This window comes from Mesorhizobium sp. M0478 (assembly GCF_040321305.1).
In the GTDB taxonomy this organism is placed as follows: Bacteria; Pseudomonadota; Alphaproteobacteria; order Rhizobiales; family Rhizobiaceae; genus Mesorhizobium.
The window spans coordinates 57,672-99,505 of the sequence record NZ_JAMYRH010000018.1 but is presented as its reverse complement, the minus strand read 5'-3'; the positions used below and the strand labels follow the sequence as shown (position 1 = coordinate 99,505).

At 59.8% G+C, this 41,834-nt stretch carries 30 protein-coding genes and 9 pseudogenes (1 of these 39 only partly in view); 20 read left to right on the top strand and 19 right to left on the bottom strand.

Features of this window, described 5'->3' with window-relative positions:
- Positions 1-157 precede the first annotated feature (157 nt).
- The 3 genes and pseudogenes from gabT (NKI64_RS29370) to NKI64_RS29360 all read left to right on the top strand — a co-directional run bounded on the left by gabT (NKI64_RS29370) (position 158) and on the right by NKI64_RS29360 (position 3,743).
- The gene (gene gabT, locus NKI64_RS29370) at positions 158-1,462 is read left to right on the top strand and encodes a 4-aminobutyrate--2-oxoglutarate transaminase (RefSeq protein ID WP_352671668.1); all 1,305 of its coding nucleotides are present in this window, start codon (positions 158-160) and stop codon (positions 1,460-1,462) included.
- A gap of 468 nt (positions 1,463-1,930) precedes the next feature.
- Positions 1,931-2,302: pseudogene (locus NKI64_RS29365) on the top strand (transposase); the annotation flags it as partial.
- Between the two features lie 790 nt (positions 2,303-3,092).
- Positions 3,093-3,743, top strand: a complete 651-nt coding sequence (locus NKI64_RS29360; RefSeq protein WP_352671665.1) for a reverse transcriptase domain-containing protein — start codon at positions 3,093-3,095, stop codon at positions 3,741-3,743.
- 476 nt (positions 3,744-4,219) lie between these two features.
- On the opposite strand, the gene NKI64_RS29355 is transcribed toward NKI64_RS29360, so the two are convergent.
- The 3 genes from NKI64_RS29355 to NKI64_RS29345 form a co-directional block, all read right to left on the bottom strand.
- Positions 4,220-4,696, bottom strand: a complete 477-nt coding sequence (locus tag NKI64_RS29355) for a recombinase zinc beta ribbon domain-containing protein (RefSeq protein WP_352671662.1) — start codon at positions 4,694-4,696, stop codon at positions 4,220-4,222.
- Positions 4,587-5,348 carry a recombinase family protein gene (locus tag NKI64_RS29350; protein WP_352671659.1) on the bottom strand — a complete coding sequence of 254 codons (762 nt, stop codon included), beginning with the start codon at positions 5,346-5,348 and terminating at the stop codon, positions 4,587-4,589. The genes NKI64_RS29355 and NKI64_RS29350 overlap by 110 nt, the downstream gene beginning before the upstream one ends.
- A 173-nt stretch (positions 5,349-5,521) precedes the next feature.
- Positions 5,522-5,848: a hypothetical protein gene (locus NKI64_RS29345; RefSeq protein ID WP_352671656.1), complete on the bottom strand. Its 327-nt coding sequence runs from the start codon at positions 5,846-5,848 to the stop codon at positions 5,522-5,524.
- A 97-nt stretch (positions 5,849-5,945) separates the two neighbouring features.
- Between NKI64_RS29345 and NKI64_RS29340 the strand changes: the two are divergent.
- From NKI64_RS29340 to NKI64_RS29320, 5 genes and pseudogenes are all read left to right on the top strand, one after another.
- Positions 5,946-6,302, top strand: a pseudogene (locus NKI64_RS29340) (reverse transcriptase domain-containing protein); the annotation flags it as partial.
- 138 nt (positions 6,303-6,440) lie between these two features.
- Positions 6,441-7,214 carry a recombinase family protein gene (locus NKI64_RS29335; RefSeq protein ID WP_352671680.1) on the top strand — a complete coding sequence of 258 codons (774 nt, stop codon included), beginning with the start codon at positions 6,441-6,443 and terminating at the stop codon, positions 7,212-7,214.
- 926 nt (positions 7,215-8,140) lie between these two features.
- Positions 8,141-8,296: pseudogene (locus NKI64_RS29330) on the top strand (ATP-binding protein); the annotation flags it as partial.
- 140 nt (positions 8,297-8,436) lie between these two features.
- Positions 8,437-8,859: an IS630 transposase-related protein gene (locus NKI64_RS29325; RefSeq protein WP_023690367.1), complete on the top strand. Its 423-nt coding sequence runs from the start codon at positions 8,437-8,439 to the stop codon at positions 8,857-8,859.
- Positions 8,780-9,229 (top strand): annotated as a pseudogene (locus NKI64_RS29320) (IS630 family transposase); the annotation flags it as partial. The gene NKI64_RS29325 and the pseudogene NKI64_RS29320, both read left to right, overlap by 80 nt.
- 246 nt (positions 9,230-9,475) lie before the next feature.
- On the opposite strand, the gene NKI64_RS29315 reads toward NKI64_RS29320, so the two are convergent.
- The 3 genes and pseudogenes from NKI64_RS29315 to NKI64_RS32250 all read right to left on the bottom strand — a co-directional run.
- The gene (locus NKI64_RS29315) at positions 9,476-10,486 is read right to left on the bottom strand and encodes an IS110 family RNA-guided transposase (protein WP_023832783.1); all 1,011 of its coding nucleotides are present in this window, start codon (positions 10,484-10,486) and stop codon (positions 9,476-9,478) included.
- A gap of 307 nt (positions 10,487-10,793) precedes the next feature.
- Positions 10,794-12,773, bottom strand: coding sequence for a CocE/NonD family hydrolase (locus NKI64_RS29305; RefSeq protein ID WP_352671651.1), 1,980 nt, complete (start codon positions 12,771-12,773; stop codon positions 10,794-10,796).
- Positions 12,774-13,918: 1,145 nt separating this feature from the next.
- Positions 13,919-14,013: pseudogene (locus tag NKI64_RS32250) on the bottom strand (prephenate/arogenate dehydrogenase family protein); the annotation flags it as partial.
- A 4-nt stretch (positions 14,014-14,017) separates the two neighbouring features.
- Here NKI64_RS32250 and NKI64_RS29295 point away from each other — a divergent pair.
- Positions 14,018-14,305: pseudogene (locus tag NKI64_RS29295) on the top strand (prephenate dehydrogenase/arogenate dehydrogenase family protein); the annotation flags it as partial.
- A gap of 19 nt (positions 14,306-14,324) precedes the next feature.
- On the opposite strand, the pseudogene NKI64_RS29290 reads toward NKI64_RS29295, so the two are convergent.
- The 3 genes and pseudogenes from NKI64_RS29290 to NKI64_RS29280 all read right to left on the bottom strand — a co-directional run.
- Positions 14,325-14,498 (bottom strand): annotated as a pseudogene (locus NKI64_RS29290) (prephenate/arogenate dehydrogenase family protein); the annotation flags it as partial.
- 2 nt (positions 14,499-14,500) lie between these two features.
- Positions 14,501-14,641, bottom strand: a pseudogene (locus NKI64_RS29285) (histidinol-phosphate transaminase); the annotation flags it as partial.
- 147 nt (positions 14,642-14,788) lie between these two features.
- Positions 14,789-16,006, bottom strand: coding sequence for an ATP-grasp domain-containing protein (locus NKI64_RS29280; protein WP_352671647.1), 1,218 nt, complete (start codon positions 16,004-16,006; stop codon positions 14,789-14,791).
- A 693-nt stretch (positions 16,007-16,699) separates the two neighbouring features.
- Between NKI64_RS29280 and NKI64_RS32245 the strand changes: the two genes are divergently transcribed.
- Entirely contained in the window at positions 16,700-17,200 is a 501-nt protein-coding gene (locus NKI64_RS32245) for a N,N-dimethylformamidase alpha subunit family protein (RefSeq protein ID WP_502901410.1), read from the top strand.
- A 523-nt stretch (positions 17,201-17,723) separates the two neighbouring features.
- Positions 17,724-19,154, top strand: a complete 1,431-nt coding sequence (locus NKI64_RS29275) for a N,N-dimethylformamidase beta subunit family domain-containing protein (protein WP_352671645.1) — start codon at positions 17,724-17,726, stop codon at positions 19,152-19,154.
- A gap of 609 nt (positions 19,155-19,763) precedes the next feature.
- Here NKI64_RS29275 and NKI64_RS29270 read toward each other — a convergent pair.
- From NKI64_RS29270 to gabT (NKI64_RS29250), 5 genes are all read right to left on the bottom strand, one after another.
- Positions 19,764-20,294 (bottom strand): Mov34/MPN/PAD-1 family protein, encoded by a 531-nt coding sequence (locus NKI64_RS29270; RefSeq protein WP_352671643.1) that lies wholly within the window; start codon positions 20,292-20,294, stop codon positions 19,764-19,766.
- Positions 20,291-22,072, bottom strand: a complete 1,782-nt coding sequence (locus NKI64_RS29265; protein ID WP_352671640.1) for a ThiF family adenylyltransferase — start codon at positions 22,070-22,072, stop codon at positions 20,291-20,293. The genes NKI64_RS29270 and NKI64_RS29265 overlap by 4 nt, the downstream gene beginning before the upstream one ends.
- Positions 22,065-23,282 carry a nucleotidyltransferase domain-containing protein gene (locus NKI64_RS29260; RefSeq protein ID WP_352671637.1) on the bottom strand — a complete coding sequence of 406 codons (1,218 nt, stop codon included), beginning with the start codon at positions 23,280-23,282 and terminating at the stop codon, positions 22,065-22,067. Before NKI64_RS29260 ends, NKI64_RS29265 begins: the two co-directional genes overlap by 8 nt.
- Before the next feature lie 13 nt (positions 23,283-23,295).
- The gene (locus NKI64_RS29255; protein WP_352671634.1) at positions 23,296-24,483 is read right to left on the bottom strand and encodes an SAVED domain-containing protein; all 1,188 of its coding nucleotides are present in this window, start codon (positions 24,481-24,483) and stop codon (positions 23,296-23,298) included.
- A 378-nt stretch (positions 24,484-24,861) separates the two neighbouring features.
- Positions 24,862-26,157: a 4-aminobutyrate--2-oxoglutarate transaminase gene (gabT, locus tag NKI64_RS29250; RefSeq protein ID WP_031206306.1), complete on the bottom strand. Its 1,296-nt coding sequence runs from the start codon at positions 26,155-26,157 to the stop codon at positions 24,862-24,864.
- Positions 26,158-26,531: 374 nt separating this feature from the next.
- Between gabT (NKI64_RS29250) and NKI64_RS29245 the strand changes: the two genes are divergently transcribed.
- From NKI64_RS29245 to NKI64_RS29230, 4 genes are all read left to right on the top strand, one after another.
- Positions 26,532-28,187, top strand: a complete 1,656-nt coding sequence (locus NKI64_RS29245; protein ID WP_352671630.1) for an MFS transporter — start codon at positions 26,532-26,534, stop codon at positions 28,185-28,187.
- A gap of 539 nt (positions 28,188-28,726) precedes the next feature.
- Entirely contained in the window at positions 28,727-29,671 is a 945-nt protein-coding gene (locus tag NKI64_RS29240) for a dihydrodipicolinate synthase family protein (protein ID WP_352671627.1), read from the top strand.
- On the top strand, positions 29,649-31,175 hold the full coding sequence (locus NKI64_RS29235; RefSeq protein WP_352671624.1) for an aldehyde dehydrogenase: 1,527 nt from the start codon (positions 29,649-29,651) through the stop codon (positions 31,173-31,175). Before NKI64_RS29240 ends, NKI64_RS29235 begins: the two co-directional genes overlap by 23 nt.
- Positions 31,176-31,188: 13 nt before the next feature.
- A complete protein-coding gene (locus NKI64_RS29230; RefSeq protein WP_352671621.1) occupies positions 31,189-32,511 on the top strand; it encodes an NAD(P)/FAD-dependent oxidoreductase in 1,323 nt (440 codons plus the stop codon).
- Here NKI64_RS29230 and NKI64_RS29225 read toward each other — a convergent pair.
- Positions 32,508-33,419 (bottom strand): LysR substrate-binding domain-containing protein, encoded by a 912-nt coding sequence (locus tag NKI64_RS29225; RefSeq protein ID WP_023816952.1) that lies wholly within the window; start codon positions 33,417-33,419, stop codon positions 32,508-32,510. The two genes, NKI64_RS29230 and NKI64_RS29225, sit on opposite strands and share 4 nt — an antisense overlap.
- A 330-nt stretch (positions 33,420-33,749) precedes the next feature.
- Here NKI64_RS29225 and NKI64_RS29220 point away from each other — a divergent pair, with 330 nt between their 5' ends.
- Both NKI64_RS29220 and NKI64_RS29215 read left to right on the top strand, forming a co-directional pair.
- Positions 33,750-34,517, top strand: a complete 768-nt coding sequence (locus NKI64_RS29220; protein ID WP_023816951.1) for an SDR family NAD(P)-dependent oxidoreductase — start codon at positions 33,750-33,752, stop codon at positions 34,515-34,517.
- Between the two features lie 9 nt (positions 34,518-34,526).
- The gene (locus NKI64_RS29215) at positions 34,527-35,291 is read left to right on the top strand and encodes an SDR family NAD(P)-dependent oxidoreductase (protein WP_023816950.1); all 765 of its coding nucleotides are present in this window, start codon (positions 34,527-34,529) and stop codon (positions 35,289-35,291) included.
- 37 nt (positions 35,292-35,328) lie between these two features.
- Here NKI64_RS29215 and NKI64_RS29210 read toward each other — a convergent pair whose 3' ends face one another.
- The 4 genes and pseudogenes from NKI64_RS29210 to NKI64_RS29195 form a co-directional block, all read right to left on the bottom strand.
- Positions 35,329-36,174 carry an ABC transporter permease gene (locus NKI64_RS29210; protein WP_023690615.1) on the bottom strand — a complete coding sequence of 282 codons (846 nt, stop codon included), beginning with the start codon at positions 36,172-36,174 and terminating at the stop codon, positions 35,329-35,331.
- Between the two features lie 33 nt (positions 36,175-36,207).
- Positions 36,208-37,180: pseudogene (locus NKI64_RS29205) on the bottom strand (ATP-binding cassette domain-containing protein).
- A gap of 258 nt (positions 37,181-37,438) precedes the next feature.
- Complete coding sequence (locus NKI64_RS29200) at positions 37,439-37,996, bottom strand: glycine betaine ABC transporter substrate-binding protein (RefSeq protein WP_352671677.1); 558 nt, start codon at positions 37,994-37,996, stop codon at positions 37,439-37,441.
- A 17-nt stretch (positions 37,997-38,013) separates the two neighbouring features.
- Entirely contained in the window at positions 38,014-38,238 is a 225-nt protein-coding gene (locus tag NKI64_RS29195) for a glycine betaine ABC transporter substrate-binding protein (RefSeq protein WP_352671674.1), read from the bottom strand.
- A 603-nt stretch (positions 38,239-38,841) separates the two neighbouring features.
- Here NKI64_RS29195 and NKI64_RS29190 point away from each other — a divergent pair.
- The 3 genes in view from NKI64_RS29190 to NKI64_RS29180 are tightly spaced (at most 35 nt apart) and all read left to right on the top strand, a layout consistent with a single transcriptional unit that may run on beyond the window.
- On the top strand, positions 38,842-40,395 hold the full coding sequence (locus tag NKI64_RS29190; protein WP_352671616.1) for a trimethylamine methyltransferase family protein: 1,554 nt from the start codon (positions 38,842-38,844) through the stop codon (positions 40,393-40,395).
- A gap of 8 nt (positions 40,396-40,403) precedes the next feature.
- Positions 40,404-41,513 (top strand): mandelate racemase/muconate lactonizing enzyme family protein, encoded by a 1,110-nt coding sequence (locus NKI64_RS29185; RefSeq protein ID WP_023816945.1) that lies wholly within the window; start codon positions 40,404-40,406, stop codon positions 41,511-41,513.
- A 35-nt stretch (positions 41,514-41,548) separates the two neighbouring features.
- Positions 41,549-41,834, top strand: the beginning of a protein-coding gene (locus NKI64_RS29180) for a GlxA family transcriptional regulator (protein ID WP_023690620.1). It continues 734 nt past the right edge of the window; the window shows 286 of its 1,020 coding nt (coding positions 1-286); it begins with the start codon at positions 41,549-41,551; its stop codon lies off the right edge, out of view.

Below are 41,834 nucleotides of genomic sequence, written 5' to 3'. Positions count from 1 at the left end.
TACGTCGCCGAGGAGGATGCGCATTACTGGGTTTTCCAGGTGCCCGAGAAGGCCAACGCACCAAGGGAGGAGCGGCCATGACCACGATACCGCAAATCTCGCTGGCGAAGCTGGCAGCCGATGCAACGCATGTTTGTACAGGGGAGTGTATTGCAGCATGATGGCACGATCGAGCGCAGAACTCCAGGCGAGACGTGAGCGCGCGCTGCCGCGCGGCGTTGCATGTGCGTTTCCGGTATGCGCGGAACGCGCCCGAGGCGCGGAGATTTGGGACACGGAGGGCCGCCGATATATCGATTTCATCGGGGGCATGGGCGCGCTTGCGGTCGGACATTCGCATCCGCAGGTGGTTGATGCGGTCAGAACGCAACTGGAGCGCTTCATCCATACCTTCTTCGGCAGCATTCCTTATGACGGCTACGTGCGGCTCGCGGAACGCCTCAACGCGATAGCTCCGTTCCCCACGCCGGCGAAAACCCTGCTTGTCACTACTGGCGCAGAAGCGGTGGAGAACGCGGTGAAGATCGCTCGTTTCCACTCGGGTCGAAGGGGTGTCGTCGTCTTCAGCGGCGGTTTTCACGGACGCACGTTACTGACCCTTGCGATGACCTCACAGCTCGATCCATATAAACGCGGTTTCGGCCCGTTCCCCACCGATATTTACCACGCGCCCTTTCCTTCGGCCTACCGAGGCCCCACTGCAGACGAGGCCCTTCAAGCACTTCGAGACCTGTTCGAGACGCAGATCGAACCCGACCAAGTTGCAGCCATGGTGATCGAGCCGGTCCAGGGTGAAGCTGGTTTCCTGCCGGCGCCGCCCGAGTTCATGCGCGGTCTGCGCGCTTTGTGCGACGCCCAGGGCATCGTCCTGATCGCGGATGAAGTCCAGTCTGGCTTCGCTCGCACCGGCCGGGTTTTCGCCATCGAGCATTCAGGAGTGGAGCCGGATCTTGTAGCGCTGGGAAAGAGTTTCGGTGGCGGGCTCCCAATCGCAGCTGTCATCGGCAAGGCCGTGATCATGGACGCGGTGCCGCCGGGCGGACTCGGAGGCACCTACGCGGGAAATCCCCTTGCATGCGCAGCGGCACTTGCCGCCCTGAACGTGCTTGAGGAGGCAAACCTGACTGCCCGTAGCATGGAAATCGGCGAGCGCCTCACCACCGGCTTCCGCTCCCTCAACCTGGGGACCAATTGCCCAATTATTGGCGAGGTGCGTGGTTTGGGCGCGATGATCGGCATTGAACTCGTCGACGATGCGATGTCCCAGCGCCCGGCGACAGCGCTGACGGCGAGGCTCGTGGAAGACGCCGCGATGCACGGTCTTCTGCTCGCCTCGGCCGGACGCGCGCATAACGTCATCCGCGTCCTTGCGCCGCTTACAGCATCGAACGAGATCATCGACGAAGCCTTGGCGATTTTCGACGAGTCGTTTGCGCGGGTGGCCTCCCTTGCGCACGCTTGATCCATGTGATCCCGACGAGGTGGCGATGCCTTGCTCGGAAACGGCAAATCTGAGTGGCGAGCCTTACCCGCTCCGCACCCAGCCGACCCGACCACTTGTCGGCACACATTTGGTCGCAGATCATGGACGATGCCGCGACTGATGTGCCCGCCTGGGTGACCTTCCCGAAGAAGCATCGCGCCAAGCTCCACTCGACGGATGAGATCGACAAGCGCTGTGCTCCGCATTGGTATTCTTCTAGCGCGCGTGCGACCACGTGGCGAAGCGCGGTGCATCGGCTGCAAGCGCCGCCGGGCGGCCTATTCTCCCTTTCCGGGATTGGTGCGCTGCGCGCCCTTGCTTTGGCGCCAGGACACCACAACGCACTCGTAACTCTCCTCGGCCATTCGGGCGATGTTCATCCTGATGCCGCAGATCCCGACGTTGGTAGTCATAGGTCGAGCCGCGCGAGTTACCCTTCGCCTGTGGACCTTGCGCACCATCGCCGCCGACCCCAAGCACCTGGGGGCCGAGATCGGCTTCTTCGCCGTACTGCACACCTGGCCAGAACCTGCTCCATCATCCGCACCTGCATTGCGTCGTCGCCGGTGGCGGCCTTTCTGCCGACGGCAATCGATGGATCGCCTACAAGCCCGGTTCTTCCTGCCGGTCCGGTGCGCTCACCCCTGTTCCGACCATTGTTTCTAGAGCATCTGGAGAAAGCCTTCGCGGCCGGCCAGCTGAAGTTCTTCTCCGGCTTGCAGGACCTGAGCGAGCGCGACGTCTTCCGGCCCTATCTGGCCCCCTCGAAACGCCGAGTGGGTCGTCTATGGGGCGCACACTTTCGCGGGACCGGCTCAGTTTGGCTTCCGAGCGGGCCGGCGCGATGCTGATGTTAAGGAAGGCGGGGTCCCTGCTTCATGACGTATCTTGGTATGGCGGGCGTGCAGTGACGGTCGTCACCGGCAACCACTCCCAGGCAGGGCGCGGCGCCGATCCTCACATGCCGGAACCGATATCCGTGCTGCTTTCGGCGCGCGCACGCTTCAGTCGCCGCGTCCGCGACCGCATCCGCACCGCCACGCGATGCCTATCCATGGGTGCGGTCTCAAATTGAACGGCCTATAGCGCGACGATCAGGATGAGGTGCGCCAGGCCAAGCTAGCGAGTTCCAGCCGGTGCGAGTCCGGCCCGGGTAAGGAGTAGCGCCCGCACGGTAGTGAGTGTTGCGGCGTGGGAGGTGACGACCACGGCGAAGCGTACACAGCAATTATGCGGGGTGTGGGAGTGAGCCACGATAGTGATAAGATTGCAGGGGCCGAGACGTTCTCGTCCGTCGAAGGCAATATGTGCGGAGCCGATAAGCGAGGCACCGCGGCCCTGCCGGGGTCTAGGGCCACATCACGTATGAAAGGAACGCGTCGGAACCTGGGAGATCTCCTGCCCGGCCGGGCGGCGTCAAGCCGCACCGGTCCGCATCGGGAAGGCGAGGAGCCGTAGCCGATATCCAGAGAAGTCAGACTCCGGTGTAGTAGCTGTGAAGCCGACGAACAAAGCCGAGCAATCGGCGGCGGAGCCGGTGGAGCCAAGGCCGGGGACCAAGGGGAACGCGGAACAGCAACACATGCACCGGACACAGAGCTGGGCCCGCATGTCCCAGTCGCTGGACCGCGTACGGAAAGCCGCAAGGCTGAGGAAGAAGGATCGGTTCACCGCGCTCTTCCACCATATCAATGTCGACACGCTTCGGACGGCGTTCTACGCGCTCAGGCGCAAGGCCGCTCCCGGGGTAGATGGCATGACGTGGCAGGACTACGAGGCAGACCTCGAGCTTCGGCTCAAGGATCTGCATGGACGGGTTCATCGGGGAGCGTACCGACCGCAACCAGCTCGCCGGACGTTTATACCGAAGGCGGATGGAAAGCAGCGGCCGGTGGCGATTGCAGCTCTGGAAGACAAGATCGTCCAGGGCGCAACCGTCATGGTGCTCAACGCTATCTATGAAGGCGACTTCTGCGGTTTCTCATACGGGTTCCGACCCAGACGAGGATCGCATGATGCATTGGATGCACTGTGCGTAGCGATCAGAACGCGGAAGGTGAACTGGATTTTAGACGCCGACATCCAGAACCTCTTTGGGGCGGTCAGCCAAGAATGGCTGGTTCGTTTCGTAGAACACAGGATCGGCGACAAGCGCATCATCCGCCTGATCCGCAAATGGCTCAAGGCGGGCATTCTCGAAGAGGGGATCGTGACTGTAGATGACAGGGGAACCGGCCAAGGGTCGGTGATCACTCCCTGAACGCATAAGGTAACTTTTGTCGGCCGATGGCGATTTCCCGTTTGAAGGCGATGACGCGTTGCCCGACGGCGGTGTCGTCGTGTGCATCGGGAGCGAGTGGCGGATGATGACAGTATCGTCGTCGACCAAGACCTCCTTGACCAGCAAGCGGACAATCCTCTGTCGGTCGCTGACGTCCAGCGATTGCGCCGATGCCCGTAATTTCTGGAGGAAGCGGTCAGCGTCTCGGCCAGACGCAGGAATGTCATGCGATCGGCGGCCTGATCGCGGATCGCCTGCAATTCGGTGCGCACGATCTGCTCGCGGGCACGCAACTCCGGCATGCGACGGCGCAGTTCCTCCAGCGACAGGAGATCCTCCTGGTAGGCGGTCACCAGCCGTTCCATGCTCTTGCTTGCGCACGCAGTCCCGTTCACCGCCGTTTCGTCGGCTCGCCGCACGGGCCGCGTCAAGACGCCGGTCGAGCCCGGCGCGGATCAGCGTGGGTCCTCGATCAAGCGCATCACCTCCCGCCACACCACTTCATCGAGCAGGTCCTGACGGATCGGCCGGCTGTCGCATACGGATCCGCCAAGATGGCGCCAGCTATCCGCCCCGAGGCAGCGGTAGTAGTGGATTTTGCGCGCCGACGTACGGGTCGATGTGCGTGATAGCGCGTAGCCGCATTTGCGGCACGACACCAGCCCCTGCACGATGCTCGGTTCGATGGTCCGGCGCGGGGCGAAGCGCTTGTTGTCGGTCAGGCGTTCGGCCGCCAACGCGAAGGTTTCTTCCGTCACGATGGCGGGAACGGGCACTTCGATCCATTCCTCGCGCGGCCGCTCGTGCTGGCTGGTATTCTCGCTAAAGCTCGCCCGGCCCGACAGGCGGAACGGCTTCGTCACCTTCTGCCGCGGTGCGACCTGTGTCTTGCCGAAGCAGGCCGTTCCCTTGTAGGCGGGATTGCGCAGCATCCCCACACCACCGACCGTTCCCAGCGGGTGACGCGCCGGCGCGTCGCCAGCCCCTCTCGTTGAGAAGGCGGGCAAGGGCGCCAATGCTCAGGCCGTCGACCGTATAGTTCTCGAACACCAGCCGCACCACTTCCGCCTCGGCTGCATCGACTTCATAGCGCGCCGACGCGTCATTCGTCTTACGAATATACCGATAGCCGTAGGGCGCCCCACACAGCACGGAGACTTCGCCGGCCTTGGCCCGGTGGCGCTTGCCGCGCCGCGAGCGTTCGAGAATTTGGCCCCGTTCGTACTCAGCGATCATGCCCTGGAACTGCAGCATCAGCTGGTCTTCCGGGCTGTCGGCGTGCGGCGCTTTGATGAAGACGGTCTCGACACCGCGGCGGGCGAACTCCTCCATCAAGAGAACCTGATAAGCATATTTTCTGCTCAACCGATCCGGGGAATGGATCAAGACAGCCTGGATGTGTCCCTCGGCCGCCAAGTCGCGCAATCTCTCCAGCCCCGGCCGCGCCAGGCTGGCACCGCCGAACCCCGCGTCTTCGATGATCCAGTCATCGGGCACGCCGAATCCTTGCTCGCGGGCGAACGCGACCAGCGCCGACGTCTGGCTGGCAATCGTGTTGTCCTCCTTCTGCTGGTCGGAGGACACCCGGGCTTAGATCGCTGCGCACGTCATCGCTTCCCTCCCTTAGCCGCGCACCCGCGCCGACGATGCGAAACCGCTCCGCAACCAGGATGCCGTACACCTGTGCCAATTTGGCCGGCAGCAGGCGGTCAAAGATAGGCTCGAGAAGGACGCTGCGAACATCGCTCTCCCGCCGCTCAGCCATGGCCGTCGGCTTCGAGAAAGGCCTGAAGCGCCCGACCCACCGTGGCGCTGATCGTCGTTCCTTCCGCCGCCGCCCGCGCGCGAATCGCGTCGACCAAACTGGGCGCCAGCTTGAACGTCACCGCCACGGTCGGCTCGGTCACTGGCACCGGCCGGCCGATCGCCTGCGCCTCCTCGATATACCGATAGGCCTGACGCCGGGACATGGTGAATTGGCGCGACAACGCCATGGCTGCCTCCGCCACGCTCAGCCCACGCGCAAGCAACCCATGGGCCGCATTGATCCGTTCGGTCTTCTGCAAATCCGTCGAGCGCGGCATATGACATATACATATTACCTTTTAAGAAAAGCACAGAACGAGAACGATCGAGCGAAATCGACCGGTCAAACATAAAATTATCTTTTGCGTTCAGGGAGTGATTTCGCCGCTTCTGGCCAATATTTACCTTCACTATGTCCTCGATCTGTGGGCCCAGCGCTGGCGACAGCGCGAGGCTACCGGCGACATGATCATCGTGCGCTATGCCGATGATGTGGTCGTTCGCTTCGAGCACGAGGGCGACGCTCGTCGTTTCCTCGATGCGATGCGCGCGAGGCTTGACGAGTTTGCGCAGTCGCTCCATCCGGACAAGACCCGCCTGATTGAGTTCGGCCGCTTTGCGGCGGTCGACCGTAACAAGCGTGGGCTCAGCAAGCCGGAGACCTTTGCCTTTCTGGGGTTCACGTTCATCTGCGGAAAATCGCGTCGAGGGCGCTTCCAGCTTCAAAGGAGATACGCCCAGCCTTTCCGAGCAGTTCTGACGAGCGGCTCACGGCCGTCCGGCGTTCAAAGTTCGCTACGTGTATGTGCGCCAATCCTCGATAAACCAGGTGCGCCACCATCAGGAAGCACCGAACTTCAGTACAGCTTGGTGGACCGCGCCGTCAGATTGGGCTGGCCGCCGGATCGTGTCGTCGTCATCGATGAGGATCTTGGAAAATCGGGAAACGGCCAAGTCGAGCGTGGCGGCTTCCAACGGCTCATCGCCGAGATCGGGTTCGGCAACGCGGGTCTGGTGGTCAGCCTCGATGCATCTCGATTGGCGCGCAACAACCGGGATTGGCATCAACTCCTCGAGTTGTGTTCATTGTTCGGCGTTATCATCGCCGATGGCGAGCGCCTCTACGATCCCTGCGCCTATCACGACCGGCTACTGTTAGGGCTCTCGGGGATCATGAGTGAAGCGGAGTTGCACCAGATCCGCATCCGCCTGCATCAAGGGGAGCGCCAGAAGGCTGCGCGGGGCGAGCTTCGCATACCGCTGCCAGGTGGCTTGACCTACAACCGCTCCGGCCAGATCGTGTTCAACCCTGATGAAGAGGTTCAGGCTCGGCTGCGTCTGATCTTCGACAAATTTAGAGAGCTTCAGACCGCGCGACGCGTTATGCGTTACCTGCGCACGCATGACCTACGCGTACCGGTGCGGCCGCTTCGCGGGCCGGCGCCCCATGAGTTAGTGTGGCGAGACGCCACCATCGCCCATGTCCATCATATTTTGCACAACCCGGCCTATGCCGGCGCATATGTCTACGGCCGGCGCCGAATAAATGCGATCCGCCAAGGTCCAGGTTCGCACCGCGCAACCTCGAAGGTGGCCATTGACGACTGGGAGGTTTGCATCAAAGACGCACACCCTGGTTATTAACTGGGAGGAGTTCATGGCCAATCAGAGACGCCTCGCCGACAACACCAATCGATACGAGGCCGGCCACCGCGGCGCGCCACGCAAGGGCATTGCTTTGCTGCAGGGCTTAGCGGTCTGCGGCCAGTGCGGACGGCGGACGTCATACCGCGCACGTTCCCGCCGTAGCGCCCATTGTTTCTCGAGGCTCCGCGTTTCCTCCGCAATCTCGTCGAGCGCAGCGATGGCGATGGCGATTTGGTCAGGTTCCAACGCCTTCAGGAGGATCCGGGCGACTTGTTCATCTACTGCGGGCGCCCGAACCTCCTGACAGAGAGAGCTGCCGGTCTGGTTGGGTCCGCCAGGAAGCAGTAGACGGCGCCGAGCGGGCTTGACGACAATACGACACCGTGGAACCGGAAAATCGTCTCGTCGCCAGAACCCTGGAAAAGGCTTGGGAAGACAAGCTGCGCTTGGTCGATGAGATCGAGCAGGAATATCGTCAGTGGAGAGACCGAGAGCCCTTGGTGTTACAGGCACAGGATCACGCCGCGCTTCAGGAACTCGCCGAGAATTTGCCGGCTATCTGGCACTCAGAAACCACCCAGCCAGAAGACCGCAAACGTATCTTGCGCTTCATCGTGCAGGAGGTCGTTCTCGATCAGAAGAAGATACGCGGCCAGGTCGCCATCAGAATTCTTTGGCAGACCGGCGCAACCAGCGAACATCAAATCCAACGCCGACTTCAATCTTACAATCGAGACTATGGCGAACTCGAGCTTGTGCGTGAGCGGATCACGGAACTCAATGCTGCGGGCGATATGGACAGGCAAATCGCCAAAATCTTGAATGACGAGGGCGTCCGCTCGGCGCGAGGCAGGCTGTTCAGCTATGAGAACATCTGGCTCTTACGCCACTGCAACGGACCAGGCGATCAAGGAAAGGTGCATCATGAAGTATTCGCGGAGCCGACAATAGCCGACGCCATTCTCGACCGGATCATCCACAACGCCCATCGCTTCACGCTCGAAGGCGACAGCATGAGAAAGCAAAAAACACCGCCGCTCTTGACCGCCGCCGAAAACGGCGAAATCAATCGCAAATGACTTCAACCAGACAACCGAGGGCCGACCCCATCCTGCTGTCCGCGACTTAGAGCATAGTCTGACCTGATGGAATCGCGAGGGATTCCCATCGGGGAGAATATCTGATTCATCATGTCGGCTGGGTATGGAGGCCAGCAGGCATGGTTAGAGCCATATCGGAGGATTTGCGTTCGCGAGTGATCGCAGCGGTTGAGAGTGGCCTGTCGCGGCGGGCTGCGGCGGATCGTTTCGGTGTTGCCGCGGCAAGCGCGGTCCGCTGGGTCCGCGAATGGCGAGAGAGCGGCGCGACGCGGGCAAAGCCCCAAGGCGGAGACAAGCGCTCCCAGCGGATCGAAGCCTACCGGGATACGATCCTGGCGGTGATCGAAGGTCAGGACGACATCACACTGGTCGAGTTGGCTGAATTTCTCAGGGCGGAGCATGCGGTCGTGTTCGCGCCGAGCACGATCTGGCGCTTTCTCGACCGTCACTCGATGACCTTCAAAAAAAACAGCGCACGCCAGCGAGCAGGATCGGCCCGACGTGCTCGCGCGGCGACGCGCCTGGTTCAAGGCCCAGCCTGATCTCGATCCCGAACGGTTGGTCTTTATCGACGAGACCGGCGCATCGACGAAGATGGCTCGCCTGCGTGGACGGGCAAAGCGGGGCATGCGGTGCCGATCTCCGATCCCGCACGGGCACTGGAAAACGACTACTTTTACAGGCGCATTGCGCCTGACGGGCATGACTGCGCCGATGGTCCTCGACGGACCGATGACGGGTGAATGGTTCGCCGCTTATGCCGAGCATGTATTGGCGCCTACGCTTCGAGTTGGTGACATCGTCATCCTCGACAACCTGCCCGCTCACAAAGTCGCCGCCGCCCGCCAAGCGATCGAAGCGGCCGGCGCGCGAATGCTCTTCCTACCGCCTTACAGCCCCGACTTTAACCCGTGTATGGATGGCTCCTGCGGGTCAAGGGTATCGGATCGGGTTTGGTGAACAGGTCGGTTGCGGCCATGTATACGGCGTCTGAATGTGCAACGGGATCGCTGCGCGCCCTGATGAATATCCGCTTGGAGAACAGGTCCCACTCAATCGAGCGCGCTCGAGGCGCTTCGGATTAATCGGGGTGTCCTGGTTCTTCGTCTCCGTTTGTTCGCCATCACCTCACTTTGCCCTGACCATTCCGAGAGCCTGTCAGGCTGACTGCGGCTCGTAACGCGATCCGTCCCTCAGGACGGCGAATATTGTTCGTGCCATGCGATGCGCCAAAGCGACGGCGACGATCTTCGTCTTCTTTCGCATCAGCATGCCCGATAGCCAGTCCGAGCTCGGCTCGCGCTTGAGTCTGCATCTGAGCATGATCTGCGCCATGGCGCCCAGATACAGCAAGCGTCGGATATAACGATTGCCCATCTTCGAGATCCGGCCCACCCTCTGCTTGCCTCCGGTGGAGTGCGGCTTGGGAGTGAGGCCGAGCCAGGCGGCATAGTCCCTTGCGCTGCCGAAATTGTCGACATCCGGCGTCGTCGCCGCGATGATCGTCGCCGACAGCATCCCCACACCTGGGATTGTGGCTAGACGCTGGCTTGTCTCGCTTTGCGCGTAGGTCTCTTCGAGCTCGTCGGTCAGCCGCTCGATCCGCTTGTCCGTCTCGGCCAACTGATCGAAGAGCAAACTCACAGGCATTCGAGCTACTTCCGGCAGTTGATCCAGTTGATCCTTCAGTCGATTGACGTTCTGCGCGCCCTTCGCCGCGATGACGCCGAACTCCGTCATGTGGGCCCGGATCGCGTTGCCGATCTGCGTGCGCTGGCGAACCAGAAAGTCTCGCGTGCGGTGAAGAACCAGAACCGACGAGCAGGCTTCGCTCTTGATGGCGACAAACCGCATGGAGGGGCGTGTCACGGCTTCACAGATGGCGGCCGCATCCGCAGCATCCGTCTTCCCGCGCTTCACGTAAGGCTTCACATAGGAGGGCGGCATCAGCCGGACGTCGTGCCCCATCTCCAGAAGCCTGCGCCCCCAATCGTGAGAACCTGCGCAAGCCTCCATGCCGATCAGGCATCGTGGACGCTTCTGGAAAAACACCAGCAACTGGCTGCGGCGAAGCTGACGGCGTACGAGAACCCGACCGTTCCCATCGACACCATGGATCTGGAAGACACTCTTTGCGAGGTCGATGCCAACTGTGGCAAGTTCTGACATGGATGGCTCCTTTGCTCGGGACGACAACATCCCAACTATGGCGCAATGCGACGCCGGGAGCAGGAGCCATCCACACCATCAATCGAGAATGCCTTCTCCAAGCTGAAGTCGATCCTCAGGAAAGCCGCCGCACGCAACATCCCCGAGCTTTGGGACGCAATCCGCGACGCCTTGCCACGCTTCACCGCCGAGGAGTGCTCAAACTACTTCTGCGCCGCAGGATACGAGCCTGAGTGATCAGATTCTGCTCTAAGTTTCAGATTCCCAAGAGTTTTGATCCGCGCGATCATGTCCTTCCTCGGACAGATCAAAGCAGCCCGCGCGGAATGGTTTCGGACCATTCTCTTGCGAACACCTCGATTTCCCCCGAGTCCTCGGTGGCGCGCACCTTGCGGTGCAGGTAAAAGTGTTGAGGGTCGCAGCTCATGCTGTGTTCAGTTTGGATCCCAACCTGCCACTGCTCACGTTTGAAGGTGAAATTCCACTGACTTTCGAAGCGGGCTGATGCTGGATCGTCTGGATGGATACTGCAGTGCATTCGAACATCGCTGCCTACGGTCATTCCGTGATGCGGATTGATCTTCTGGCCGAAGTCGTCGAACGTAGTCAGCACGATCGTGCCGTCCTCCAGCGCACGGCGCTTCGAGCGGCTACTGGCAGGACGCAGCTGCTGAACTTGTAGCTTCGGATACTCCTGCGGTGGACCGGGGTTCAAGGGCGGGATTTCCTCAGTAACTGTCCGAATGGGCAGGTGAAGCGCGCTGTTTTCCAGGTGCAGCGTGACCACCGCAATCTCAGGCGCTGGCCAGACGAGCGGCCAGTAAGAGGTCGACAGCGCCAGCCGCAGGACATGTCCGGTTCTCAGTCGATGGGCACACTCGTTCAGCTCTATCTCGGCTTCGTAGACTTGGCCCGGCACGAGTGCTTGGGGGCTCTCATTGCTCGCAAAATGGGTCAGGTTCAGCGGCCGAAAGGTAATCCGCTGCGAAACGCCCTCGGGCGAGAGGTCGCACAGACGCGCCACGATCTGAGCCACTGGTCTGTCAACTGAAAAGGCAAACTTCACCTTGGGACGGCCAAGCAGTTCCATAGGCTCGGTCAGTGGTGCGCTGTCAAAACAGGTCGACAGAGCATCGTCAGGTGCCTGATCCTCGGCCAGTTCGTTGTCGATGCGCATGCCGGGGCAGTAATACCCTCCTGTCTGACCGATGTGCGCAGGGCTGGAGACAGCTAGAGTCCCAACGGTCGCATTGTCCTTCAAGCCATCCGACCCCAAGAAAAGAACCCGGTAGGTCACGTGGGGTGAGGGCCAACTCTGCTCTGCCACCCAACGTCCCACCCGCGGGCCGTACTCCTTGGTCGGGTTGAAATGCTCCTGCATGTAAACACGGTAAGCGGGGAGGTCCTCCGCGCCGTTGCGACCTCCCTTCAGCCAGCGGTCGAACCAGCGAATCGCCTCCGAATGGAAATCTGCAGGGTCGAGCCGTGAAAGGTGGGGATAACTATGCTCCCAGGGCCCGATCATCGCTTTGCACGGAACCCGGAGGTTCGCCGCGAGCGCCGGCGGCGCATTGACATACGGGTCCGCCCAACCGGTGATTGCCAGCACCGGCGCCTCTATGCGCGACCAGTCCTCGCAGACTGAGCCGTGCTTCCAGAAATCATCCCGCGTGGGATGACGCATCCAGTCAACGGCAGAGAAAGGCACCGTTTCCAGCCGTCGGATCCAGTCCTCACGCCAATCCTCACGCAGTTGGGGATCGGCCGGACGTGTGAGAAAGGCACATAGCTGGGTTGCCCAATCAACATTTGCACTGAGCAGGCAGCCGCCCATGAAGTGACAATCGTCCGCGTAACGATCGACGGTCGAGGCCATGCTGATAACCGCCTTCAGCGCAGGTGGCCGTCGATACGCCAGCTGCAAGCCGTTGAAACCGCCCCACGAGATGCCGGTCATTCCAACGCTGCCATTGCACCATCCCTGCGCTGCGATCCAGGCCAGAACTGTCTCGCCGTCACTCAACTCCTGCTCGGAATATTCATCGTCGAACTGCCCTTCGCTGTCGCCTGATCCGGCAATATCGACACGCACGCAAGCATAGCCCGCTTCAGCAAAGACCCGATGCGTTGTCTCGTCGCGCGCCGCCGTCCCGTCGCGCTTGCGGTAGGGCAGGTATTCAAAAATAGCAGGGGCCGGCTCCTGGGAGCTGGGAAGCCAAATCCTGGCCGCCAATTTGCGTCCATCCGGCATCTGGATCCATTCGTTCTCAATTACTTTCGTCGACATAGGTGCTCTGCGGCCCCCTCCGTTTGCAATGAGATTTTCGATGATGCAAAACGCTAGCACGGCTGTTACCGTTGGAAGTCGCGCAAAAAAGTAATCTGTCGCGTGATCTTATTTCACCGTCCGGCCTGAACAGCCGAATAACCGTGTGTCTGCCCTCATAAGGGCTTATGTCTGGCGCGCTTGCTACCGCGCACCGACAGATCGCGTTCGCCTGCCCAACTTGTAGATATTGTTGGAAGGTCTCCCCTCTTGCAGCCTTAGGACCCGTTCCGAACGGAACGAGATACAGCCGACAGTCTGGGTGGTGTCGCCGGCTTCCTCGCACCAGCGATGGCCGCGGTGCTTCTTGCTTCGAAAAGAGGTAATGGGGCGATTAAGTTTATTTTGACTGTCAAGCGCGGAACCTCATCTGTTCATGGTATACTTGACTAACGGTTCGAGGATTTGGCGGTAAATGTTAGATAGTAGCGGACACGCTGTCGCTTGAGCAGGTCCCGGAGGCTGGCTCTAGAACTCGAAGCAAAAAAAGGCGGGATGTACGGGCGTCCTGGCGCGCGCTTCCATCTTTGGTGCGGCGACAGCTATGGCGTACTCGATGCTGGATGCAATGCCGCCGGCGCATGCCCAAGAAGCGCCTGCCCCGGCCAGGATGCGGGGACGCTCGATTTTGCCGTTGAAGTTCTCAGATCGACCTGTGTCTTCTCGGCTGGCTGGCCGGAGTAACGGACGAAGACCTCGACCGCGAGGGCTTGGCGGCCCTTGATAATTGCCGCGTGCTGATAACCGGTAGTCATCCGGAGTATCAGTCGCTGCCAATGTTAGCTAGCTCGGGACCGCAAGTCAGACGCCTGTGGCCTTGCACTGCTGCTGTTGCACCACCTCCGGACGCCCGGCTTGGTGCTGCGGGTCCATCATGTCGATTCTGGAGCCGCAGCGGCGCCAGAATTCGGAGAACTTCTCCAGCGCGGCGGCCCTGTGTTGGCAGAAGATCGGGAGGGTGTCGAGAAACGGCTGAAAGACCACTTCGACCGATTGGATCAACGTCTGAGGAAAGTGGCAGGAAAATTCCAGACTGTTCGTGCACTGGAAGCGTTCGGAACGAATACGTTAGCCCTGGATTCACGACCAATATGGCGTCGCTGCGGAAAGCCGGAGGCCGAATATTGATGACCTTGCTTTTTGTGACCGTCTCCAGGTCGTCCGTCGTGCCGACGATGATGTGCGGCAGGTGCGAGACGGCGAAGGAGGCGGTGCGCGGGGCCGACCTCGTCATCGTCTCAGTGCCCGTCGATGCCTCCGGCGCCGTGGCTGAGGAGATCGCACCGGCGCTTAAGAAGGGCGCTATCCTCACCGATGTCGGCTCCACCAAGGCCTCCACCATCGCTCGGATGCAGCCCTTCGTGCCGGAGGGCGTACACTTCATCCCCTGCCATCCGCTGGCCGGCACGGAGAAGTCAGGGCCTGATGCGGGTTTTGCCGAACTGTTCGAGAACCGCTGGTGCATCTTCACGCCGCTGGAAGGCACCGACCCACGGCGTGACGCTAGCGATCGTCGGTCGAGTAGTCACCGCCGAGCTTCAGCTCTAGGGCGCGCTTCAGGGTCTCGATACGGGTTGCAATGGCGATATGGCCGGCCAGCCCCTCGCGGCAGATGACGCGCGCCAGCGAAGAGCCGATCAGGCCGATGCCGACCAAGGCGATCTTTTCAAACAGAGGTTTCGACATCGCTAGCTTTTCAGCAATTCGGTCAGTGCGGCGACTACACCGCGATTGGCTTCTACGGTTCCGACCGTCATCCGCAGCGCATTGAGAAAACCGTAGCGCGCAACGCGCCGCAGAATTTGGCCGCGCGCCGTGAGATAATCGTCGACCGCTTGCGGGCATGCAGCTTAGTGTTCTCCAGGCCGACGATCCCGTCAAACCGTTCCTCTCCTGCTCTCGATGGCGCCAACTTCGGCGACGATCCCTTTTAGCTGGCGCCATCTGAGGGTGCTGTCGGGAAGATAAAGGCTGCATTATTGTTCATCGGAAACGCTTGTGATGGACCAAGTGATTAAGTCGACGGCACGCTGAAGTGCGACCCTGGTCTCAGCAAGGCTGGGTGAAACGGCAGTGACATGTCCGATAGAGTCCCGATAGTCGCCTTTCCTGACGATCGGCGTCTTGGGTTTAACATACAATTTGACCTCGGCGACACCTGGTACGGCAGCCGCCCGACTGTCGCCATCGATCCAATTGAGGATGCCATCGCGATCAGGAAGTAGGACCCGCCAGGCCGCAATGTGCGAATGCCTTCTGCGCAAATTCCATTCTTCGCCGATGACAAGCTTGATGTGCTCCGTGACAAGATCGACACCGTAAGCCAGCTGAACTGGTCGAGGACCGCCAGCAAGGCGTGGATTAACTTCGATGATGACCGGGCCACGCTTCGTCAGACGGAATTCGATGTTCGTTGGCCCCCAGCCCAAGCCGAGAGCTCGCAAACAACTCAGCGAAACATCGGCGATACATTTATGCTCGCCATCAGTCAGCAGGGCCGGAAACATGCCTTCTCGAATGACGAAATGAGGTTGGGGGCCGAAGTCAGCAGCCTCAATACCAACAGTTTCATTTCCCATTATATGAGCCCAATAATGGGGGCCTTGGGCGAATTCTTCGACCAGGATTCTCGGCGACGACCGCCATATGTGCTTCCCGCCTAACAGATAGGTCGTATGTTCGGCCAACTCATCGGCATTGCGGCACAATCGGACCCCGATGCTGCCGTGGCCTACGGCTGGCTTGAGAACCACGGGGAGGCCGATCTCCGCGACAGCCCTTTCTACCTCGTTCGCATTCGCTGCCAAGCGATAAGCAGGTATTGGAACGCCGCCCTCCGCGAGGAGCTGACGTTGGGTGAATTTATCGCAGCATCGTTCAATCGATGCGGGGTTCGGCCCCGGTAGATCGAAATACCGGCAGAGCTTGCCAACTGTTGCATAGACCAACTCGTTGGCGCTCGTAATGCCAGCAATGGCATAGGTCGCATAAAGCCGGGAACATTCACGGATCAGCGCATCGAAATTGGTTGTGTCGACCTGGATTGCCTCAATGCTTTCCGGCGCAAGATAGTCATACTGCGCTGGATCAGCCGACAGGGTGATTGGATGAAGGCCAAGACGCTGGGCCGCTTGGACGTATAGCAGACCATTGCTCCTTGTGCCTTCAAGCAGGATGAGCGCTCTTCTTGCCATTGGCTTTTACCCTCGTTGCGTGCTGTGGGGCGGCCGGAAGCGTAAGTCGGCATTGGCTTTTGTCGTACCTACCCCCAGATTTGGTTGTGAAGATACCACTGTCAGCTATCTGCGGTCGTGAAGACTTGTGAATTCATTTTGCAGGATCTGTTACACGACTGAATTGGCCGATTACTCGGAGGCGATGCTGCATAGGAAGGCATGGCCGTTGATCCTGAGCTCGGCCCGCGACTGCACGTTGGATTCCGGCATGTGGATCGGCGCTCCCTCGTCGGTGGCAACCTGAATACCCCTGTTTCGGAAAGCATCGAGCGGATCAACTTTGTTGACTAACTTCAGATGGATGAAATCTCAAAACGACCATTCAACCGCGCCGACACCGGGGTCGATTGTGCGAGTCGTCTGAAAGAGGACGCTTTTCGCCCTGTACCATTATCATGCGGCTCCTGGGGTGCACGCCCAGTGTCGCGTTGCGTAGGCGTAGCGGAACGTACCGTGACCCGCGGACAGTGGGTGGCGGCACGTTGTTCAGGTCGCGTCAATCACAGACGCCACATGAGGCAACTGCTGGTGTGATTATGGGGCTTCGTCGGGTACGACGAAACCCCGCATCTCGCTATGAGCGGAGGTGCCATCGCTCGAGCGTGAGATGCACGGGCCAAAGGATTGGCACACTATGCCGGGACGGCCGCTATGACGACCGACCGTTCGAGTGCGGAGTTCGGGAAGTTTCTATCGGAGTACTCGCCTGAGAGTGCCAGTACGGCCGCGGCCCGCTCTGCCTTGGCGGGGTTTGCCGGTCGTTCTGACCTAGTCCGCGAGTTCCTGGTCGCACCTTTCGGCCGCCACAGCGCCGAGCTGGGCCTTATTCTTGACGTCATGCGCTCACAGCCGGTAGCTGGCAAATGGATCGCCATTATGACCCGGCCGTATAGCGAGTGGTGTGCTGCGCGCTGGTCGCTGGATTTGCCCATGCGGGTGGTCGAAGTGGCGACGCCGGCACGTTTCCAATCGCGCGAGGAAGTTGAGCGCTGGGTGTTCAAGCAGCGTTGGCAGCACCTCATCGGTCCTCTCCCAATGCAGGAGGGTGGCGATGATGTCTGGTCGCCCAGCGATTCTTGCTTATGCCGACCGCGACAGCGTTATACCTGGCGAAAGCATTGCCTTCGCTGTGAGCTGTCTGAAACTCGATAGCTTCGAATGCGACTTCGTCCGGCTGCTCGGCTGCGACGCCGGGCCGGAGATGGCACCATTCCGCCCGCCCGTAATGGCGGCGCCGGAGACTCGGCGTTATCCCGGACGTGAGCAGCCCATTCGTGCCGGCTCCTGTATCAAGGTCGAGGGATCGCAGCGCTTAGCGGATTTTAGGTTGGTAACGGTTTGTGCCAATGTCATGCCGACTCTCATTGCTGGCCAACCGCGCTGCCTGCTCAGTACTCTGACCGCCGGAGGAGATGGGGGAATGGCCTTGCGCTTGGGGGCAGACGGCTGTCTGGCGGCGATTCTCGGAGGTCCCGCTGAGCCGCGCACCTACCGCCTAGTCTAGATAACCCTTTGCCTCTCTGGCTCTGGAGCTTCGTTGCGTTGAGCTATGATGCTGAACGCCGTCAGCTGCTGGTTGTGACGCGTGGTCTGAAATCTGGGACACATGATCATATTGGCGCAAACTGGGTAACTGTGCAACGTGGAGCCACCCGCCCCATGCGATGGTCGCCTTTTGATAGCGGCCGAGCGGGATCACAGTGGAATTCCCCATCACCACTTCAATGGCAAGATCGAGCGTCCCCGCATACTTGCTGCGGCGCTGTCGCTCGAACTTCTTAACGATTTGGCTTTGCGCAAGCCGACGGAACCTTTGGGCTGGCCCTGTCTGGCCGATTGGGATTTGCTGAGCGATCCAGCGTCAGAAATTGTTCCAGATCAATCCGGTTGTGGCCATGACGGCGTTTGCATCAATCAGCCCACCCGCGCCGTCCAGGGTTCTAACTGGGAAAGCCCAACCATGGACTGGCGCAGCGCGCCTGAACAGTACGGCGCGGCACATTTCCACCATGACGATATTGAGAACCCCGGCTGGCAGGAAGACCTCACGCTTACGGTGCCTACCGACTGGCCAAGTGGCTGCTACGCTGCGCGCCTGCGCGGCGCGGATGCTGAGTTTTATGTTCCGTTCGTTGTGCGGAAGCCTGCCGATGTTACCAGCGATGTTGCCTTTCTGGCACCGACCGCAACTTACGCGGCCTATACGAACTTGACCATGCAGCGGCAAACCAACGAGTATAACCTCGGTTGCGTCGCTTCCTCGTACACGCCGCTCGATCTTCTGGCCTTTGGACATCCAGGCCCAGGTAAATCGCTCTATGATCCGCATGATGATGGCAGCGAGCGTAGCATTGGATCGCTGCGACGGCCGGCGGTAAATCTCCAGCCTGGAGGATGGCTTTGGAACTTCCAGATTGATCTTTGTTTACTCGGATGGCTTGCGCACTTTGCTCCGGATCACCAGACACTGACAGACGAAGACCTCAACCGTGAGGGCTTGGCGGCTCTGGATGGCTGTCAGGTACTTGTTACCGCAAGCCATCCTGAATACTGGTCCCTCCCTATGGTGCAGGCTATTGACGGCTTTCTCGCGAGAGGTGGACGGCTTATGTACCTCAGTGCCAACGGGTTTTACTGGGCAATCGATTTCCATCCTCAACGAGAAGGCTTGATTGAGATCAGGCGACGGCGTCCCGGAAACGGTCGCTTTGGCGCCGGCGAAGCATACAGTAGTTTTATTGGCCGCCCATGCGGGTCGTGGGCCGATCTAGGCAGACCCGAACAATCCTTGGTGGGTGTTGGGTATTTGACCGAGGCATTCGACCGCAGCAGCTATTATCGTCGCCTCGAGGCCAGTGAAGACCCCCGAGCTCGCTTTATTTTCGAGGGTATAGCAGAAGATATCGTTGGCGATTTCGGCATCACCGGCGGAGCCGCCGGACTTGAGATTGATGTAGCTGATGTAGAGCTAGGTACGCCGCGTCACGCACTCGTGGTAGCGTCCTCCGAGCAGCATGGAAGTTCATTCGCGCGCACGCTGGGAGGGCTTAACTTTTCACTAGACTGTGGAACGATGCCCCAAGGGAGCCCATTCGTGCCGATATGACGTTCTTTGAGACACCGGCAGGCGGCGCGGTCTTTTCTGTCGGCTCGATAGCTTGGGGCAGTTGCCTCCCGCACGCCGGCTATGTCAACAATGTCGCACGTATATCTGAGAACGTGCTACGCCGCTTTCGCGATACGACTCCCTTCCAAATCCCTGAGTAATCGCGGCAGGCGCTTGAGGTAGAGATCTGATAGCCTAACGATCAACCTCTCGGACCCTTCGGTCTGCCAGATCATGTTCAATGGCACGTCTCTGACACTACAACTCACCCAGGAAGCAGGCACCGATCCCCTATTCTGGACCACTTCGAACCGCTGCTCGACGGACTTTCACGTCGACGCGATCACCGTGTTCGAACAGGAACGTCCTGACGCCGATTTCTAGCCACGTCCCGGCGCGAGCTTCGCCAGGAGGGCATGGTTAGTGCACGGAAGCTCTTGTCGGAAGGGAACACTGGCCGTTATGGTCGGCCCGCGCGGCACCGGGAAAATACGCTACTGAGCCTCGCAAGAACACACGCGTCAGTGACGAACGGCCATTGCTCTTCGTTGAGATCGTCGTCGTTCAGTTTATATCTGTGCCATCTGGCATTCGAAGATCTGCCGAGCTTCATTCAAGGTGCGCCAAGCTGCGGGTAGATGAAGTCAATGAAGAATCGGTCGACGCGGCGTTCCGCGAAAATACCAACTCATAGACGGAAGATTTGTCGCACACAGAGACGTACATTCCGTCCGGAAGTGGGTTCCTGCCTATGATCACCATGATGAAGCCATTCAGCGCGTGGTAGGAGCGGCGCACGCAATCGGCGATGTTTCGGCGATCGATATGCGAAGGCGATGCGATGTCCTCCGGGTGTGTATGCCAGCACCCTACGAAATGCAGCCCGCGCGAAAACATGTCATTGATCTCACGCTGTTCGGCCCGCTCGTCGGGCCGATAAGAATAGCGGGTCCGGCGATCTCCGCGCCTCGGGCCGGTAGCAACGTCGATGTCGATCACCGGAAGCTGAAATCGTGCAAATAGAAATCCACCGGCCTCCTTGTGCCAAAAGCGGGTTTGACGGTGTTGGTTGAAGTGCTCCAGAACGCGGTCGCTGAACGCGAGCGATTGTCCCGATTGTCCGATGTCAAAGGAGATCACGCCGCCAGATCCTTCACGGCCGAGCCCCATAATCTTTCGATCATGGTCGCGCCGTCGAGCGCTTGCGGAGCGATGGCTCGCAGTTCGTCGCTCCATGTGCCGCCCACAGCTTCCACGAAGGCGCGGCGGGCGAGCCAGATGCGATGTGTGGCCGATGCCAACTCACCGAGAAGGGCGTCGAGTGCGGTCTGCGCCACCATCGAGGTGATGAAGCCTAACTCAACAGGGCCGTAGGGGTCGAATGCCGCCCCGCAGGCAGGCTCGTACCGCCGGGTTTCCTGTGCCCAGCGCGTGGCGACGAGGTGCGGCGATCCAGTGGCATCCAGTCCGTCGCGCAGGCGGTCGCCGCCGCCGGAGACGATGATCGCGTGCCCGGCAGCGGCATGCGGTTCCGCCCAACCGTAAACGATCGGAAAGCGTCGCGTTTGGACAGCCTGCCATTCGTCGAGAAGGGATTCGCTCGGCCAATCGCCGAGTGCCGAGACAATGAGGTCGACACCGGCGAGGGGACCCTCGGCGCCAAGCAGAACGTTCTGCACGAGTGCGTTATGAAACCCCACCTCGACGTGCGGCAGGTCCGAGCGGATGCGCTTCGCGAGTTCGATTGTCTTGGCTGCACCGATCGAGCCGACTCCGAGAGGGTGTCTGCCGACATTGGCCCCCGTGAAGGTCTGCTTGTCGACGAGGATGAGCTTCCCGACGCCGGCTCGAGCCAGCGTCATCGCAACCGGTCCGCCGACTGATCCGCATCCGAGAACGGCGACGGTCGCCCCACGCAGCGTGAGAATCCGCGGATCGCGGTCGCGCCCATGGACCCATGTGGGATCGACGCGTTCGACCGACGTGCGGTCGGCGGCATTTCCTCCGAACACTCGGGCGTGTAGCACGTTCTCGGGCACACGCGAAGGGCGAAACCCGGCGATCAGCGGATCCGATCCACGAACGAGCTTCGGTCGATTGACGACCGTAGTTGCGAGCGCGGGTCCGTTCTCAGTACTCGCGCCCAGCATCACGATCAGCCGTTGACGCATCTCGCGGGCAAGTTCGTCGAGATGGGCGGCGACGCCGGCGCGGGCAGCGATATCGTAGACGTCCTTCGCCGAGGAGGGGTATTCCGACGGCAGCGGGACGACGTCCATCCAGACCAGCAAGCCGCTATTGAAGCGGAGCTCGGCTGCGGGGATTGCCGGAGCGAAATTGCGAAGCCAATCGCGCAACGTGTCGTCATTGTCGGCGACGATAGTTCTTCGTGCGCCTTCCCAGAGCCTGACGATTCGCGATGGCGGCGCGGGTTCGATCAGCGACAGGATGGTCCGGGCCCGTCCGCGTCCTGCATGATGCCAATATGTGAGAAACTCGCTTTGGAAGTCGGCATCGCGTTCGCCGCGGATCAGCGCTTCGATCAGATCGAACGTCATCTCAAGCAGTTCGGCGATGCCAGCATATGGATCGTCGATGGGAAACGTGGCGTGATCCGGCACCAGACAGAGCACGCCGTCGCGTTCGACATGGGGCCAAGTCAAAAAGGAAGGACGGTCGACCAGCGCGATCCGCGCGGGCGCAAAAGGAAAGGCCGCGGTCACCAGAACGTCGAGCCGGCGCCGCCGATCGGAAAAGTCGCAGTCGAATCGCCAGCCGATGGGGAAGCGCCCCCCGTAGCTAGCGAGTTGTCTGGCGTCGAGCCTTAGCGGGCGCAAGCCAGCTTGCTGCCAGCATGATTCAACGACGCTGACAGCTGAGTTGAAGCGCTGAGCGAGAGGGTCGACACCCTCAGGCATTCCGGCGATCTCCCTCGATGCGGACGGCCGAATTCCGCGCCTGCGCCTCGCTGCGGACGAGACCGGCGGTCAGCAGGGCCGGTGTACTGAGCCGAGCGGCCGAACGTCGCCGCGTCTGGCCCGCAATGCCGGCACCAACGCCCTTGGCAAGTTGCTCGGTGATCAGTTCCTTGTTCGACAACTGCGCCAACGCCGTGAAGTCGGCGCGGGCCTTTCGCAGCCAGTTGTGGAATTCTTTCTCCCGTTCGGGATGCTCCTTCCATTTGTCGGCGAAGTTCTCCAGCGGATCGCTGGGATTGGCGATGAGACGGCTGCCGTCCGCTGCGGTACCGATGAAGCTGTCCATCTTCGTCAGGATCACGAACAGCGCCTCGGCGATCTTCTCCTCTCCGTCGTAGGAGTGGGCGGCGAGCGTCGTCAGGATGATCGAGATCGGCTTGTCGTCGCTGCGGTCGGTGTACATGATGTCGCGATGGCGCTTCAGGATCATGATTGCGTACTGCAGCGGGGTGCGGATCCGGTAGTCCGGAATCGGTTCGGTGCCGGCCCTCACGCCTTTCTGAAGAAGCTCTTGCTTGCGCTTATCGTAGGCTTTCGCCATGCGTGTCAGAAACCATTTCAGATAGCCGCGTGGATTCGAACGCTGCCAATCGGCCGCGATAATCTGGTAGTGTGGGTGCCGGTTGTCGGTGATCGAGATCGCGGTCTCGGCGAGCGAAGCATCGAAGCCGCGCGTTTTCAGGAGTTGGGTCAGTTCGCCGCCGCTCGGAATTCCGGGCGTGACGTCCATATGGAATTGAGCTTCGTCCGCGTACGGCTGCCTCCAGCAGCGGCGATGCTCCTCCAGTGGCTTGATCATGTTTTTGCTGCGCGCGTATAGTCTCATTTCGGTTTCGAGCAGGCGCTTCAGATTGGCCTGCGTGGTCTCGTTCTTCGTCAGACGGTGAAACTCACAGACGGCATCGATGTCGTAGTGTTCGTCCGCGGTGAGTGGCGGCGTGACGGTACCGAGACCGAACGACCCCTGGACGTGGACTTTGGGCCCGTATTGCCGAATTGTCGACTCCGGTCGGTTGAGCCAGTCGCCCAGCGACTTGTAGCTCGTCGCCGCCTGTTCGTATCGACGCTCGGGAATCTCAAGTTCTTTGCCGAGGTCTTCGAGAACTTCGTGGGCCTCTTGAGTGATCGTCTGGCTCATATGCACGTTCATGAAAAACTCCTCGTTAGCTGGCGTGTTCAAGTTCATGGGCGAAAATGAAGCCGCCCAGCTTCTTGTTTTGGTCGTAGATCTTGAGAGTGGGGTGCGCCTTCGGCTGCCAGGAGCGACCGGACTCGATGGCGACGGAAACCGGAATGGCGGGAAACACGTGCACGATCATGTTCTCGCCATGGGCTACCTTGATGGCGTCCAGCGTTGTTCTAAAAAGACGCGCGAACTCGACGATATCGGCCTGACTGCGCATGATGTCGTTATGGGCTCCGTCGGCCGCGATGGACCAGGTCGCTACATCGGTGCCAAGCACCGCGTGGATCCGCTCGTCTGCGACGCGTGCGCTGATCTCCAGCTTCAGCGCGACCTGGCCGGCCAGACCGGATGGTCGCAGGACCTTGAAGCGGAGCGGCGGAGCCTCAGGATCCCACTTCCAGCCCTTGGGGCTGCGCAGCAACTGCCTGACGTCTGCAGGCGCGATGTCGGAGATCAGACGGCCCAGTTCGAACAGGAGCGGGATCGGCGCCAATCCGAATACTGTCAAGCGACGGATTTCCTGCCGCTCCATTCGCCCGCGAACTTTCTCGGCGAAGCCGGTCCGCAGGTTGCGGACCTGGATGCGCCAGAAATCCGGTTCGTGATCGGATAGATCGAGCGTCGCGAGATCGAGATCTATCCAACCGTCGTCAAGCGGATAGCGATCCGGGATCATCGACCATTTGAGGTCGCCTTTGGCCACGGGAGATTCGTTGGTCCCGATCCTCGCAGCGTATCGAATGACATGACTGCTCAGATCCTCGTCGATGGCTGTGACCGTCCGGATGCGGACTTCATGGCGGCGCTTCATCGCCGTCAGGACATTCGCGGGATGCTCGGAGACCATTTCGCGATCGAAAACTCGATGGTGCAGGTCGCAGACCAGCATCAGGTTGTCGGGGTCCTGGGCGAGTTTGGATGACAGAATCGGATCGCCCCGCGGCCCATCCGCCGAATCCGCAATGATGTGCCCGATATAGGCCGCGTTAGCGTTGGCAGCTCCCGACACCTCGTCGCCAATCAATAGGGCATTGCATCCCGCATATTGACACCGTCCCGCAGCGCGGCCCCATACGATGTTCTTGACCTTGTCGGGTAGGGGCCGCCGGCGTCCGCGACGCGGCTCTGCTGGCACCTGATCTTCCATTTCGGGTTCTGCAACCATACTCATGTTTTTTCTATCACGCTTGATGTGCGATTCGTTTGATTTTTGCGGCAAGCCTGAGCCCGCGAAACCTCTTAACTGTCGCTCGGCGCCGACGGCGCCGAGTAGCAAACTTACGTTGCCCCAAATAGGGACGTACTTTCAGGAGACGTACCTTGGGTCGAGGCCAAAGGAGCTCAACATTGGCCTTCAAGTACACAACTTTGGGTGTCCGATCAGCAAGGTGTGCTTCCCCACGACAGGGACGCTCCGAAATCGGCGCAGCAGCTTTAACTGTATCTGCCGAAAGACGGCCGTCGGAACCCTACCGCCAGATCAATGTTTCCCAGGCGGCCAGCAGTTCCCTTGGCTTATCCTCCGAGTGCTCCGCCTTCCGTGCTAGGCTTGGAGTTTAGCCACATTTTCCATTGATCGACTAAGGATGGAAATGGCTTCGTCCAGAATCTCGTTCGAAGTTGTGAGTGGCACAAGGAAGCGGATCACGTTGTGAAAGCGTCCTGCCGAGGCCAGCAGCAGGCCGTTTTGAGCGGCTTCTTGGATGATTCTCGTGGTGACATCTGTCGCGGGCTCTCGGCTGACGCTATCCGTAACCAATTCTATGCCAATCATTGCGCCGAGCCTACGGATCTCGCCGATCTCTGCATGGTTGCTTCTAATTCGGAGGCGCTCGAATCCCGCTTGTAGGCGCGCACCGATTTCTTCCGCCCGAGTGAGCAATCCTTCGTTCTCAAGAACGTCTAGGACTGCCAGTGCGGCTGCGCATGCCAATGGATTACCCGCGTAAGTGCCCCCAAGCCCCCCGCGGTGAACCGAGTCCATGATCTCGGCCTTGCCGATCACGGCTGCAAGTGGCAGGCCGCCTGCAAGGCTCTTGGCGGCAGCTATCAAATCCGGCTGAACGTCGAAGTTTTCTATGGCGAAAAGTCTACCCGTCCGTCCGAAACCCGACTGGACCTCATCAGCGACCAACACTATGCCGTGAGTGTCGCAGATCTGTCTAAGGGCTTTAAGGAATTCAGAGGACGCCGGCAGGAAACCACCTTCGCCCTGCACCGGCTCAATAACAATTGCGGCTACTTCTGATGCATTGAGTTCTGTTTCAAACAGAGCATGGAGGGCTGACAGGGCGTCTTGCGTGCTGATTCCGCGATAAGCGTATGGGAACGGAACACGATAAATGTCTCCTGGAAATGGGCCAAAACCCACTTTGTAAGGGTTTACCTGAGCTGTCATTCCTAGTGTCAGGAGCGTTCGGCCATGAAAGCTTCCGCTAAAGACAATAATTCCTCGGCGGCCCGTATGGAAACGAGCGATCTTAACTGCGTTCTCGACTGCTTCCGCGCCGGTTGTGACGAGCAGGGTCTTGGCTGGAGCCATCGGTGCAAGAGCATTTAGTCGCTCGGCCAAGGCAACATAGCCTTCATAAGGGGCAGTTCCAAAAAAGGTGTGAGTGAAGCGATTCAACTGATCGCGAACCGCTGCTACGATTCCAGGATGCGAATGACCAACAGCGAGGGCACCCATTCCACCCACGAAGTCGATGTAACGTCGTCCGTCAACGTCCCAAAGCTCTGCGTTAAGAGCTCTATCAGCGAAAATTGGGAACGCGCAGGCTACACCACTGGGAACCGCCGCTATGCGCCTGCTCTCAAGTTCGCGGTTTGTGACGCTCATATTTTGTTCCTCTGCCAATAGGCAAATTACTTGGCTGCGGCCCTTTTAGTCGCCAGCTTTTTGGACTTGCCAATTAGCAACGCACGATCAAAGGGTTAGGGACGATTAGCACGTATCGAAGCCTTGCAGAGATGCAAAAAAATAGCCTGCCGATTGACTTTAGTTCGAGTGGCTCCCCGAGGTGCATTGGTAGATACGTGAACGGCCGTCGGATACGCTCGCGCATGTGCGGGGAGGTGGCCGATCGGGTGGAAATGCCAGTGGCGCTCGCCAATTTGCCCGAGCCTTCGAAAAGCTTGCCCGGTCACCATGTATCCCGCTCGACGGCACGCAAAGGGCAACCGGACCGGTAGACGAAAGGCAAAGGCACAGAGATGAGCGAAGTGGCTGGCGCAGATGCGGATGTAATTTCGCCAGCGACGTTTGCGCCGCTCAAGAATCGAACCTTTCGTTCCATTTGGCTCGCCACGCAGTTCTCAAGTCTTGGTTGGCTGATGCAGACTGTTGCCATCAGCTGGCTGATGGCAACGATCTCGACGTCCGATCTGATGGTTGCGCTGGTGCAGGCTTCATCCACGCTACCTGCGTTTATTCTATCTGTCTTCGTCGGGGCCATTGCCGACAATTTCAGCCGTCGCAGGGTCATGTTCGCCGGCTGGTGCCTTATGGCGGCGGCGTCTGCGATGCTGACCGCTGTTGTGACGCTGGGCTTTGTAGACCCATGGATGATCCTCGGCTTTAGCTTCTTGATCGCATGCGGCGGCGCTCTCAACGATCCCGCTTGGCAGGCCTCGGTTGGCGACATTGTGGACCGACGCGATGTTCCTTCTGCCGTTACCCTCCTCTCGGTCGGCTTCAACACTGCACGGACCGTTGGCCCGGCGCTCGGCGGCATCGTGGTTGCCTTATTCGGGCTTCTGACGGCTTTCGCCGTAACCACGCTCACCTATCTGGTCCCTCTGGCCACCATATGGCGATGCAAGTGGAAGGTTCGCTCCTCACCGCTCCCGCGTGAATCCATGAGGACGGCGATCTATGACGGGCTGCGCTTCACGGCGATGTCATCGGAAATCAAGGCGGCGATCACCCGTGGAACCCTCTTTGGCCTGGCAAGCATCGCCATACTCGCGCTGCTGCCCCTGATTGTCCGCGATCAACTGGGAGGAGGGCCCGTCGCCTACGGCGCGCTCATGGCCGGCTTCGGGACAGGCGCTGTGTTCGCCGGCATCTCCAATAACCTCTTCAGACGGATCTTGTCACAAGAACGGCTGATGACCCTCTCCTGTGTCGCGTGCGCGGCGTGCTCCCTCTCCCTTGCGCTGACCTCTTCGCTTGCAGTGGCGGCAATTGCACTCGCCCTGGGCGGCGCTGGTTGGGTCACCGCCTGGTCGGGGCTTGGCGTGAGCGTGCAGCTGGCGAGCCCGCGCTGGGTCGTGGGGCGCACGATCTCGATCTATTATGCGTTGATAGATGGCGGCATAGCGGCCGGCAGTTGGGTGTGGGGCACGGTGGCGCAGAACCATTCACTGACCTTGGCGCTGGAGGGTTCCGCCGGTGCTCTGTTGCTCGTCGCCGCGACAGGGGCCTTGTTTCCTCTTCGGGAGCGCCGCGAATCCGAGCCCGATCCTTCGGAGGAATTCAACCCCCCGGCAGTCGCGCTTGATCTCAAGCCACGAAGCGGTCCCATCGTTGTCAAGATTGAGTATCTGGTAGCCGCGGAAAATGTCGAGTCCTTCCTGGACCTCATGCGCGAGCGCCGGCATGTAAACAGCCGCGTCGGTGCTCGGCACTGGACGCTGCAGCGCAACCTGCAGGAGCCCATGCAATGGACGGAGACGTTCCGCACGCCGACCTGGACGGACTATCTTCGCCTGAACCATCGTCTCACGGAAGCAGACAAGGAACTGGATAAAAGGGTCCTCCTCCTGCACGCAGGAGAGTTTCCACCTCAGATCACACTTTCGATCGAGCGGCCGACGGGGCCCAATCGCAAATCTGAGCAATCCGTTCCTTATTTTCCCCGCCGTTGACCCTCTCACAAGGCTGAGAGCACGTGACGACATGCGGAATTGTGGCTTTCACCGTTCGCCGTAGTCGACGAACGGCTAAGCGCTCGCGGAGTCGGTACCCCATCGAATTGGTCGGTACTTCAATGAAATGTTATGAGCTCGCGCTTCGCCGCGGCATGGGACTGGAGCTTCAACGGGCTCTGGTCCGTACTTCGACCGCGGCTTTAGACAATCCGAATGACACGGAGTGCTCCCTGACCAGATATCAGCCAGAAACCCTAGCTTTGAGCTGCCGATGCGACCTTCTGGAGTTTCTCAACAGTCTCGACACCAAGGCGATGTACCCATAACCCCTGATTAGCCGAGAATAGCAACAACTATTAGCCTGTCCCACGCGCGACTTGCTCGCTAGGGGCTCCGGCAATTCGTCGATTCCTGTAGGCATCCTCGATCTAGCCAGAACCGCAAAAAAGTTGCCTGCCAGGTGACTTTATTTCGGCTGTTCCCGCCCCCCCAGCTGCATATAACACTGACCTGTAGCCCACATTGGAGCCAGGCAGATGTCGTTCAAAGGCATTATTCCGCCCGTCACAACGCCCTTTCACGCGGACGGATCGATCGACCGTGACGGCTTCTGCGTCATAGTTGAGCACCTGGTCGCGACTGGCGTCCACGGGATCATTGTCGGTGGCACGACAGGCGAGTATTACGCCCAGTCACGCGACGAGCGTGTCAGCCTGCTTAAGCTTGCCAGGAGCGTAGTGAAGGGGAAGATGCCCCTGATCGCCGGCGTCGGTGCCATTCGCACCGAGGACTGCATCGAATATGCGCTGGTTGCAAAGGACCTGAAATACGACGGCATTCTGATCGGCTCGCCATACTACGCTGTGCCCACGCAGCTGGAACTTGCCAATCATGCGCTTGCGATCGACAAGGCCGCCAATCTACCGGTGATGCTCTACAACTATCCCGGGCGCACCGGAACGATGATGGACCTCGAGTTCCTGGACCGGGTCGGTCGCAGCTCCAATTTCTGTGCCATCAAAGAATCCAGCGGCAGCATGAATCAGCTGCACGCCTTGACTCGTGACTATCCGCACATTGATCTGTTTTGCGGCATGGATGATCAGGCCCTCGAATTCTTCGCCTGGGGCGCAAAAGGGTGGGTTTGCGGCGCCGGCAACTGCCTGCCCTCAGAGCACCTCGCGCTGTACGAAGCTTGCGTGATCGAGAAGGACTTCACCAAGGGCCGGCAGATCATGTCGGCGCTTCTGCCTCTGATGAGGCTTCTCGAACAGGGCGGCAAATTCGTCCAGAGCATCAAGTTCGGGTGCGAATTGGCTGGATTGCCCGCTGGGCCCGTGCGCCTGCCGATGCGGGCACTCGGCGACGAACAGAAGCGGGAACTCGAGTCGACGATCCGCACCCTTAAGGCAGTCATCGCGTCAATCACTGCAAAATCCCAGAAGAGGGCTTCCGAGAATGTCATCGCTATTAACGCGTGATGAGTACCAGAACTTGGCGGACAGCCTGCCACTGCCGACCAGCGCAGTGATTGACGGCAAGGCCCGGGCTGCACAATCCGGGGACACTTTCGAGACCATCAATCCCGCGACAGGGCAGGTCATCGCCAAGATCGCTTCCTGCGGCCAGGCCGATGTCGATCTCGCTGTCGAGAAGGCGCGACTGGCGTTTGAATCGGGCGCCTGGTCGCGTGCGCATCCGAGCGAGCGCAAGCGCGTTCTGCGGCGGCTCGTGAAACTGATAGAGCAAAACGCCCATGAGCTTGCAGTGCTTGAGACGCTCGAAAGCGGCAAGCCGATCTATGACGTCGCAACCATAGACATTCCCGAGGCGCTGCATTGCCTGGAATGGCACGCGGAAGCCACCGACAAGCTCTACGGCCAGACGTCGCCGTCCGGCGATGATGTCGTTTCGAGGATCGTGCGCCAGCCGCTGGGCGTGGTCGCCTGCGTTTTGCCCTGGAATTTCCCGATCCTGATGCTGGCCTGGAAGATCGGGCCGGCGCTCGCGACCGGAAACTCGGTCATCGTCAAGCCGGCCGAGCAGACCAACATGTCGACGTTGCGGATCGCCGAGCTGGCGCATGAGGCCGGGTTGCCGCCAGGCGTCCTGCAGATCGTCACCGGTCCGGGCGAAGTGACCGGCAAGGCACTCGGCATGCATCCCCATATCGACATGGTCGCATTCACCGGGTCCACTGACGTCGGCCGGAAATTCCTGGAATATTCCGCCAAGTCTAACCTCAAGCGCATCGTGCTCGAATGCGGCGGGAAGAATCCTTGCATCGTCCTGGACGACGCCGAGAACCTCGATGTTGTAGCGCAGCATGTCACCCAGGCTGTTTTCTGGAACATGGGCGAGAACTGCTCTTCCAATTCCCGCCTGATCGTGCACGAGAAGATCAAGGACCGCTTGGTGGAAACCGTCCTCCATAAGCTAAAGGAATGGCCTTTGGGCGAGCCGCTGGATCCGGGTAATCGGCTCGGCGCCATTGTGTCGAAGGAGCAGTTCGATCGCATCATGGGCTACATCAAGAAGGGACGGGCGGAAGGCGCCAGGATCGTGACGGGCGGCAACGCCCACAAGTACGGCAAAGGCTATTTCATCGAGCCGACCGTATTCGACGATGTCACGCCCGAAATGACGATTGCGCGAGAGGAGATTTTCGGTCCAGTGCTGTCGGTAATCAAAGTGGCCAACGCTGACGAGGCGCTCCGGGTCGCTAACGATACGCAATACGGGCTTGCAGCTTCAATCTTTACCGCCAATCTCGGCAAGGCACATCGCATCGCAAGGGACATTCGCGCCGGGACGGTGACCATTAACTGCTACGGGGAAGGGGATGTCTCAACTCCGTTCGGCGGCTTCAAGCTTTCGGGCTTCGGGGGACGAGACAAGTCATTGCATGCCCATGACCAATATACTGAACTCAAGACCATCTGGGCGGACATCTCCGATCCTAAAGTCTCGCGTTCGGTAGACTAGCCTGGTCGCACCGATGAGCGATCACGAGGCTGTCCGCACGCCTGCGGACACATCCATGCCCGGTTGGTACGGTATTCTGCCGCCTCCCAAGGCACCTGAGGTGCTGCGCGGCCGTCATAAGGCGGACTGGCTCATTGTAGGAGCTGGGTTTGCTGGCTTGGCGGCCGCGCGGCGCCTCGCACAACTGGTGCCGAACGAGCGCATAGTGGTGGTCGACGCTCAGCGCGTCGGCTGGGGTGCTGCCGGGCGCAACTCCGGCTTCATGATCGACCTTCCGCACGAGCTCGGTGGGGAGCATTACGGCGGAAGCCAGGATCACGATCAAAAACGCATCCGCATGAACCGGACCGCGATTGAATTCTCTGCTTCGGCGGCGGACGAATACGGATTGCGGAAGTTCTTCGTTCGGGCCGGCAAGTACCATGGAGCTGCAACCGATCACGGTGTTGCGGTTCTGCGCGAATTTGAGAAGCACCTGACGGGGCTAGGCGAGCCATTCGAGCCGCTCGACGCGCTGCAGTTGAAGGAAATCACTGGAACCAATTTTTTCGTCGGCGGTACCTTCACGCCAGGAACGGTAATGGCCCAGCCCGCCGGCTTCATCCGTGGGCTTGCCGAAGGCTTGTCGAGGCGTGTGCAGCTATTCGAGAATTCCCCGGTCACATCTTTACAGACCGGCAAACTGCATACGGCCAAGACGGCTGAGGGCGAGATCACCGCGCCGCGGTTGATACTGACAGTCAACGGTCATCTCGAAAGTTTTGGTTACTTCAAGAATCGCCTGCTGCACGTGTTCACCTACGCTAGCATGACGAGGCCGCTTTCCAAGAGCGAACAGACAGCGGTGGGAGGTGAGCCGCATTGGGGCTTGATCCCAGCCGATCCCATGGGATCAACCATCCGGAGGATCGGCGATCGGATCGTCGTCCGCAACACCTTCACCTATAATCCGCACATGTTCACCAGTGAGAAGCAGATCCGTCGGATCGGCGCTGTGCACGACCGATCATTCCAGGCGCGCTTCCCGATGCTGGGTCAAGCACCGATGGAATTTCGCTGGGGAGGCCACTTGTGTCTCTCTCTCAATTCCGCGCCAGCATTCGGCGAGATTGAAGACAGAGTCTTCGTTGCCGGATGCTGCAATGGCCTAGGAACGGTGCAGGGCACCCTCTACGGGATGCTGGCTGCCGATCTTGCCGTTGGCAATAACGAGCCAATGGTTGCAGACGCCCTGAAAGAGCCAAGCCCGATTCAGCTTTATCCAGAACCGCTGATGTCGATCGGCGCGCCGATGAAGTTGTGGGCGATGCAGAAGCGCGCCGGCAGAGAGCTTTAGCTTTCTCGTTCTTGCGCCGCCACTTCCCGGATCCAGCTACGCAGGCTCTGGGCGGCAGGGGAAAGCGTACGATTTTGATACCATGTGAGATAATAGCTGCCAGGGGCGGGGAGCTCGAGATCCGTCAGTCTGACGAGCTTCCCCTCGTCAATCTGCGTCTTGACAAGGCGATGCCACCCAACAGCCACCCCTTGATCGGCCTGAGCTGCCTGAAGCGCCACGAAGAACTTGCCGAAGCGCCGACCGCGGGTCGGACCATGCGAGACCCCCGCGCGCCGAAGGACCTCGTCCCAGCCAGCCCAATCGGGATCCACCCAATCGACATGCAGCAGGGGAAGATCGGCCAACGATTCCGCCGTTGCATCGCGGTGCCTGCTTGCAAACCCAGGCCCGCATACCGGGTAGATTGTTTCATTGAAAAGGAGCTCAGCATCTTCATTCGACCACGATCCGAACCCGTAGCGGATGCGCAATTCGACCTCGGCGCGGCGGTAATCGCGGGGATTGTCCGAGATAAGGTGGTCAACAGCGATATCCGGGTACCTCGTCCAAAAATCCGGCATCCGCGGGATCAGCCACGTTGACGCGAAGGCGTCCGTGCATGCCAGCGTGACGTTCTTGGAACGGTCACCGTGTTTCACATTTCGGACGATATCTGCGGCCCGCGAAAAACCGGTAGCCAACACGCCGTAAAGGTCTTCGCCGGCGCTTGTCAGCGCCACACCGGTTCCTAATCGGGTAAACAGCGGAACTCCGAGTTCGTCCTCGATCGCCTTGATCTGCCGGCTCACGGCGCCGGGAGTAACGTTCAGTTCCGCAGCAGCCAATTTGAATGACAAGTGCCGGGCAGACGCCTCGAAAACAGCCAAAGCAGTCAGGGACGGAAGGTCATAGTAGCGGCGGACCATCTCAAGCTCCAAACACTTCAATATTCGCCCGGCGCGACAGATTGGGCAAGCGAACCCCAAGATATCGGCAAATCATTTATAAGTGACGGACTATGGCTGCGATCCCCGAGCCATCGCCACAACATAGGGAAACGGTACGCACCATGCTGCGCGATCTGCGACGCTGCCCAAGCCCATGTCCGACGCAGCTAGACCTTAGCATGTCCATGGCGATATCTGGGCTCAACTACTCAACAAGGGAGTGAGACTTTTGCAGGGCCGCCCCACTGGTCTTCGCCCGCCGTTGAGAGATTATGAACCTAACTTTCCCTCTCAGAGATGGCTTGAGCTATGACTGGCATTGAAAAGAAAACTGCGGTGATCACAGGCGCGGCGGGAGGTATCGGGCAAGCGATCTCCAAGCAGTTCGTCGCGAACGGCTTTCATGTGATTGCCGGAGACGCCGACCAGGCTGGCCTAGACCAGCTCGAGGCCGAACTCAATCGAATCGGACAGAATGTCTGGAGCAACACCGGCGACCTCAGGAACAAGGCTTATTGCGAAGATTTGATCGACTATTCCATCCAGATCACAGGCAGGCTGGACGTGCTCGTCAACAATGCGGGGATCATCACGAGGGGCAATATCCTCGAGACGACCGATGAGGATTGGGAGCGGACGTTCGACATCAACCTCACATCGATATTCTACACATGCCGAAGGGCGATCGGCCATATGAAGGGCCACGGCGGCGGCGCGATCGTGAACATCGCATCGTGCTGGGGACTTTATCCCGGACCCGGGCATCCCGCCTACTGCACCAGCAAGGCGGCAGTGGCAGCGTTCTCGAAGTGCCTTGGCCGCGATCATGCCGGTGACCGGATACGAGTCAACGCGGTGTGTCCAAATGAGGTCAACACGCCGATGCTGCGCACGGGCTTCGCCAAGCGCGGCTTCAATCCCGACACTGCCATAGCGGAGCTCAACAAGACGGTTCCGCTCGGGCGCATTGCTGAGCCGGAAGACATCGCCGATGCGGTGTATTTCTTGAGCTCCGATGCCGCCCGCTACATCGCCGGCACGGCCGTTGAAGTGAACGGCGCCAAGCCGGTCTATTGAGGACACCCTATGGCTGACAGACTTGCAGGAAGAATTGCCATCATCACTGGCGGCGGCCGTGGCATCGGCGCCGGCATCACGCGACGTTTCGTGGAGGAAGGGGCCAAGGTTGCCGTTGTGCAGAGGAACCCGCCACCCGACGAGATCCTCAACGATCGCACCTTTTACGTGAAGGCGGACCTTGCGAACTCCGAGCACATCGTTTCGGCCGTTCAGGCCGTCGTCGAGCGATTTGGCGGCCTTGACATCCTCGTCAACAACGCCGGGATCATGTTCGAGAAGACCGTCGAGGAGATGACCGAGACGGACTGGGACCAGTTGATGAAGATCAACCTCAAGGCCCCATTTTTGTTAACGAAGGCGGCAATGCCGCATCTTCGCAAGCGAGGCATTGCAAGCATTGTTAACATCGGCTCGATTGAAGGCTTGGCGTCTAATCCGGGTCATCCTGCATATTCCGCTTCGAAAGCTGGCATTCACGGCTTTACAGCAGCCGTCGCCGTGGACCATGGGCACGAGGGTATCCGGTGCAATGCCATTGCGCCGGGCTGGATCAATTCTGACCTCAGTGAGATCTACATCGACAGCATGGCTGACGGCTCGCGTGTCCGCAGGGAACTGCTCGCAATGCATCCGGTTGGACGTCTTGGTGAGCCGACTGATGTCGGAAACCTTGCCGTTTGGCTTGCCTCGGAAGAAAGCTCCTTCGTGACCGGGCAGGTCTACGTCATCGATGGGGGACGCACCAAGAAGTTGCCACTGCCGATTGCGTGACGAGGAGAAGCCCGCCATTGACCGAACTTCATGTTTGTCAGGCCCTCGGATCAACTTTCTCGCTAATCCGCCTGGTGATGCGATCGATCAGGATTGCCAAAACAACGACCGCAAGGCCAGCTTCGACGCCCCTCCCAACCTGGAGACGAGAGATCGACCGAATGATTTCGTCGCCCAGGCCGCCAGCGCCGATCATGGAGGCGATGATGACCATCGATAGCGACATCATCACGCATTGGTTGACGCCTGCCATAATCGAGCGGAACGCCAGCGGCAATTTGATCAGGAACAGCACGGCCAGGCGACTTGCGCCAAAGGCCTCCCCCGCCTCGACCATTTCCGGCTCAACCATCTTGAGACCATGGGCCGTGAGCCTGATCGGCAGCGGCATGGCGAAGAAGATCGTCGCAACGATGCCCGGAACCGTTCCAACGCCGAAGAAGAACACGGCTGGAACGAGCAGCACGAACGGAGGCATCGTCTGCATGAAGTCGAGTATTGGCTCAGCCACCGCGTTCAAGCGCTTCGATTCAGCAATGAGAATGCCGATTGGTATCCCGATGGCCAGGGCGACAACGGCTGCCGTAAGCACCAGGGACAGTGTCACCATCGCCGGCGCCCAGAGATTCATGACGAGGATGAAGGCCAGCCCACATCCACTGAGGATAGCCAGCGAGAGCCGCGCGAGCAGGACACCAGCGGCCATAACGGTCGTGATGCTCAGCCAGGGCGGCGCGCTCGTCAGGACCGTGGCCAAGGGCTGCTGTATGCCCAGGATCACGGTCGAGATGAAATCGAAGACAAATCCGAAATGCATTGAGAGGTAGGACGTGAACTCGTCGATTGACGCGGCAACCGTGCCTGCAAACTCCGAAAAATCCATCCTCATGATCCTCAGCTAGAGTCGTTTGAATCGCTATTGTGCCGCGCGTTCTGCCACGGCGTTTGCCCTCGTCGTGTCGGCAGCTTTCGGTTTCTCGATCTTCGGCGTCGCGCCGGCTAACGAGGAATGGGCCGCGAGCGCTCTGAGAACGGACTTAGGGGTAACCGTCCCGACGGGCGTTCCGTCGTTCTGAACCACGATAAAAGCGCGCTGCTCTTTCGCCAGCTCATCGAGATAGGGGGCGACCAGATCGTCGGGCGCGAGCTTTACGAAGTCTTTCGACAGATGTTTCGTCCATTCCGAGATCGGCCTGTTCGCCAGTTCCACCGGCGGGCAGACGGCGTCCATAACTTGGCCAGCCGACAGCACCTTGAAGACATCGATGCCCCGCACGAAGTCCCTGACGTAGTCGCTGGCGGGGGAGAGCACGATATCGATCGGCGGGCCTTCCTGGACGACCTCTCCGTTGAGGAGAATAGCGATGCGGTCACCGATCGTTGCCGCTTCGTTTGGGTCGTGTGTCACAAAGACAATCGTCTTGTTCAGAGTGCTCTGAAGCCGAAGCAACTCCTGTTGCATCTCCTCGCGAATGAGCGGGTCGAGCGCGCTGAACGGCTCATCCATCAGCAGCACCGGCGTGTCCATCACCAGGGCACGCGCCAGGCCAACGCGCTGGCGCATGCCGCCGCTGGTTGGACGGCTTGCGGTCGCCCCATCCTCTGAGCCCTACGAGTTCGAGTGCCTTGCCTGCGCGCTCGCGTCGCTCCTTGCGTCCGACCCCGGCGACACGGAGCCCAAACGCAACATTATCGATGACCGACATGTGCGGCAGGAGCGCAAAATGTTGAAACACCATTCCGATCATGCTGGAGCGGATCTGGCGGAGTTCCTTTTTGCCGGCTTTCGTAATGTCCTGCCTATTGACCACTATCTGGCCGGCAGTGGGGTCGACAAGGCGGTTGATGCAGCGAAGAAGGGTCGATTTCCCGCTGCCTGAGAGACCCATTACGACGAAGATTTTCCCGGTTTCAATGGTTATGTTGATGTTGTTGAGCGCGACGAAACCGCCGCCCTCGTCGGGGCCGCAGGCGCCCGAACGCAGTCTGTCCAGTTTCACTTCGGGGTTGCCGCCATAAATCTTGTAGAGATCCTTGATCTCGACGGCCGGCTTTCGCGTGCTCATTCGAGGCTCCCGCGCATAATACAGGTGGTGATGCAGGGTCGGCGCGGACCCCGCACTGTTGGGAGGATGCGTGCTTCGGGATCAGGCGAGCCACGGCTCGATAATGCCCTTGCCTTTCACTTCGCCGATCCACTTTGAGGCGGCGTCTTCAGGCTTTATCCCGCCGTCGATCCAGCCCATGATCTTGGCTTCTTCGTCATTCGGGATGTGGAACCTTGTCAAAAATGCCTGGGCCTTGGGGAAGTTGGATTCAAAGTCCTTCGACGTAACGTGGAAACAGTAGAAGGGCTCTGACATCATCGTCTTCTTGGGATCTTCGAGATACCTCATCTTGAATTTTCTCCACATCGGGAGCGGCTCCCAAGTGGTGACCACGATTGGTTCGTTCTTCGAGTAAGCCCGCTGGAAGGCCGCTTCCATGGCAGCTTCGCTGCCCGGGACCAGATTGAGCTTGAGACCGTAAGCCTTCACCGTTGCATCCGCGGACTGCATGAGGCCGGAGCCGGCGTCGATGCCGATGATGCCGCCTGGGAACTTGTCGGCGTGGTCGTTGAGCTCGGCGATGCTCTTGATGTCTACATAGTCCGGAACGGCAAGGCCCTGCGTCATCGGGCCTTCCGAAACGCCGACGACTTTGATGGAACCGGCGACTTTCTTTACATAGTCCGCCTGGCGCCGTGATAGGCGCCTTTCAGCGGGCCCATCCCCTGCATATAGGAGTTCGAATAGAGGTCGGCCTTCCCGGTTTGAAGCGAGGCATAGATCACGCCTGGCTCCGCCTGCAGCGGCTGGACCTTGTAGCCGAAATTGTCCTCGATGAGCTTCGCGCCGACATAGGTGATTGCTAGCGCGTCGGACCATGCCGCGAAGGCATAGACCAGCGGCCGGGACGCGTCGGCCCTGGCGCCGTCGTCAGGCCGCTCATGACAAGCGCGGCGGCGCCGCCTGCCTTCAGCAAGGTTCTGCGCGACGTGCTCGCGCTGAGTACATTATTGACGAGATTTGGCCTTGGCATTCAAATCCTCCTGTCGCTACCCATCTGATGCCTAGATGAGTCCGAGGTTGTCGTTTTTGTTCACCTCGTCTGATCCGGGAATGGGCTGTTCTGTTCTTGCCCGGCACCAAGCAAGAACGTGCTACCACGGAACCGCGGGAGCCAGCCGACGCAAAAAAGTCGCCTCCCGATTGACTTTAGGTCGCTCGCTTTGCGGCAATGCATCATCATCTCTGCCTGTCGTGATGCCTACGGTCATGGCCGATTACGTCCAAGTTTCCGCGTTATCCGTAAGGCTGAGCTGCGACGTGGAAAGCTCCGCCGCTGCTCGACCCGACCATCTCTCGAGTCCGGGTGAGTGAGCCGGCGGCCCAGCCTGCCCTTTAGTCAACACTCGGATGAGACTTTTGCAGTAGGTCAAGGCTCAAAGCTCCGGCAATGGTTGAGTGCGGTCCGGTTTCGGTCGCGACATATTTGTCTGGAGGCCGGCATGACTGCTCAACTACACCTCTCTCGTAGAGGCGGGCGGGAAGCGAGGCGGACGATCCGCACCGCACCAAAGGTCGACATGTTGCCGACGCTCAAGCGCGGCCTGCCGGTGGTAGAGCCGATGGATGCCGAGCAGGTCGAACGCATTCACGAGGCTTCTCTCTCTATCCTGGAAGAAGTAGGCGTGGTGTTTCGCGATCCGATCGCGATTGAGGACTGGAAGAGAGTCGGAGCGGACGTGCGCGCCGATGACCGGGTTCATCTCGACCGCGGCCTAGTCATGGAGCTCATCAAGACCATTCCCCCCAACGTCGAATATTTCGCGCGCGATCCGGCGAAGAATGTCGAACTCGGAGGCAACAAATCAATCTTCGTGCCCATGACAGGCGCGCCGTACATGCGCGATCTCGATGATGTGAGGCGTGGCCCGACGATCGCGGACCTTGGGACCTTCCACAAGCTTGCCCATATGATGCCGGCGCTACATTCGTCGGCTCACCACATCGTCGAACCGATGGACATTGTCGTCGCGCACCGACACCTGCACATCACCTATTCGTCAATAAAGCATTCCGACAAGATTTTCATGGGCATGACCACCTCCCCCAAGAATGCCGAGGACGTGCTCGACATGTGCGAAATCCTTTTCGGTGAAGGCTTCCTTGAGAACCATGCAGTCACCACCGGAAACTGCAATGGCAACTCGCCGCTGGTGTGGGACCAGGTCATGCTGGGCGGCATGCGAGCTTTCTGCCGGCGCAATCAGCCCGTCTTGTGCTCGCCCTTCGTTCTCGGCGGCGCGAACACGCCAGCCTCCACCGCGGCGGCAGTGGCGCAGCTCAATGCGGAAGCGCTTTCCGCACTTGCCTACACGCAGGTGGTGCGCGAGGGCTGCCCTGCGATTTATGGGCATTACCTATCGACCGTGTCGATGCAATCGGGAGCGCCGATGGCGGGAACGCCAGAGATTTCGCTCATGAATTTCATGATCGGCCAGATGGCTCGTCGCTATAACGTGCCATGGCGCACTTCGAACTTGCTTGGCGGCGCCAAGATCTTCGATGCGCAAGCTGGCTATGAAAGTGCGATGACCATGATGGCCGTGCTGCTGTCAGGTGCAAACTACATTTGGCATTCTGCTGGCTGGAATGAAGCCGGCATGCACTGCTCGATCGCGAAATTCGTTGTCGACGCCGAAGTCTGCGCGATGGGCTATCGCATGACACAAGGCATCCAGTGGGACGATTTCGATGAAGCCTTGGCTGCGATCCGCGACGTCGGGCCAGGCGGCCATTACTTTGGCCATCCGCATACACAGGCGAACTTCGAGAAGGCTTTCTTTATTCCGAAACTCTTCGACAATAACTCGGTTGAGCAGTGGTACGCTGATGGCTCAAAGGACATCAAGCAGCGTGCCCTGGAGCATGCGCGCCGCCTTCTGGCCGAATATGAAGAACCAAAGCTCGACATCGCGAAGGACGAGGAATTGCGCGCGTATATCGATCGGCGCTCGCGGGAAATCCCCGCTGTCGACGCGCTCAACGAGGAATACTGAGCATCGTCATGCGCATTGACCAGATCAACGTCTATAAGGTTCAGCTACCCGTTAAAGGTGGCACCTACCGAATGGCCAGCGACGACGTAGACGCGCTTGACAGCACTATAGTCGAGATTGGCACCGATGACGGACTGACTGGCTGGGGCGAAACCTGCCCGGTCGGGCCGGTTTATCAGCCGCATCACGCGCTCGGCGCACGCGCGGCGATTGCCGAGATCGCCCCAGGTCTTATGGGTGCCGAGATTGCCTCGATCAGGCTCCTCACCAAATGCATGGACGAGCGCTTGAACGGGCATGGCTATGCCAAGGCAGCGTTCGACATAGCCTTCCTTGACGTTCTCGGCCAGCGGCTTGGAGTGCCGATCTCGACACTGCTGGGAGGCGCGCTCGTCGACCGTGTTCCGGCCTACTATTCGCTCATTGTTGGCCCGCCTGACGAAACGGCCAGGATAGCCGCCGACAAGGTGAAGTCAGGTTATCCACGCCTGCAGGTCAAAATCTCGGGGCGGAATCTCGAACAGGATGTGGCCTCGATTCACAAGGTTTGGGAAACGGTAGGCTACAAAGCGCGTCTCGCAGTGGATGGCAACAGGGGGCTCACTGTCGCTGCCGCCATTCATCTTGACCGGCTTTGCCACGCGATCCCCTTCGTTTTCGAGCAACCCTGCAATACTATGGATGAGATCGCCACCCTGAAGGGCAGGGTGACGCATCCGGTATATTTGGACGAGAGCACCGAAGATCAGAACGCAGTACTCAGGGCGATCTCCCTCGGCATAGCGGATGGCTTCGGCTTCAAGGTCACGCGTCTCGGCGGCCTCACCAAAATGGCGACAATCCGCGACGTTTGCGCCATCCGCTCGCTACCGCACAGCTGTGATGACGCATGGGGTGGCGACATAATCGCGGCGGCTTGCGTGCACTTAGGTTCCACTGTGGAGCCGCGCCGTTTTGAGGGCGCCTGGATCGCGCAGGAATATATCGAAGGACATTTCGACGCGAAGAATCCGATTGTCATCGAAAACGGTCACATCGCCGTACCGCAACTGCCCGGCCTCGGCATCAAACCGGAACCCGGCATGTTCGGTCAGCCAGTAGCCACGTACGGATCCTAGTGAACGCACCCGCCAACGTTAGAGCAATCACGTCGTTGGCCACGCCGAAAAAACCGGCGGCGGCCGATCGACCGTTTGACCTGGTGGTTCTGGTCTTACCCGGGTTCTCGCACCTGGCGCTTCACGCCTATATTGAACCCTTTCGCATCGCAAACACGGTGTCGAGCCTGCCGCTGTTCCGGTGGCGCATCGCGGGGCTTGACGCTCGGCCGATCGAGGGCGCCAACGGCCTTTCGGTTGCTGTTGATGTCACGATAGACGAACTGGTTTTCGGCTCCGACGATCGAAGACCGAACCAGCTCGCTATCGTAACGGGCGAAC

Coding starts and splice junctions, on each gene's coding strand:
- gabT (WP_352671668.1), top strand. CDS start 158: ATGATGGCACGATCGAGCGCAGAACTCCAGGCGAGACGTGAGCGCGCG.
- NKI64_RS29360 (WP_352671665.1), top strand. CDS start 3,093: ATGTCCCAGTCGCTGGACCGCGTACGGAAAGCCGCAAGGCTGAGGAAG.
- NKI64_RS29355 (WP_352671662.1), bottom strand. CDS start 4,696: ATGCTGCGCAATCCCGCCTACAAGGGAACGGCCTGCTTCGGCAAGACA.
- NKI64_RS29345 (WP_352671656.1), bottom strand. CDS start 5,848: ATGCCGCGCTCGACGGATTTGCAGAAGACCGAACGGATCAATGCGGCC.
- NKI64_RS29325 (WP_023690367.1), top strand. CDS start 8,437: ATGGTTAGAGCCATATCGGAGGATTTGCGTTCGCGAGTGATCGCAGCG.
- NKI64_RS29315 (WP_023832783.1), bottom strand. CDS start 10,486: ATGTCAGAACTTGCCACAGTTGGCATCGACCTCGCAAAGAGTGTCTTC.
- NKI64_RS29305 (WP_352671651.1), bottom strand. CDS start 12,773: ATGTCGACGAAAGTAATTGAGAACGAATGGATCCAGATGCCGGATGGA.
- NKI64_RS29280 (WP_352671647.1), bottom strand. CDS start 16,006: ATGGCAAGAAGAGCGCTCATCCTGCTTGAAGGCACAAGGAGCAATGGT.
- NKI64_RS32245 (WP_502901410.1), top strand. CDS start 16,700: ATGACGACCGACCGTTCGAGTGCGGAGTTCGGGAAGTTTCTATCGGAG.
- NKI64_RS29265 (WP_352671640.1), bottom strand. CDS start 22,072: ATGCCTGAGGGTGTCGACCCTCTCGCTCAGCGCTTCAACTCAGCTGTC.
- NKI64_RS29260 (WP_352671637.1), bottom strand. CDS start 23,282: ATGAACGTGCATATGAGCCAGACGATCACTCAAGAGGCCCACGAAGTT.
- NKI64_RS29255 (WP_352671634.1), bottom strand. CDS start 24,483: ATGGTTGCAGAACCCGAAATGGAAGATCAGGTGCCAGCAGAGCCGCGT.
- gabT (WP_031206306.1), bottom strand. CDS start 26,157: ATGAGCGTCACAAACCGCGAACTTGAGAGCAGGCGCATAGCGGCGGTT.
- NKI64_RS29245 (WP_352671630.1), top strand. CDS start 26,532: ATGAGCGAAGTGGCTGGCGCAGATGCGGATGTAATTTCGCCAGCGACG.
- NKI64_RS29240 (WP_352671627.1), top strand. CDS start 28,727: ATGTCGTTCAAAGGCATTATTCCGCCCGTCACAACGCCCTTTCACGCG.
- NKI64_RS29235 (WP_352671624.1), top strand. CDS start 29,649: ATGTCATCGCTATTAACGCGTGATGAGTACCAGAACTTGGCGGACAGC.
- NKI64_RS29230 (WP_352671621.1), top strand. CDS start 31,189: ATGAGCGATCACGAGGCTGTCCGCACGCCTGCGGACACATCCATGCCC.
- NKI64_RS29225 (WP_023816952.1), bottom strand. CDS start 33,419: ATGGTCCGCCGCTACTATGACCTTCCGTCCCTGACTGCTTTGGCTGTT.
- NKI64_RS29220 (WP_023816951.1), top strand. CDS start 33,750: ATGACTGGCATTGAAAAGAAAACTGCGGTGATCACAGGCGCGGCGGGA.
- NKI64_RS29215 (WP_023816950.1), top strand. CDS start 34,527: ATGGCTGACAGACTTGCAGGAAGAATTGCCATCATCACTGGCGGCGGC.
- NKI64_RS29210 (WP_023690615.1), bottom strand. CDS start 36,174: ATGGATTTTTCGGAGTTTGCAGGCACGGTTGCCGCGTCAATCGACGAG.
- NKI64_RS29190 (WP_352671616.1), top strand. CDS start 38,842: ATGACTGCTCAACTACACCTCTCTCGTAGAGGCGGGCGGGAAGCGAGG.
- NKI64_RS29185 (WP_023816945.1), top strand. CDS start 40,404: ATGCGCATTGACCAGATCAACGTCTATAAGGTTCAGCTACCCGTTAAA.